Genomic DNA, 56,923 nt, shown 5'->3' with positions numbered 1-56,923 from the left:
TCCCGGCCAACGAACTGTGGTTCACCACCAGGACCGTGTCCGGCTTCAACCTCGCCGCGTTTTCCGCCGTCGCGCCGGGAACCGTGGGCCGCGCCCTGCGCCGCGCCGTCACCGCCGTCGCGGACGGCAATCTGCGCGTCGACGTCGAAACCCTGCCGCTCGCGGACGCGGCGGCCGCGCACCGCCGCATCGAGTCGGGTTCGACGACCGGCAAGCTCGTGCTCCGGGTGTGAGTGGGGGCCGGCGACCGCGCGGTGTGACGTGTGTCCGCCTTGAGCCCCGGGCCGCATCGCGCATAATGGCCCCTGACCGACTGCTTGGTATGTGCCGGGCACCACACCCGAAGGAGACACACTGCCGTGAACTCGTTCAAGGATCGCGTCGCGATCGTCACCGGGGCCAGCCGGGGCATCGGCCTCGGGATCGCGAAGACGCTCGTCGAGCGCGGCGCCAAGGTCTGCCTCACCGCGCGCAAGCCGGAGGCACTGGAAGAGGCGGTCAGCTCCCTCGGCGGCCCCGACGTCGCCATGTTCGTGGCCGGCAAGGCCGACGACACCGACCACCAGGACGAGACGGTCGCCAAGACGATCGAGACCTTCGGCCGGCTCGATTACCTGGTCAACAACACCGGCATCAACCCCGTCTACGGCCCGGCCCTGGACATCGACCCCGCCGCCGCGGCGAAGATCCTCGGCGTGAACGTGCTCGCCCCGCTGGGCTGGACCAAGCGCGCCCGCGACGCGTGGATGGGCGAGCACGGCGGCGCCGTCGTCAACGTCGCCTCCGTCGCCGGCCTCGGCGCGTCGCCGGGCATCGGCATGTACGGCGTCAGCAAGGCCGCGCTGATCCGGCTGACCGTCGAGCTCGGCGCCGAGCTGGGGCCGAAGATCCGCGTCAACGCCGTCGCGCCGGCCGTGGTCAAGACGAAGTTCGCGACCGCGCTGTACGAAGGCCGCGAGGAGGAGGTCGCGTCGGCGTACCCGATGAAGCGGCTCGGCGTGCCGTCCGACATCGCGGGCGCGGTGGCGTTCCTGCTGTCCGACGACGCGGGCTGGATCACCGGCCAGACCGTGGTCCTCGACGGCGGCGTCACCCTCGGCGGTGGCCTGTGACCGGCGTCGTCGTCACCGGGGGCGGCGGGGGCATCGGCGCCGCGCTGGCCCGCCGCTTCGCCGCCGACGGGGCCCGGGTGCTCGTGGCCGACCTCGACGGGGACAAGGCCGCGGAGGTGGCCGCCGAAGTCGGCGGGACGGCGTTCGCGGGCGACGTCGCGAGCGTCGAAGGCGTCACGGAGCTGATCGACAGCGCGCGCTCGGCGCTCGGGGAAATCGACGTCTTCTGCGCCAACGCGGGCATCGCGCCCTTCGGCGGAGCGGAGAGCGGCGAGGAGGTGTGGGCGCGCACCTGGGAGGTCAACGTCATGTCGCACGTCCGCGCGGCGAACCTGCTGCTGCCGGCGTGGCTCGAGCGCGGCCGGGGCCACTTCGTCGCGACGGTGTCCGCCGCCGGCCTGCTGACCAGCCTCGGCTCGGCGCCGTACTCGGTGACCAAGCACGGCGCGCTGGCGTTCGCCGAGTGGCTGTCGGCGACCTACCGCCACCGCGGCATCACCGTGCAGGCGATCTGCCCGCAGGGGGTGCGCACGGCGATGCTGGAGAGCACCGGCACCGCGGGGCAGCTGCTGATGGGCGCGTCGGCGATCGAGCCGGAGCAGGTGGCGGACGCGCTGTTCGCGGCGATGGCGGAGAAGCGGTTCCTGGTGCTGCCGCACCCCGAGGTCGCGGGCTACTACGCGGCGCGCGCCACCGAGACCGACCGGTGGCTCGGCGGCATGAACAAGCTGCAGCGCAAGGTCGAAGAGGCCGTCGGAGAGCTGTGAACTGGCAGCCCGAGGTCGAGGAGATCGCCCGGCGGCGCGAGCTGGCCGAGCGCATGGGCGGGCCGGAGAAGGTGGCCCGCCAGCACGCCGCCGGGCGGTCGACGGTCCGCGAGCGGATCGCGGCACTGGCCGACCCGGGCAGTTTCGACGAGATCGGCGCACTGGCGGGCACAGCGGCTTATGTGGACGGCGAATTGTCGTCGTTCACGCCGGCGAACTTCGTGCTCGGCACGGCCAAGCTCGACGGCCGCCGCGTGGCGATCGGCGGCGACGACTTCACGGTGCGCGGCGGCGCGGCCGACGCGGCGATCGTGGAGAAGCAGATCTACGCCGAGCGGCTCGCCAACGAGCTCGGGCTGCCGCTGGTGCGGCTGATCGAGGGCACCGGTGGTGGCGGCAGCGTCAAGCTGCTGGAGCAGCACGGGTTCGCCTACGTGCCGGTGAATCCGGGCTGGGACCTGGTGGTGGACAACCTGTCGGCGGTCCCGGTGGTGTCGCTGTGCCTGGGCCCGGTCGCCGGCCTGGGCGCGGCGCGGGCGGTGATGTCGCACCTGTGCGTGCTGGTCGAGGGGACGGGCCAGCTGTTCGTCGCCGGCCCCCCGGTGGTGAAGCACGCGACGGGCGAGGACCTCACCAAGGAGGAACTCGGCGGCGCGGAGGTCCACCGGCGCAGCGGCGCGGTGGACCGGATCGTGGCCTCCGAGGCCGACGCATTTCGGTTGACCAGGCAATTCCTGTCGTATTTGCCGTCCTCCGTGGACTCGTTGCCGCCGGTATCGTCCACTTCGGACCCGTCGGATCGCCGCGACGAGGCGTTGTTGTCGCTGGTTCCCCGCAACCGCCGCCACCCGTACCGGCTGCGGCCGCTGCTCGACGGAGTGTTCGACGACGGTTCGGTGTTCGACTACGCGGTATCGGGGGGCTCGGCGTACGCGGGCTTGGCCCGGCTGGCGGGCCACCCGGTCGGCGTGCTGGCCACGGACCCCTACCGCGGCGCAACACTGACCCCCGAGGGCGCGGACGTGCTGACGCGGCTGGTGGACTTGTGCGAGACGTTCCACTTGCCGCTGGTGTCGTTGACGGACCAGGCGGGCATGGTGATCGGAGCGGCGGCCGAGAGAGCGGGCGCGATCCGCCACGGAGCCCGCGCGGTGACGGCGGTGTACCAGGCCCGCGTACCGATGGCGGAGGTGATCATCCGCCGGGTGTTCGGAGTGGGCGGAGCGGGCCAGGTCAACCGCCACCGCATGGTCCGCCGCTGGGCCTGGCCCTCGGGCGACTGGGGATCATTGCCGGTGGAGGGCGGAATAGAGGCGGCCTACCGAGCCGAGCTGGATTCGTCGCCGGACCGCGAGGCGCACATCGAGGAGATCCGGGCGCGGTTGGACGAGGTGAGATCGCCGTTCCGGACGGCGGAGCGGTTCTCGGTCGAGGACGTGATCGATCCCCGGGAGACGCGGGCGCGGTTGTGCGAGTGGGTGGTGGACGCCTACGCGGTGCTGCCGAAACTGGTGGGCCGGCCGTCGTTCGGGATGCGGCCTTAGGGGATTTGCTGCCGGTGTTCACGGACAGGTGGGTGCTGCCCTTTTGGCTGCCCGATCGGTCGTGTGCGATGCGTGACGGTGCGACTACCGTCGGGCGGATGGGGCGTGATCGGGCGCGGGGAGCCGACCGGAAGCACCGCCGGGGCGAGGATGGCGAGCCGGCCGTGCGGCTCGCCCCGGAGCGCAACGCGCTGCTCCGGCTCCAGGGCACGGCCGGCAACCGTGCCGTCGCCGCCGGGTTGGCGGCGGCCCGGCCGGGGGTGACGGTCCAGCGGAAGTTCACCAGCCACGCCGCGGACAGCGTGGACACCGCTGCCGAGCTCATCAAGGCGACCTACCGGGTCAACAAGAACCAGCAGAGCCTGCCCGGGAACCAGCCGCTGGGCACGGTGGATCGCCCGAGGGCGGTCGAAGCCGTGATCGACAAGAAGTCGCTGCGCACGAAGGAACGCAAGAAGCACTCCAAACTCGGGGTGGTGACCAGCCTGGCCCGGTCCGAGCAGATGATGTTGCAGGGCGCGGACCTGAGGAAGTTCTACGACGCCGGTCACCTGGTCGCCGACCAGTTGATCGGCGAGGCCGCGGAGTCCTTCGAGTTCTGGAATCTGGCGCCGCAGGTGTCGGAGTTCAACACCCCGGCGTACGCGGGCGTGGAGGAACAGATCCGCGCTTCGCTGCGTGCGGCGAGAGACAAGATCATGATGAAGGTCGAGCTCGAGTACCCGGCGGACTATTCGATGAACGCGGCGGAACTGGTGCGGCGTGGGATAATCCCGTCCGGAACCCGCTACCCGACCCAGCCGATCACCGTGGCCCGGCGGATTCCGCACCTGTGGACTCTCACCGCCCACAGCCTGACGCCGACCTCGAAGCCTGGTGCGGTACGGGTGCCCGACGACCCGGCTGCCCCCACTCTCGGTGCACCGTACGACATGAAGGTCACCGAATACATCGCGCCGGTGCCGTTCACCGGTCCCACTCTCAGAGCCAACCTGAAGATGCGGCACCTGCTGGCCCGGCAATGGACGCCCTCGACCAGTGTGCGTACCGAGGACGCGATCAGCCTGCTGGCCAAGGTTTCCCGATCTGGGCAACCAGGCCGAGATCGTCCGCAAACTCGCACCCTCGGGCACGGCGGTCGTTCCCGAAGCGCAGATCGCGTTGATGAAGCAAGCGTCCGGCGGGGTCGCCCGCGCGCTGCTGGAAGTGCAGTCCACGCTGGTGAAGGCGAGGGACACCTCGCTGCTCGGGCCGATGCTCAGCGCCACCGTGAAGGTGCAGCAGCAGTTGAGCGCCGCCGAGGAGCCGAGTGCCTCCCTGGTCGAGGCCACCGGGCACCTGGTGACGGCCAAGTCGTGGGTGGAGGACCTGCACGAGGAACTGGTGGAGGCGGTCGAGAAGCAGCAGGAGCAGTACCCGTTCCCGCTGTCCACGGTGACCGCACTGCACGAGTCGACGCAGGCGTGGTCCCAGCAGTGGTCGCTGTCGGTGAGCCAGGCGTCGCCGGCTTACCAGCCCTCGTCCAAGGAGGAAGCCGAGAAGATCGAGGCGCGCCAGAGCCTGGCCGATGCCCGAGACGCGACCAAGGACCCCGGCATCAGCCGCGTCACCGATTTCGGCAACGGAACCGGGCAGTTGATGTGGTTGAGGTTCGGGTTCGACGCCCCCGTGCACTACGGCGAAGCGATCACCATCCCGATGAAGGGTCAGGCGGTGACGGTCGTGGTGGAGGCCCTGAACCCGCTCATCGGCGACACCGGCGTGCCGACGGGGGAGTGGCTGGTCAGCTGGAAATACCCAGGCACCTGAGGTGTTGTCCCCGTTGGTTGACCTTGGCCTGTGCGGCGGTGTCGGCTCTTTGGCTGCTGCGCTCGTGGGTGTGGGCCCGTAGCCGTGTGGCTGCGGGCCTTTCCCGTGTTCAGGCTGCGAATGGGAGTGGTTCGTGGAGGTTGTTGCGTCGGGGTTTTCGGCGTTTGTCGATGAAGGTTGGTGGGAGGAACTCGGGGAGGCCGTCGGGGGCGATGCGGACTTCCCAGCCGGAGCGGTGCATCAGCCGGTGGTGGTGGGCGCACAACAAGACCAGGTTGTTCAAGTCGGTGGGGCCGCCGTCGGCCCAATGCCGGATGTGGTGACCCTGGCAATGCCGAGGTGGGCGATGACATCCTGGGAAAGCACAGCCACGGTCACGTAAGAAGAGGGCCCGGCGCAGACCGGCGGAAATCAGGCGGCGCAGGCGGCCGAGGTTGAGGGGTTCGCTCTTCTCACCCAACACAGCCGGGATGATCATGCTGTCGCAAGCGTGCACCCGAGCCTCCGCGGCCGTCATCTCCCCGGTGTCGCCCAGGGTCGCGCAGCCGACACCCGACCGCAGGTCCTCCAACGACACTGCGACCATGACATGGGCGCGTTCACCGGCCTGCATCGGCAGGTCCGGAGAGTTCAGCGCCAGGTCGACAGCGTCGGAGAAGGCATCGCCGTAGCGTTGGGGCAGCGTGCGGAAGTCGGGGCCCTCGTCGGTGGTGCGGCGCTCGGCCAGGGCGTCGAGCAGGGCGCTGGCGCGGGTGCCGGTTTCGTCGTCGAACGTCCCGTTCAACTCCCACATACCGGTTCTCTTACGGCGCAGAAACAGCTCACGAGCCGGAACGACCGGTTCGGCGGTGTCGGGTTCCGTGCCGTCGGGATCCAAGTGAGCCAGGATCCGGGCACCGAGGGCCGCGACCTGCTTGTGCCCGGCCTCCTCGGCAAAGGCCAGCAAGTTCTCCTCGGCACTGTCGCGGTGCTCGAGAGGAACGTGGGTCAGGACATCGACGATGGTATCGATCATCGGGTTGCTCAACCGGCCCGTGCGGGCGGCAGCACCGGTCGCGGGAGCCACGGCGGGAATGGGACTGCCGTCCAGGGTCCGACCGGCATTAAGGGCCCGGGCCCGTTTCACCGCGCGTTCGGCCGCCTGTCTCGGCACATCTCCAAGATGCTCCAGCAAACGAGCAGCCGACCGGTAGCCGAAGAGTTCCATGACACCCCGCTGCTCGATCTCCACCAGCAGAGCGCCCAGCGAAGCCTCAGCCGACCGCATACACGCAAGCAGCTCACCGATACGGTCGGCCAAAGCCACCGCATCGGGGTGCTGGATCGCGTCGCTGGTCATACCCCCAAACTACCGGCAATCGAACACAAGTTCACCACACGATCGGGCAAGAAACCGCCCGACTGTCCGCCCATCAGAACACCCGACGAAGCCTCAAGAAACCACCCGATACCAGAAGGGCCCTACCGCCTCCAACCGAACCGGAGGCCCAACCCGATCGAAAACCCTGACCCCGCAACCCAAAAACACCGGAACCGGCAGAGCAAGAACCTCGTCGAGCACCCCGGCCTCAAGACACTGCCGAGCGACATCGGCGCCGAGAACGTTGACGTACTTCTGCCCGGCAGCCGCTTTGGCCGCAGCAACACCCGAAGCCAGATCACCGAAGAAACTCACCCCGGGAACCGGCCGGGCCGGCCGATGGGTCAGCACGATCTGCGGCCCCTCCCAGCCTCCGCCGAACGCCTTGCCCTCGCCCGGCCCGCCCCGGTGGGGGTCGTCGCCGTCGAAGGTGCGGCGGCCCACCAGCAAGGCTCCGATCCGGGGGACCAGGTCGTCGACCGCCGGGTCGGGGGCCAGGTGCGGGGTCAGCCAGGACATGTCGCCGCCCGGGCCGGCCACAAAACCGTCGATCGAGCAGCTGAACGCATAGAGCAGTTTGGCCATCGGGCCCACCTCCGTGAGAATGCCGGACGCCGGTACTGACGAGCGGCGCCGCGGAAACTCATCGGTGGGGCGGGAACCGCGGGGGACGGCGCTCGTTCCAGCTGGCCAGGCCCTCGGCCAGCTCCGGACGGCCGAACGACTCGATCATCAACGCGGTCGCCGAGCGGGCCGCCTCCGGAAGCGGCAGCCCGGCCTCGCGGGCGAACTGCTCCTTCATCACCGCCATCGACCGCGGTGCGCTGTAGGTCGCCAGTTCGGTCGCGTAGGCGTGGGCGCGCAGCGGCAGCTCGCCGGGCGGGACGACCTCCTGGACCAGGCCGTAGTCCAGGGCCTGCTCCGCGGTGAACGTCCGCCCGGACAGCAGCAGGTCGCGGGCCCGGCCCTGGCCGACCAGCTCCGGCAGCAGCTTGGCGATGCCGTACTCGGCGATCAGGCCGCGGCGGGCGAACGCCGTGGTGAACTTCGCGCCCGCGGCGGCGAAGCGGACGTCCGCCGAACAGGCGATGACGAACCCCAGGCCGGCGCAGCCGCCGTTGATCGCCGCCACCACCGGGACACCCACCGAGGCCGCCGCCAGCACGTCCCGGTGGTTTTCGCCTCCCTCGGCCGGCGGTGCCGCGGCGACCGTGTCCAGCAGGCCAAGGTCGGCGCCGGGGCAGAAGGCCCGGCCCGCGCCCGTGACGACGACCGCGCGGACCTCCGGATCGGCCGCCGCCTGCCGCAGCAGCGCGCCGTAGCGGGCCTGCATCGGCACGTCCATCGCGTTGCTGCGGTCCGGCCGGTCGAACGTGCACGTCGCGATCGCGCCGTCCGTCTCGTACCGCACACCATCCACAGTGGACATGGCCGCCTCCTCGGGTCGGTCACCATACTAAGCGGTCGCTCAGGTATTTGTCACGGCGTGGAGTTCGAAATTATCGAACTCGTTGGTTGTCCGGAAACCTCTGTGCCATAGTGCTTTCCGGCCGCACATCGCCCCTGGAAGGGACAGCCCGATGCCGGAAGTAGAACCGAGCGGTCTGCGCAGACGGCTCGTGCTGGGCGGGGTCGGTGCCGCCGTCGCCACGTCGGCGGTCGCGCCGGTCGCCCGGGCCGCCGACGCGCTCGCCCGGCCGGGGCAGGCGCGGGAAACCGATTTCGGCACCGGCTGGCGGTTCGTCCTCGCGAACCCCGACGGCGTCACCGATTCCGGCGGCCGCTTCGCCGACGCCGCGAAGCCCGCCTTCGACGACTCGGCGTGGCAGGTCGTCGACGTCCCGCACGACTGGAGCATCGAGCTCCCGCCGACCGCCGAGGGCACCAGCAGCGGTTCCGGGTTCTTCCGCGGCGGGCTCGGCTGGTACCGCAAGACGTTCACCCTGCCGCCCTCGCTCGCCGGCAAGCGCGTGTCGGTGGAGTTCGACGGCGTCTATTCGGACGCCCACGTGCACCTGAACGGCGAGCTGCTGGGCCACCACCCGTACGCCTACACCGGGTTCGCCTTCGACCTCACCGGACGGCTGCACACCGACGGCCGGACGCCGAACGTCCTCGCCGTCCGCGCGACGAACCCGCTGCCCAGCAGCCGCTGGTACTCCGGCAGCGGCATCTACCGCCGCGTCCGGCTGGTCGTGACCGAGCCGGTGCACGTCGCCCGGCACGGCACGTTCGTCACCACCCCCGACATCGCCGCCGGAAAGGGCACGGTGCGGGTGGCCACCGACGTCGTCAACGACTCCGGCGCCGCGGTCACGGCCCAGGTGCGCACGACGGTCACCGACCCGGCGGGCCGTGTCGTCGCGACCGGCTCCACCTCCGTGGCGGTGGACGGCGGGCGGACGGCGACGGCGGTGACCGGCCTGCGGGTCGAGAAGCCCCAGCTGTGGTCGACCGGAACACCCCGGCTGTACCGGCTGCGCACCGAGGTCGTCGTGGCCGGGCGCGTGCTCGACACGACCACCGCGGACTTCGGCTTCCGCTACACCGAATTCCACCCGGACAACGGGTTCTCGCTCAACGGCGTGCCGACGAAGCTGCGCGGGGTCAACCTGCACTCCAGCCAGGGCGCGCTGGGCGCGGTGGTCGACCCGGCCGCGCTGGAACACCAGATGCGGCTGATGCTCGCGATGGGCGTCAACGCGCTGCGGACCGCGCACAACCCGCCGGACCCGCAGCTGGTGACGGTCTGCGAACGGCTCGGGATCGTCATGATGGTCGAAGCGTTCGACTGCTGGCGGACCGGCAAGCTCGAGTACGACTACCACCGCGACTTCGACGAGTGGAGCGCGCGCGACATCGCGGAAATGGTCCACGCGGCCAAGAATTCACCCGCGGTCGTGCTGTGGTCGATCGGCAACGAGGTGCCCGACGCGTCGATGGCGGGCGGCCCGCAGATCGCGGCGGACCTGATCGCGGTGGTCCGCGCGATCGACACCACCCGGCCGGTCGTCATGGGCTCGGACCGCTACCGCGGCGTGCCCGCGCCGGGCTCGCCGCAGGACCTCATCCTGAAGCAGCTCGACGGCCTCGGCGTCAACTACAACACCGCCCAGTCGATCGACGGGCTGCACCAGCAGTACCCGGACAAGTTCTTCTTCGAATCCGAGTCGTCGTCGGAGACCTCGACGCGCGGCGTCTACCAGGATCCCGACCTGCTCAACACCGGCGAGAACCACACGCCGGGCAAGCGGGCGACGTCGTCCTACGACAACAACCTGGCCTCGTGGACCTTCAGCGGCGAGTACTCGCTGAAGAAGGACCGCGACCGGAAGTTCTGCCAGGGCCAGTTCCTCTGGGCCGGGCAGGACTACCTCGGCGAGCCGACGCCCTACGACGTCTTCCCGGTCAAGACGTCGTTCTTCGGCGCGGTCGACAGCGCCGGCCTGCCCAAGGACGCCTTCCACCTGTTCCGCAGCCAGTGGTCCACCGCGCCGATGGTGCACCTGGTCCCAATGGACTGGACGAACCACCGCGCCGGCGAACCCGTCGCGGTGTGGGTCTACTCCACTGTGGACACCGTGGAGCTGGTGCTGAACGGGAAGTCGCTGGGAACCAAGAGGTTCGACCGCAAGACCACAGTGGACGGACGGCCGTACCTGGAGACGGCGGAACCGGCCGGGGACGACAAGAACGACCCCTCCGGCAGCTACGTCAGCCCGAACGGCAGCACCGGCAAGCTGCACCTGAGCTGGACCGTGCCCTTCGAGCCCGGCACGCTGACCGCGATCGCCCGGTCCGGCGGCCGCGAGGTGGCGCGGGACCGGCTCGTGACGGCGGGGCCGCCGCAGGCGGTCAAGCTGAGCGTGGACGCGCCGGGCGGCGGGGTGGTGGCCGGGGCGATGACGTTCGTGACGGCGTCGGTCGTGGACGCCCGCGGGACCGTCGTGCCCGGCGACGGGCCGGTGCTGCGGTTCGCCGTCCGCGGGCCGGGGCGGCTCGCCGGCGTCGACAACGGCAGGCAGGAACTCGCCCAGAGCTACCAGCAGCCGACGATCCCGGCGTTCAACGGGCTCGCCGTCGCCGTCGTCGCGGCGACCGGCGGCCGGGGCCCGATCTCGGTGACGGCGAGTGCCCCGGGGCTGGTGCCGGGGAAGATCACCTTGCCGGGCACCTCCCTCGGGCAGCGCAACGGCCCGGGCGCCCGCGCCGTCGAAGCACCCGTGGTCCCGGCTGTCTCGACCGCGGACGCGAGCTACTCGGGAGCCCCGGACACGCTGCCGTCGGCGATGCTGGACGGCAACCCGGCCACCGGCTGGTCCAATTACTACGTCAAACCGGCGACGGCGACGCTGAAGGCGGTGAGCAGGCCGCGGGCCCAGGACTGGGTGTCGCTGGCCTGGCCGTCACCCCAGCGGATCACCGCCGTCACGGCGAACTTCGTGGTGGACGGGACGCTGACGCTCCCGGTCGCCGTCGAGGTCGCCCACCGCACGGCCCGGGGCTTCGAGCCGGTGCGGAACCTGCGGATCACGTGGGGGACCGGGGCGAACGACCCGACGACGTTCGCGTTCGACCCGGTCGTGACCGGCGAAGTGCGGATGACGATGACCGCGCGGGGCTTCCTGCGGATCAGCGCGCTGCTGGCCCGCTGACCGCGGGCCCGGCGGGGCGCACCCCCCGCCGGGCCGCGGCGGTCACCGGCTGCAGGGAGCGAGGGCGTCGAGGCCTTGCGGCTTCTCGGCGTTGCGGCCGATGGCGGTGGCGATCCGGTTGATCGTCGCGACGCGCTTGTCCTCGAGCGGGCCGAGGATGGCGTTCTGGACGAAGTTCGGGCCGCCCTGCCCGGCGCTGGTCACCAGGCGGTTGTTCGCCTCGGCGAGCTGCGTGTCGAGCAGCTGCAGGTTGCGCTGGACTTCGGCCTGGGCCTGGGCAGGAATGGCCGGGAGCCGGCTCTCGACGTCGGGGCAGGAGATCTGGCCGGCCCCGGCGTTGCCGGTGGTCCCGTTCTGCCCGGTGTCGCCCTGGCCGCCGGAGCCCTGGGCCGGTGCCGGAGCGCCGGCACCCGCGCCCGTGCCGGGCTGCCCGCCCAGGGCGCACGTGGCCAGGCTGTCGAGGCCCTGTGGCTTCTCGGCCCGGCGCCCGATCGAGATCGCGATGCGGTCGATCGTGGACTTCCGCTTGTCCGCCAGCGGCCCGAGGATCGCGTTCTGCACGAAGTTGGGGCCGCCCTGCCCGGCGCTGGTCACCAGGCGGTTGTTGGCTTCGGCGAGCTGGGTGTTCAGCAGGTCGAGGTTGCGCTGGACTTCGGCTTGGGCCTGAGCGGGGATGGCCGGGAGCTTGCTCGCGACGTCGGGGCAGGAGATCTGCCCGGCCGCCGCCTGGCCGCCCGAGGCAGCGCTGGCGCTGCCGGGGTCGCCGACGGTCGTGGCGATCACCAGCGCGCCGCCCGCGATCGCGAGGCCCAGGGCCGCCGTCGCGATCTTCGTCCGCCGGGACAGGCGGTGTCGTCCACCGGATGCTGGCATGAATGACTCCGATTTCGTGCTTGAGTTAGCGTGAACATATGGGTGCCCCGCCGTGTTCGGGGGATACGGCGGAGTATTCGGATGGGGCGGACCAATCTGGTCGCCGACGTCATGGTGGCCTCCGGAACAGGGGTTTGTCCAGTGTGATCCGCCCGAAAAAGAAGATCTGAACCATTTTGAACCGGGGTACGTGTACCCCGGTGACGGTGGCATCTGGCTGCATTTGTTTCGATTGATTCAGCGGCACGTCGGAATTGCGTGCGCAATTTCGGCGGCGAAGCCGGGCTTGACGCGGGCTGCCGTCGCCTCCTAGCGTCGGCATACCGACCGGTCGGTGTCCAAAGGAGGTCACTGGATGAGCTGGTACGACGCGAAGCCCTGGCTCGCGAGCTACGACGAACGGGTGCGGGCCGCGGGACCGGCGAAGCCGACGACGCTGCCCGAGACGTTCCGCCGCGCCGCGGACCACGTCCCCGACCGGACGGCGATCGCGTACTTCGACGCGAAGCTGAGCTACCGCGAGGTCGACGAGCTCTCCGACGGCGTCGCGCGGTACCTGACGGCGCACGGCTTCGCCCGCGGCGACCGGCTCGCCCTGGTGCTGCAGAACATCCCCCAGTTCGTCATCGCCCTGCTGGGCGCGTGGAAGGCCGGCGGGATCGTGGTGCCGGTCAACCCGATGTACCGCGAACGCGAGCTCACGCACGTGCTCACCGACGCCGGCGTGAAGGCGATCGTCTGCTCGCAGCGCGGCTGGAACGCCTACATCGCCCAGACGGCGGCCGGCCTGGACATCGCGCTCACCACCAGCGAACTGGAGTTCCAGACCCGCGACGACGAGCGCGTCCTGGCCCAGGTCGAGAAGGAAGCGACCCCGGGCGCGACCGAACTCCTCGAAGCCGCGGTCACGCCGGGCCCGAAGCCCCCGGAACCCGCTTTCGCGCTCGGCGACACCGCCCTGATCAGCTACACCTCCGGCACCAGCGGCACGCCGAAGGGCGCCACCAACACCCACGGCAACATCGGCACCAACGCCGCCGGGCTCGGCTCGTTCAGCGGCCTGCCCGCCGGCTCGACCCTCTTCGGGCTCGCGCCCTTGTTCCACATCACCGGCATGGTCTGCGAACTCGGCTCCGCGATCGACATCGAGGGCACCCTGGCCCTGGCCTACCGCTTCGAACCCGGGGTCGTCCTCGACGCCTTCCTCGAGCACAAGCCGTCGTACACGGTCGGGCCGTCGACGGCCTACATGGCCCTGATGGCCCACCCGTCGTTCAGCCGGGAGCACTTCGGCTCGTTCTCGCTGCTGTACTCCGGCGGCGCCGCGCTGCCGCCCGCCGTCGTCGAGGCCTTCCGGGCGAAGACGGGGCACTACATCCACAACGGCTACGGCCTCACCGAGACGACGGCGGGCTGCGTCGTCGTCCCCGGCACCCTCGAGGCGCCGATCGACCCGGAGTCGGGCACCATCTCGATCGGCCTGCCGGTGCCGGACACGATCGTCCGGATCCTCGGCGAGAACGGCGAAGAACTGCCGCCCGGGCAGGCGGGCGAGATCGCCGTCGAGGGCCCGATGGTCGTCTCGGGCTACTGGAACCGCCCGGACGCCACCGCCGAGTCGCTGCCCGGCGGGCGGCTGCTGACCGGCGACATCGGGTTCATGGACGAACGCGGCTGGGTCTACGTCGTCGACCGCAAGAAGGACATGATCAACGCGTCCGGCTTCAAGGTCTGGCCGCGCGAGGTCGAGGACGTCCTCTACACGCACCCGGCGGTCCGCGAGGCGGCCGTGGTCGGGATCGCCGACGAATACCGAGGCGAGACGGTCAAGGCCTACGTCAGCCCGGCGCCCGGGGCGACCGCCGATCCCGCGGAGCTGGTGGCCTGGTGCCGGGAGCGGCTCGCCGCCTACAAGTACCCGCGCACCGTCGAAGTCCTCGACGAGCTGCCGAAGACGACCAGCGGCAAGATCCTGCGCCGCGAACTGCGGGCCCGGGGGTAGCGCGGTGGTCGAGACCGTCCGCGGCGCCATCGCGCCGGAAGCGCTGGGCCGGGTGCTGATGCACGAGCACCTCTTCGTGCTGAGCCCCGAATTCGTCGCCAACTACCCCGAACACGACGGGTTCCGCGAGGACGAACACGTCCCCGAAGCGATCCGGCGGCTGAAGGAGCTGAAGGACGCCGGGATCGACACGATCGTCGACCCGACGGTGATCGGGCTCGGCCGCTACATCCCGCGCGTGCAGCGGGTCGCCGCCGAGGTCGAGGTCCACATCGTCGTGGCGACCGGGCTCTACACCTACAATGACGTGCCGCACTACCTGCACTTCCGCGGGCCCGGCACGCTGCTGCAGGGCGAGGACCCGCTGGTCGCGATGTTCGTCGGCGACCTGCGCGAGGGCATCGCGGGCACCGGCGTCAAAGCGGGGCTGCTCAAGTGCGCGACGGACGAACCGGGGGTGACGCCCGGCGTCGAGCGCGTGCTGCGCGCCGTCGCGAAGGCACACGTCGAGACGGGCGCGCCGATCATGACCCACACGCACGCCGGCACACGGCGCGGGCTGGAGCAGCAGGCCGTCTTCGAGTCCGAGGGCGTCGACCTGACCCGGGTGCTCATCGGGCACTCGGGCGACTCGACGGACCTGGGGTACCTGACCGAGCTCGCCGACCGCGGATCGCTGCTCGGGATGGACCGGTTCGGCCTGGACCTGCTGCTGCCGTTCGAGGAGCGGGTGAACACGGTCGCGGCGATGTGCGAACGCGGTTACGCGGGCAGCATGGTGCTTTCGCACGACGCGTCCTGCTACATCGACTGGCTCCCCGCGGCGCAGCTGCCCGCAATCGCGCCCAACTGGCACTACCTGCACATCACCCGGGACGTCCTGCCCGCGCTGCGGGAGCGCGGCGTGTCCGAAACGGACATCACGACCATGCTCGTGGACAACCCGCGGCGGTTCCTCTCGTGGCGTTATCCTGGTGCGTCCTGAGAGGGGGTACTGCGGTGACCCGAGCAAGCACCCGCAAGCCGGGCGAGGCCACCGGCGACGACCAGGCGGCCGTTCCCCGGCGGCTGCTGGAGCACGCCACGAAGCTGTTCGCCAAGAAGGGCTTCGACCGCACGTCCGTCCAGGAGATCGTCGAGGCGGCGGGCGTCACCAAGGGCGCGATGTACCACTACTTCGGCTCGAAGGACGACCTGCTCTACGAGATCTACGCCCGGGTGCTGCGCGAGCAGACCCGCCAGCTGGAGAGCGTCGCCTCCTCGGGCGCACCGCTGCGCGAGCGCCTCGCGGCGGCGGCGTCCGACGTGGTGGTGTCCAGCATCGACAACCTCGACGACAACACGATCTTCCTGCAGTCGATGCACCAGCTGTCCCCGGACAAGCAGAAAGCGGTCCGCGCCGAGCGGCGCAAGTACCACGAGCGGTTCCGCGGGCTGATCGAGGAGGGGCAGGCCTCGGGCGAGTTCCGCACGGACAAGCCGGCCGACGTGGTGGTGGACTTCTTCTTCGGGTCGGTGCACCACCTGGGGTCCTGGTACCGGCGGAGCGGGTCGCTGACGGCCCGGCAGATCGGGGACCACTACGCGGACCTGCTGCTGGACGCCCTGAGGCCGCCGGTGGGCTAGTGGCGCCGGAGGTGGTCCAGCAGCAGCGCGCTGACCTCGTCCGGGGCCTCCATCGCCATCCACTGGCTGGCGCCCTCGACGATCTGGAAGCGGTACTCCGCGTCGATGTGGTGGACCGTCTGCTCGGCCGCGCCTTGGCCCAGGTACGGGTCCTCGCGGCCCCACAGGTACAGCGTCGGCACCTTGATGCGGCCCGCCGGGACGTCGAACTCGTCGTTCGTGGCTCCCCGGTACCAATTCAACGTCGCCGTCAGCGCGCCCGGTTCGGAAAGACGGGCCACCGCGCGTTCCACGACGGCTTCCGGAATGCGGCTGTTGTAGACAGCGCGTAATTGTGCGGCTTCGTCGCGTAAGAGGTATTTTTCCGCTCGGCCGACCGCGCGGCGGAAGAAGCGGATGTAGCCGAGGTCGTGGAACTGGCCGTCGTCGGTGGCCGCCGCTCGTTGGAGCGCTGCCGGGTGGGGGGTGGACAGCACCGTCAACGAGCGGAGGCGGTCCGGGTGGGTGGCCGCGAGGACCCAGGCCACCATGCCGCCCCAATCCCGCGCCACCAGGTGGAAGCGGTCCGCTCCCTGGCTGCCGGCGAAGGCCAAGGCGTCGCCGACCAGGTGATCGAGCGTGTAGTGCTCGACGCCGTCCGGGCGCGCGCCGGTGGCGTAACCCCGCTGGTCGACCGCCAGCGCGCGGTAGCCGGCCTCGCCGAGGGCGTGGAGCTGCTCGGTCCAGGCGTCGGCGAACTCGGGCCAGCCGTGCAGCAGCAGGACGAGCTCGCCCGAGGCGGGCCCGGCCGCCAGCGCGCTGTGGTGGTGGCCGCCGACGGTGACGGTCAATTGCTCCAGCGCGCCGGTGTCGGCCGGCGCGACGGCTGTTTCCATGGCGCACAGGTTAGATCCGGGAGTCGACGAGAACCATGGGAAGAAGGGCATTTTTGTCACCCTTTTGCCCGTGAAGTGGCCTGGCTCACAAAATTCTCGCTCAGGTGAGCAAAAACCCCGATCAAAACTGAATGTTCTTCATGAATGCCGGTCGAGCCGCTGGAGGTCCACCACCGCCTTGTCGACCGTGAAGACGTCGGCGGGGATGTTCTTCGCGGGGTCGGTGGCCGCGCCGCCGAGCAGGGAGACGTAGCAGCCGTAATCGATCGCGTACCCGTCGTACAGCCGGCCCGGGCGGCGCGGGTCGACCACGCCGCGCCGGAGGATGTGCAGCAGCCGCGCGTCGCACAGCGTGTCGATCGCCGCCGTGCGCTCGCGGGCGGGCAGGAGGAACGTCCGGCAGCGCCGCCGTCCCACGACTTCGTCGACCAGCAGCCCCAGTACCCGTTCGGCGTCCTCGTCCCGGCTGATGACGGACTGCTTGTCCCGCAGGTACCAGTCCCGCGCCGCCCGCCGGACGTGCGCCAGGGCGATCCTCCCGCCGTGGGCGTGCTGGGCGGCCAGGGCCGCGATGTTGATCGCGTCCCGCGGGACGCCCTCGGCGGCCCGGACGAGCTCCGGGAACGCGCCGCTGTGGAAAGCGGCGTCGACGAACTCGCCGGGCACCGCCGTCCGCAGCATCGAGGCGAGGATCGGCCGGACGTGGCTGGCGAACAGCTCCCGGAAAAACGCCTGCGCCTCCTCCGGCGACTGGTCGAAGACGAGGGCGTCGTCGAGGCTGACGGCGGACGCCGCGTCCGAACCGACCTCGATGCCCAGGTAGTCGTCGTCGAGCGGGACGAAGAAGCGGGCGCGGTGCTCGATGGCGGCGATCTTCACCGTGACCCCGCGGACGGGCAGGACGCTGCGGCGCAGCAGGTCCGCCAGGAACGGCTGCAGGTCCAGCGGCACGCTGCTCCACTCGTCGAGCAGCAGCCACAGCCGGGCGGGCCGGACGCCGTCGGCCACCGCCTGGACGGCGCGGCTCAGCGGGCCGAACAGCACGCGGTGCTGCTCGACACCGGTGCGCTTGCGGCGGTTCGACGCCGTCGCCGACGTCCGGTGCCGTGCGGAAGCCCGGGCACCGCCCTTCGGGGCGATCGACAATTCCGCCGAGCTTTCCCGTTCCACGGCGTCGCCGAAAGTCTGTTCCTGTTCGGTTTCGCCGATGACCTCGACTTCGGTGGCGGCGGAGACCAGCGCGTCGAGCCCGCGCAGCACGGCTTCCTGGTGCGGGGGATTGCCGTCGACGGCGAAGGCGAAAAGCCGGTCGTGCACCGCCTCCAGGGTGTCCACCAGCAATTGGGTGCCGCGCTGGGCCGGGCTCACCGCGGTGTTGGCGTAGAGGCCGCCCGTGGAGCCGATCGTCCGCAGGTCGAGGTAGATCGCGATGTCCCCGGTGCGTTCGAGGAGCTCCTGCAGGTGGAGCAACGCGTGGGTCTTGCCGGTGCCGCGGCGGCCGAAGAGGATCTGGTGATCGGCCGAATTGATCATCGCGGAAAACGATCCCGCGGCGACGTAGGTCGCGGCCAGCGTCGACCGGTCGGCGCTTTCCGCGCGCCGGGGAATGCGCATCAGGGCCTGGTTGAGGTGCATCTGAATGGCCTGCGCCATCGGAGCGGACCTCCCGGCTGATCGCCTCACCGTACGGGCCAGCGTACGGCAGCCGACGCTCCGCCCGGCACGGCCGAATGTGTTGCGCGACGCGGGAACGGCCCGTCCCCGGGCCGGGGACGGGCCGTTTCCGGGAGGTCAGGCGGGCAGGTCGACCAGGTCCGCCAGCCGGGCCCGGTGCCGGCCCGGGGTGCCGAGGGCGATCTCGTCCGCCTTCGCCCGCTTCAGGTACAGGTGCGCCGGGTGCTCCCACGTCATCCCGATGCCGCCGTGCAGCTGGATCGCCTCTTCGGTCGCCTTGACCGCGATCGGCGCGTTGCGGGCCTGGGCCACCGCCACCGCGATCGGCACGTCGGTGCCCGTGGCCAGCGCGTCCGCGGCGTTGCGCGCCGCCGCACGGGCGAGGACCAGGTTCGTGTACAGGTTCGCCAGCCGGTGCTTGAGCGACTGGAACCCGCCGACCGGGCGGCCGAACTGGTACCGCCCCTTGAGGTAGGCCACCGTCTCGGTGAGCGCCCACTCGGCGACGCCCGTCTGCTCGGACGCCAGGATGCCCGCCCCGAACAGCAAGGCGTTCTCCAGCGCCGAAGCCGCCTCCGGGCCCGACGCCACGAGCACCGCGGCCGCGTTCGAGAGCTCCACGTCGGCCACGCGGCGCGTCAGGTCGAACGACACCAGTTCCGACACCGTCGCCGCCGTCGCCTCGACCACGTACAGCCCGGGGCCGTCCGGGCCGGCGGCCGGCACGACCAGCAGGTCCGCCACCGACGCGTCGGCGACCGTGCCGACCCGGCCGGTGAGCGTGCCGTCCGGGTTCGCCGTCACCGACGACGGGAAGCCCGCGCCCGGCGCCGTCGACAGCGGCACGGCCAGCGCGCCGATCGCCTGGCCCGCCGCGAGCCGGCCGACGAAGTCGCGCGCGCCGGCGTGCACCAGTGCCGTCGTCGCCAGCACGACGCTGCCGAGGAACGGCACCGGGGCGACGCTGCGGCCGAGTTCTTCGGCCACGACGGCGACTTCGCGGGCCGACGCGCCGTGGCCGCCCAGCTCCTCCGGCACGGCCAGCCCGGCCACGCCCACCTCGTCGGCCAGCGTGCGCCACAGCTTCAAGTCGTAGCCCTCCGCCGTCTCGACCCGCGCCAGCAGCGCCTCGGGGCCGGCCTTGTCCTTGAGCAGGTCGCGGACCGAGGCGCGCAGATCTTCCTCGACGTCGGAATACAGCAGATCACGCGGGGTTTGACTCATCGGGGGAGGTCCTTCCAGGCGACGTCCTTGTCGACGCGCGGCTCCGAGGGCAGCCCCAGCACGCGCTCGGCGATGATGTTGCGCAGGACCTCCGAGGTGCCGCCCTCGATGGAGTTGCCCTTCGCGCGCAGGTAGCGGTAACCGGCTTCGCGGCCGGTGAAGTCGACGATCGCCGGGCGCCGGAACGTCCAGTCGTCGTAGGCCAGGCCCTCTTCGCCGAGCAGTTCGACCTCCAAGCCGGTGAGCGCCTGGTTCAGTTCCGAGAAGGCGACCTTCATGGCCGAACCCTCCGGCCCCGGCGCGCCCGCCGTCAGCTGCTGGCGCAGCCGGGTGCCGGCCAGCCGCAGCGTCTCCGCCTCGACCCAGTGCTGGACGAGGCGGTCGCGCAGCTCCGGCGTGCGCAGCTCGGGCCGCTCGCGCCAGGTCTTCGCGACGATCCCGATCAGGCCGCCTTCGCGCGGCTGGACGAACCCGCCGATCGCGACGCGCTCGTTCATCAGCGTGGTCTGCGCGACCTTCCAGCCCTCGCCGACCGCGCCGAGGCGCTGGGTGTCCGGGATCCGCACGCCGGTCAGGAACACCTCGTTGAACTCGGCCTCGCCGGTGATCTGGCGCAGCGGCCGGACCTCGACGCCGGGGGCGGTCATGTCGCACAGGAAGTACGTCATGCCCTGGTGCTTCGGCACGTCCGGGTCGGTGCGGGTGACCAGGATCGCCCACTGCGACTCGTGCGCGCCGGAGGTCCACACCTTCTGGCCGGTGACGATCCAGTCGTCACCGTCGCGGACGGCCCGGGTGCCGAGCGCGGCGAGGTCGGAACCGGCGCCGGGCTCGGAGAACAGCTGGCACCACACCTCCTCGCCGGTCCACAGTGGACGCAGGAAGCGCTCGCGCTGCTCCGGTGTGCCGAAGGCGAGGATGGTCGGCGCGGCCATGCCGAGGCCGATGCCGATCCGACGCGGGTTGTTGTCCGGCGCGCCCGCCTCCGTGAACACACTGTCCACAGCGGACTGCAGCGCGCGCGGCGCGTTCTGCCCGCCGAGCCCGGCGGGGAAGTGGATCCAGGCGAGACCGGCGTCGAACCGGGCCCGCAGGAACTCCAGCGGGTCGGTCGTCTTCGGGTCGTGCGAAGCCAGGAACTCGGTCGCCTGGCGGGTCAGGTCTTCGGCGGTGACAGTCACTTCGCGCCCTCCGAGAGGTACTTCTTCAGTTCACGCCGGGCCAGCGAGCGCTTGTGGACCTCGTCCGGCCCGTCGGCCAGGCGCAGGGTGCGGTTGCCCGCCCACATGGCGGCCAGCGGGAAGTCCTGGCTGACGCCGCCCGCGCCGTGCACCTGCACGGCCTTGTCGAGGATCCACTCGACGGCGCTCGGGGTGGAGATCTTGATCGCCTGGATCTCGGTGTGCGCGCCCTGGTTGCCGACGGTGTCCATCAGCCACGCGGTCTTGAGCACCAGCAGCCGCTGCTGCTCGATCTTCACGCGCGATTCGGCGATCCAGTCCTGCACCACACCCTGCTGGGCGATCGGCTTGCCGAACGCCTCCCGCGAGATCGCCCGGCGGCACATGAGCTCCAGTGCCCGCTCGGCCATGCCGATGGCGCGCATGCAGTGGTGGATGCGGCCGGGGCCGAGGCGGGCCTGGGCGATGGCGAACCCGTCGCCCTCGCCGGCGACGAGGTTCTCCACCGGCACGCGGACGTCCTCGAAGAGCACCTCGGCGTGCCCGCCGTGGTCGCTGTCGTCGTAGCCGAAGACGTGCATGCCCCGCTTGACCGTCAGGCCCGGCGTGTCGCGCGGGACCAGGATCATGCTCTGCTGCTTGTGCGGCGCGGCTTCGGGGTCGGTCTTGCCCATGACGATGAAGATCTTGCAGGCGGGGTTCATCGCCCCGGAGATGTACCACTTGCGGCCGTTGACCACGTACTCGTCGCCGTCACGCCGGATCGAGGTCTCGATGTTGCGGGCGTCGGAGGAGGCGACGTCCGGCTCGGTCATCGCGAACGCCGAGCGGATTTCCCCGTTCAGCAGCGGTTCCAGCCACTGCTTCTTCTGGTCGTCGTTGCCGAACATGGCCAGCACTTCCATGTTCCCGGTGTCCGGGGCCGCGCAGTTGACGGCGGTCGGCGCCAGCCGGATGCTGCGGCCGGTGATTTCGGCCAGCGGGGCGTACTGCAGGTTCGTCAGCCCCTGCCCATGCCTGCCGGCATTGGAGGCACCAACACTGCGGTCGCCGGGGAGGAAGAAGTTCCACAGGCCGCGTTTGCGGGCCTCGGCCTTGAGCTCCTCGACGACCGGCGGGATGGCCCACGGGTCGTCGCGTTCGGCGAGCTGCCGCTCGAACACCGGCTCGGCGGGGTAGACGTGCGAGTCCATGAACTCGAGGAGCTGCCCGCGCAGCTCCTCGGTCTTCTCGTCGAACGCGAAGTCCATTTACTTCTCCTCTTTGAGAATCTCGTTGCCGTGCGCGATGAGCGGCACGACCCCGGCCCCGACGCCTTCGAAGCCCGCCCCGACCGTCTGGCCCTTGCCGAAGCGGTAGTGGATGCCTTCCAGGATCACGGCCAGTTTGAAGAACGCGAAGCTGACGTACCAGTTCAGCTGCGAGACGTCCCGCCCGGAGAGTTCCGCGTAGCGGGCGACGACCTCGTCGGTGGCCGGGTAGCCCGGGGCCGAGCTGGCGTTGGACACGAACGGCAGCGACACCTTGTCGCGCTCGGCGTAGGCCACCAGCAGCGCGAGGTCGGTCAGCGGGTCGCCCAGGGTCGACATCTCCCAGTCGAGCACCGCCGAGATCCGGTCTTCGCCGTCGACCAGCACGTTGTCCAGGCGGTAGTCCCCGTGGACGATGGACGGCTCGCCGGACACCGGCACCGCCGCCGCGAGCCGGTCGTGCAGCTCTTCGATGCCGGGGAGGTCACGGCTGCGGGACGCGTCGAGCTGCTTCTTCCAGCGCCGCAGCTGCCGTTCCAGGAAGCCTTCCGGGCGGCCGAAATCGCCCAGCCCGACGGCGGCCGGGTCGACCGCGTGCAGGTCGACGAGCGTGCCGACCAGCGCATCGGCCATCGCCCGGGTGCGGGCCGGGCCGAGCCTGGTCAGCTCGTCCGCGGTCCGGTAGGGCGTGCCCTCGACGAAGCTCATCACGTAGAACGGCGCCCCGACGACGTCGGCGTCCTCGCACAGCAGCAGCGCTTCGGGCACCGGCACGGCGGTGTCGCGCAGGCCGGAGATCACCCGGAACTCGCGGCTCATGTCGTGCGCGGTGGGCAGCACGTGCCCGAGCGGCGGGCGGCGCACCACCCAGCGCGACCGGCCGTCGCCCACCACGTAGGTGAGGTTCGACCGGCCGCCTTCCACGACGTCCGCGGTCAGCTCCCCGGCGACCAGGCCGGGCCGCCGCGCGTCCAGGTGGGCACGCAGGCGGCCCAGGTCGAGACCCGGCGGGTCGGTGCGGCTCATCAAGCCTCCTCACACTGCTTCCAGCCGAGCATACCGACCAGTCGGTATGCAGTACAGCGGGGTCAGCCGACGCAGCTTTCACGTGAAAGCTGCACTTTGCGCCACAAAGCGGAGCTTTCACGTGAAAGCTCCGCCCTTGCGGCTGTCATGCCAGGAACCGGGTCACCCATTCGGCGACGCAGGCGGGCTTCGCCTCGCCGTCGATTTCGACCGTCCACCTCGAGACCGCCTGCTTGCCGCCGGGGATGTCGGTGATCTCCAGCAGCTCCGCCCCGGCGCGCACCTTCGAGCCGACCTTCACCGGCTGGGGGAAGCGGACCTTGTTGAGGCCGTAGTTGATACCCATCTTGATCCCGTTGACCCGGTAGATCTTCGGGCCGAACGCCGACAGCAGCGACAGCGTCAGGAAACCGTGGGCGATGGTGCCGCCGAACGGGCCCGCGGCCGCCATCGGTTCGTCGACGTGGATCCACTGGTGGTCGTCGGTGGCGTCGGCGAACTGGTTCACCCGTTCCTGGGTGATCGTCAGCCACTCGCTGTACCCGAGGTGCTCGCCCGCCGCGGCGGCGAACTCGTCGAGGCTCTGGAACTCCCGCATCGGCCTCAGTCCTTCGGTCCGCCGGCAACGTAGATGACCTGGCCCGAGACGAACCCGGCCCCCTCGCTGACCAGGTACGACGCCAGGTTGGCGATGTCCTCGGGCGTGCCGACGCGCTGCACCGGGATCTGCGACGCGGCCGCCGCCTTGAAGTCCTCGAAGCTCATGCCGAGCCGCTCGGCGGTCGCCGCGGTCATGTCGGTGGCGATGAAGCCCGGCGCGATGGCGTTGGCCGTGACGTTGAACTTGCCCAGCTCGATGGCGAGGGTCTTGGTGAACCCCTGCATGCCGGCCTTCGCCGCGGAGTAGTTGACCTGGCCGCGGTTGCCCAGCGCCGAAGTGCTCGACAGGTTGACGATCCGGCCGTACTTCTGCTCGGTCATGTGCTTCTGCACCGCGCGGGTCATCAGGAACGAGCCCTTGAGGTGCACGCCGAGCACGGAGTCCCACTCCTGCTCGGTCATCTTGAAGATCAGGTTGTCGCGGGTGATGCCGGCGTTGTTGACCAGCACGACCGGCGGGCCGAGCTCGTCGGCGACCCGGGCGACGGCCGCCTCGACCTGCTCGGCGTCGCTGACGTCCAGCGCGACACCGACGGCCTTGCCGCCCTTGGCGACGATCGCCTCGGCACCCTGCTTGACGCCGGCCTCGTCCAGGTCCAGCAGCCCGACGGCGAAGCCGTCATCGGCCAGCCGCGCCGCGACGGCGGCGCCGATGCCGCGGCCGGCACCGGTGACCACGGCGACACGGGAAGGGGAATCGGTCACAGGGGACCTCCTCGTCGTTGAGAAAGCGGGCTCGTGCCCGCGAGCCTACTAAGCGGTTGGTCACTGACGATACGGCCAGCGGCCCGCATTTCGGTGCCAACGTACGCAGATTTCCGCCATCCCGCGTGGTCCGGCCCGGTTTGCCGAGGAAGCCGGGGCCGCGCCGGGACGCCAGTGGCCAACGTCACACGTGGTCGTGGGGGCTTGCCGCCATGCCGCAGCCGCGCGGCCGTCGACCAGCGGCCGCGTCACCGCGTGCAGGGGCCGAAGTAGCGGCACTCGATCAGGGCTCGCGGGTCGAGGGACCGCGCGCGCGGCTCGAGGGTGTCGAGCAGCGCGGCGATCTCGTCCAGGTCCACGACCCCGTCGGCGGTGAAGGGGAAGAACCGCTCCCGCGTGTCGTGCTCGGCGCAGCCGCTGCCGCGGAGGTTGCCCGCCGGGACGACGGTGAAGACCTCGTCGCCCTCGTTGCCGAAGGTGAAGTAGCACTGCAGCCGCACCGGGGTCGTGTCGCCGACGTCGTTGATGGGCAGCCCGCCGTAGGTTTCGGGGTAGTGCCAGCCCGCGTGCACGTCGTTGGTGAACCAGACGCGGGCCGGATCGCTGTCGCCGTCGAGGTGCCAGCCCCGCGCGGTGAGGAACTCGTGCACCCCGAGCTGGCGGGTGACCATGAGGTCGGGCGTGGTCATCGCGGGTCCCTTCGAACGAAGTCGGGTACTCACGCTCAGTGTCGCGCTTGGCGGCTTTCCACGACCGGGTGACCCGCGTCCGGGAAGCGAGACGCCGCGGCGGCTACACGATGCCCGCCGCGATCAGCTGCTGCCAGATCTCGCCCTGGTCGACGACCTCGACGCCGTGCTTTTCGGCCTTGGTCAGCTTGCTCGCCCCGACGTCCGCGCCGGTGATGAGCAGGTCGGTGCTCGCCGAAACCGACGTGGCCGTGGTCGCGCCCGCCTTTTCGCAGAGCCGCTGGAACGTCGGGCGGGGGACCTTCTCGCCGGAGCGGGGGTCGCTGATCGCGCCGGTGACCACCACCGTCTTGCCCGCCAGCGGCGCGCCGGCCGCGACGACCGGCGGCAGGTCCTCCTCGCGCACGTCCAGCGAGACGCCCGCTTTCCGCAGGCGTTCGAGTTCGGGGCGCAGCCGGGTGAGGTGCTCGATCAGCGACGCGGCGACCTTCGGCCCGATGTCCTCCACGGCCACGAGCCCGTCGGCGCCCGCGGCCGCCACGTCTTCCAGGGAGCCGAACCCGGCCCGGCACAGGCGGGCGGCCGTGCCTTCGGACGCCATCGGGATGGCCAGCCCGATCAGCGCCCGGCGCAGGCCGACCGACCGGCTCGCGTCGATCGACTCGATCATCCGCGTCGCCGAGACCTCGCCGATGCGGTCGAACTCCAGCAGCTTTTCCTTCGTCAGCCCGTAGAAGTCCGACGGGTGCTCCAGGATCCCCGCCTCGGCCAGCCGTTCGATCCACACGCCGCCGATGGCGTCGATGTCCGCCGCCGCGCGCGAGGCCCAGTGGATCAGCCGGCGCACGGTCTGCGCCGGGCAGGACACGTTGGTGCAGAACAGTTCCCGGCTGTTGCCCTGCTCGGTCAGCGGCTGCCCGCACGACGGGCACGCGTCCGGCGGGACGATCTCCCGCTCGGCGCCCGTGCGCTTCGAGGCGTCGAGCACGCCGGCGACGAACGGGATCACGTCACCGGCGCGGCGCACCAGCACGGTGTCGCCGATCTTGATGCCGCGGGCGCGGATCACCTCCTGGTTGGCCAGCGTCGCGCGGGTGACCGTGGTCCCGCCCACGAACACCGGTTCCAGCCAGGCGACCGGGGCGATCTTGCCCGTCTTGCCGACGTCCCAGACGACGTCGGCCAGCACGGTGGTCTTCTCCTCGGCGGCGAACTTGAACGCCAGCGCGCCGCGGGGCGAGCTCGACCGGGTGCCGGCCGCCGCGTAGGCGTCCCGGCTCGCCAGCCGCAGCACGGCACCGTCGAGGTCGTAGTCCAGCTCGTTGCGCTGCCGCTCGATCTCGCCGATCACGCTCTGCGCCTCGGCGGCGTCGGCGCAGCGGCGCATGTCGGCCGCGGTGAAACCGAGCGTGTGCAGCGCCCGGCCGAGGTCGGTCTCCGCGCTGTCGGGCTCGGTGTACAGGTCGAAGGCGAAGAACCGCAGGCGCCGCTCGGCGACGGTGGCGGGATCCTTGGCGCGCAGGGTGCCCGCGGCGGCGTTGCGCGGGTTGATCAGCGGCTTGTCCGGGTGGGCGGTGTTGTAGGCGGCGAACGTGGAGCGCAGCATGACGGCCTCGCCGCGGACCTCGACCCGGCCCGGCGCGCCGACCTGCTCCGGGATCCCGTCGGTCAGCGCCCGCACCAGCACCGTGACGTCGTCGCCGGTCGTGCCGTCCCCGCGGGTGACCGCCCGGGCCAGGCGCCCGTTCTCGTAGACGACGGCCAGCGACAGCCCGTCCAGCTTCGGCATGACGACCACCGGCTGGCCGGGGAAGCGGTCGAAGAAGGCCGCGACCTGCTCGGGCTTGGTCGCCTTCTCCAGCGACAGCATCGGGCGCGAGTGCCGGATCGGCGCGTGCAGCACCGCCGGCGCGCCGACCTGGTCGAGGGGGTTCGGGTCGGGCGTGAACGCCGGGTGCGCGCCGATCAGGCTCCGCAGCTCGTCCTCGACCGCGTCGTACTCCGCGTCGGCCACCAGCGGCGAGCCGCGGTAGTAGGCGTCGCGCAGCACCGTGATGCGGTCGGCGAGTTCCTGAATGCGTTCCTGAGCGTCCACGCCCGAGGACGTTACCGGGCACCACCGACAAAAACCGCTTGCCGCCGGTTCCGCGGGTCGCCGACGATGACGGCCATGGCGACCCGACGAGCCGACATGTTCACCGCCGACGGCAGGCCGTCGCCCGACGACCCGCGCGAGCACCGGGTGCGCCTCGGCGACGAGCGCATCACGCTCGCCGAATCCCTGCGCTGCCTGCGCCTCACGCTGGAGCTGAAGTGCGCCGGTCTCGACGCCGAGGCGATGGCGAAGCGGGCGGTGGAGCCGTCGACGATGTCGCTGCTCGGCCTGGTCCGGCACCTGGCCGAGGTGGAGCGGGCGACCTTCCGGGTGCTGCTGGCGGGCCAGGACGTCCCCCGGCTCTACTGCACCGGCGCCGACCGCGACGCCGATTTCGACGGCGCCGTGGCGGATCCGGCGGTCGTGGCGCAGGCGTGGGCGGCGTGGCGGGCGGAGGCGGACTTCGCGACGCGGTTCGTGGCCGAAGCACCGAGCCTCGACGTCGGTGCCGAAGACCCGGCGAACCGCCACGGCAGCGGCGGCGGGCCGATTTCGCTGCGCGAGGCGCTCGTCGGCCTGATCGAGGAATACGCCCGCCACCTCGGGCACGTCGACCTCCTGCGCGAACGGATCGACGGCCGCCTCGGCCAGTGAACCCGGTGTGCTGGAGGAACTGCGGGTTTACGATCAAGATCATGCGATTCGCCATCAAGACTTCGCCCCAGAACACCGAATGGGCCGGCATGCTCGCCGTGTGGCAGGCCGCGGACGAAATCGAGCTGTTCGAGTCCGGCTGGACCTTCGACCACTTCTATCCCATTTTCTCCGATTCGACCGGCCCGTGCCTGGAGGGCTGGGTGACGCTCACCGCGCTCGCCCAGGCGACCAAGCGGCTGCGGCTCGGCACCTTGGTCAGCGGCATCCACTACCGCCACCCCGCGCTGCTGGCGAACATGGCCGCGACGCTCGACATCGTCTCCGGCGGGCGGCTGGAGATCGGCGTCGGCGCGGGCTGGAACGAGGAGGAGTCGGGCGCCTACGGCATGGAGCTGGGCTCGATCAAGGCGCGCAGCGACCGGTTCGAGGAAGCCTGCGAGGTCCTCGTCGGGCTGCTGACGCAGGAGACCACGACCTTCCGCGGCGAGCACTACCAGCTGACCGACGCCCGCTGCGAGCCGAAGGGCGTGCAGCGGCCGCACCCGCCGATCTGCATCGGCGGGAGCGGCGAGAAGCGCACCCTGCGCACGGCCGCGAAGTACGCCCAGCACTGGAACTTCGTCGGCGGCACGCCCGAGGAGTTCGCCCGCAAGCGTGACGTGCTGCACCGCCACTGCGCGGACGTCGGCCGCGACCCGGCCGAGATCACGCTGTCCTCGCACGTGCGCCTCGAGCCGGACCTCGACTACACGAAGGTCGCCGCCGAAGCCGAGGCACTCGGCGAAGCCGGCGTGGACCTGGCGATCGTCTACCTGCCGCCGCCGCACACCCCGGCCGTGCTGGAGCCGCTGGCGAAGGCGCTCGAGCCGCTGCGCTGACCCCGCGGCCGGGTTCAGGCCGGCGCCCCCAGCGCGGCGACGGCCGCGGCGATGCCGCCGGAGTCGTAGCTGCCGGTGGGCAGGGCCGCGCCGTGCGCGTGGCGGACCACGCCGTGGACGTCGACGAGGATGCTGCCGGACCGCTGCAGCGCGCCGAAGACCGTGCGGCTGAGCCCGACCAGCTCGTGGGGCGAGCCGCGACGGCCGGTGAGGACCGGGAACGGGATCCGGTGCTTCGCCCGCCACGCGGCCGCCGTCGCGCGGTCCTCGGGGACGGCGATCAGGACCCGGACCCCGGCCGCCGGCAGCGCGGCGTCCTCGGCGAGGGCGCGGACGTGCCGGCGGCAGACCGGGCACGTCGTCGACCGCATGAAGTAGAGCAGCACCGCGTGCCGGCCCCGGTGGTCGGCGAGGCGGACGGTCTGCCCGTCGGTGTCTTCCAGCACCAGCTCCGGTGCGGGTGATCCGGCTTCGAGCACGAGGGTTCCTTTCGTGGTTCAGACGGTGGGAGAGCCGTGCAGCCGGGCCCGGACGGCCGTCCGGGCCCGGTGCAGGTGGGACTTCATCGCCGCGGTGCTCAGCCCGAGCGCGTCGGCGACCGCTCGTCCCGGGTGCCCCAGGACGTCACGCATGATCAGGACCCGGCGCTGGACGTCCGGCAGCGCCCGGATGGCTTCGGCGACGCGCTCGGCTTCGAGGCGCCTGAGGACCTCGTCCTCGGCCGACGCCGCGAGGCCGGGCTCGGCGCCGTCGTCGAGCAGGCGCCGGGCGCGGCGCAGGCACTCGTTCCGCACGATCCGGAACATCCAGGAGGCCAGCGCCGCCGCGGCCCGCAGCGAGCCGATCTTGCGGTAGAGGACGATCAGGGCCTCCTGCGCCGCGTCTTCGGCGTCCTGCGGCGACGCGCAGAGGTGGTCGGCGAAGCGCCGCACGTGCGGATGGGCCCCGTGCACCACCGCCGTGATCGACTCCGGTCCCCGCCCTGCGCGGCTTCCACGAGCTGCTCGCTGACCCACCCCATCGCACCTCTCCCTCTCGACGTGACACCCATAAGAGGGGACGGCACCGCCAAAGGATTCACCGCCGTCCCGCGGCCGGGGCGGCCGCGGTTCAGCGGGGGTGCGGTGCCGGGAGCCCCGCCGCGGTCAGTGCGTCCCAAAGGGGCTTCGCGCGGTACCGGCGGGCGCCCAGGCCTTCGACGAACTGGCAGCCGTAGCCGGCGGCGGTCAGGGTCGTCGTCCGGCCCTGGACGTCGACGAACCGCAGCTCGAAGCCCGGTCCCAGGTCGAGGGTGCAGGCCACGTCCCCCGGCGGGGTGGGCAGCGAGCACGCGGCGGCGGCGATCTTCCTGATCGCGGCCGGGTCCGTGGTGCGGTGTTCGTCCGGCGGGGCGGGGGTGCGGCCCGGGAGGGAGGGCAGCGCCGGGAACAGCGGGCCGCGGTCGACGAGTTCCCGGGGTTCGTACGAGGGGGAGCACAGCGGCTCCCCGCCGCCGGCCCCCTGCTCGCCGCGGCCGCACGCGGCGGCGGAAAGAACGAGGAACAGCACGCCCGAAACGGCGGCCTGCTTGCGCATGGGGGCCCCTCCTTGGCTCGTCGCTTCCCGGACGGGACGGCCCGCGTGCCGGGTTGCACCGGGTGCCGCCGAAGGTCACCGGAGGCGGGGACGGACGACCGCGCCCCGGCTGATCCGGGACCTCTCCGGGGGTGGGGAACGACGCGGCCCGAGAGCCACCGGCGGGTCAGGCCGCGCGGTGCCGCCCGGCGGGCCGTCGTGGGAACCGCGGGCGGGCCGGCGCCGGTGCCTCCGGGGCGTCCGGTCCGGGCAGCGTCGCGTCGTCGCCGGTGTCCAGAGCGCCGGCTGTCAGCGGTGCGGGCGCGGGCCGGCGGCGGTGTTCGCGGTGGACCACGACCAGCAGGACCAGGCCGACCAGCAGCAGGCCGTGGCTGAGCAGGCGGCCGGGGCCGACCTCGCCGCCGGAGGCGTCGACCACCGACACGGCGGTGAGCACCAGGGCGAAGCCGCCGAACAGGGGCAGCTGGGCGCCGGCGGCCCGGGGGTGCAGGGCCGCCCACAGCAATCCGATCCCGAGCGCCAGGTTCCAGGCGGCGCTCTCGTTGCCCAAGTGGATCGCGGGCACGCCGCCGGAGTGCCCGGTGTGCCCGCCGCCGGGTAGCAGGAACTCGGCGAACCCGAGCCCGGACTGGACGAGCCCGACCGTCGCCAGCGCGATCCGGGCCGTCCACTTCTCCCGCGCGGGCGGTGGCGCCGCGGCGAGGATCGCGGCCGTGAGGTCGGGCACCACCGGCGCCCGGCGCAGCATGGACCGGCGCAGCCGGGTGGCCTCCTCCTGCCAGGCCCGGCACGCGGCACAGCCGCCGAGGTGGCGGTCCACCTCCGCTCCGGGCAGGGGGCCGGGCTCGCCGTCCATCGCGGCCGAGAGCGATTCTCGGAAAAGTGCGCAGTCCACGACCAGGTAGTCGGCCACGAGCCCGTCCCGGTTCCAGCGGATCGGGCCGCCGGGCCGCGAACCTCCACTGTGGATGCCGCGGGTGAACCGGACCGGTCCGCCGGCCGTGTGGGGGAACGGGTGCGGAGCGGAAAGCACGGGAGAGCTGCTGGTGACTGCCATCGACGAAAGCCGGCGAGCCGGGCGCCGTGACCGGGACGGGCGAACCGGCTGGAACGTCGATCCCGTCCTCGTCCTCACCCTTGTCCTCCTGGCCGGGTTCCTGCTGCAGGGTCCGGTCCGGCGGCTGCTGGCCATGCCGGTGCTGCAGAGCTGGCTGACGGTGTTCGTGGCGGTGGTCGTGCAGGCGCTGCCGTTCCTGGTCGTCGGCGTGCTGCTGTCGGCCGGGCTCGCCGTCTTCGTGCCGCCGTCGTTCTTCGCCCGCGTGCTGCCGAAACGGCCGTCGGTGGCGGTGCCGGTCGCCGGGCTGGCCGGGGCCGTCCTGCCCGGCTGCGAATGCGCGTCGGTGCCGGTGGCCGGCGCGCTGGTGCGCGGCGGCGTGACACCCTCGGCCGCGGTGGCCTTCCTGCTGTCGGCGCCGGCGATCAACCCGGTGGTGCTGACCGCGACGGCGGTCGCGTTCCCCGGGCAGCCGCGGATGGTCGTCGCCCGGTTCGCGGCGAGTCTCGCGGCGTCGTGCGTGATGGGCTGGTTGTGGCAGCGGCTCGGCCGTCCGGACTGGCTGCGCCTGCGCGCCCGGGCCCACGGACACGGCGAAGGCGACGGCGAAGGCGACGGCGAAGGCAAGGCCGAGGCGTTCTGGGGATCGGTGCGCCACGACGTCATGCACGCGGGCGGGTTCCTCGTCGGCGGCGCGATGGCCGCCGCCACCCTCAAGGCCGTGGTGCCGCCGGGCTGGCTGTACGCCGCGGCCGGCCACCCCGTCGTGGCGGTGCTGGCCCTGTCCGTGCTCGCGGTGCTGCTGTCGATCTGCTCGGAGGCCGACGCGTTCGTCGCGTCGTCGCTGACGCAGTTCTCACCGACCGCGCGGCTGGCGTTCCTGGTGGTGGGCCCGATGATCGACCTGAAGCTGTTCGGCATGCAGGCCGCCACGTTCGGCCGCGGGTTCGCGCTGCGGTTCGCCCCGGTGACGTTCGTCGTGGCGGCCGGAACGGCGGTCCTGACCGGGGCGGTGCTGCTGTGAACCGGACGGTGCAGGCGATCCTGCTGTTCCTCGTCGGCGGCGTCCTGCTCCACGCCGGCGTGACGGGGCTGTACCTGCGCTACGTCAAGGCCGGCCTGCGGCCCTTGGTGCTGGTGGCCGGGGTGGTGCTGGTGATCGCGGCCATCACCACCGTCTTCTACGCGCGGCGCCGCCCGGCGGGGCAGCCGGGCCCCCGGATCTCGTGGCTGCTGGTGCTGCCGGTGTTCGCGCTGGTCCTGGCCGCACCTCCGGCACTGGGTTCCTACAGCGCGATGCGCACGGGCACGGCGGTGACGGCACCGCGGATCGTCGCCCCGCTCCCGGAGGGCAACCCCGTCCGCCTGACGGTGATCGGATACGCGGACCGCGCGGTCTACGACCACGGCCGGTCACTGGCCGGCCGGACGGTGACGATCACCGGGTTCGTCGCGTTCGACCGGGCCGGCGCCCCGTACCTGGTCCGCATGCTCCTCAACTGCTGCGCCGCGGACGCCCAGCCCGTGAAGATCGGCCTGGCGGGGCTGGTGCCCCCGGTGCTGCAGCCCGACTCGTGGCTCGAGGTCACCGGGAGGTACACCGCCGAGCAGGCAAAGGATCCGGTGAACGGCGGGGCGGTTCCGTTCCTCGAGGTCGAGCAGGCCCGGCCCGTGGCGGCGCCGGCCGACCCTTACGAGAGCCTCGGTTAGCAGTGGTCAAGGCGGTTGCGGCCACGCCGTGGTAGCCGAACGCGCGCCGGCGGGCGATCCCCGGCTCGGCCACCCACCGGGCGGCCGAGCCGATCGTCACCTTCCCGCCTGCGGGCCGATCATCGAGTTCACGTCGATCGGGTTCGGGATCGCGCCCAGCTGGAGGAGCAGGTCCGGGACCCGCTGCAGGCGGCGGGCGTCCAGGATCGAGCCGTAGCCCGGCAGGGTCAGCAGCTTCGCCGTGTCCTCGTCGATCTTGGCGAAGCGCACCAGCAGCGGCTCGACCTTGGCGCGGTCGTTCGTCGCGTCGTGGGTGGCCCGCTGCATCGCCCGCTGGAACGCGGACAGCGTCTTCGGGTTCTCGCGGACCCACTTCGTCGTCGCGCCGTAGCCGGTCAGCGGGAAGTCCTGGGTTGCGCCCGTGTTGATGTCGATCACGGGGATCGCGCCGGCCGTCTGGGCGGCCTGCGTGATGTACGGCTCCGGCAGGTACGCGGCGTCGGCCTGGCCCTGCTGCAGCGCCGCGGCGATGTTGGGCAGCTGGATCAGCACCCATTTCACCTTGCCGAAATCGACGTTGTGATCCTGCATCACCGAGCGGGTCAGCAGATCCGAAGCCGTGTTCTTGGCCGTGATGGCGATCTTCTTGCCCGCCAGGTCGAAGATTGTTTTCACCGGTGAATTCGGCACCGTGACGATCGCATTCGACTTCGCGTTGACCGACGTCGCGTCGGCCACCAGCTGCATGTCGGCGGCGCCGGTGCTCTTCGCGGTGAAGAACGGCGGATAGGTCGAAAACGCGATGTCGGCGTCGCCCGAGATCGATTTCGCCAACGAGGCCTGGCCGCTGGACGCGACGACCGATTCGACCGTGAGGCCCTCGTCCTTGAAGTAGCCGCTGTCCTGGGCCAGCCAGAACGGCGCGAGGTCGGTGGTGGGCAGGATCGAGATCTTCAGCGTCGGCTTTTCCAGGCCGCTGCCGCTCGAGGAGGCGTTCGAGCCGTCCGGACCGAGTGCGCCGCAACCGGTGGCGGTCATGACGGCCGCGAGGGCGAGGGCGACGTGACGGGCGCGAACCCGGCCACTGCGCCTGGTGATTCCAAACAAGGCCTGCTCCTGGAAGGAGGTGACGGTTGATGTACCGAATCCAACGGAGGTGCGTTAATTATTCGCCGGCGTCAGGCAGGACACTGTAGGGACCCCGTCAACACTTGACAATCCGTGGTGTGGGCCCCGGTGAGGATTTCACCAGAATGGCGGCACGAATGCTTGATCGAGGATCTTGTATTCGAATACCGATCATGGAATGTTTCTACGAATCACTTCGGCTGGAAGGTTGCAGGCCACTGATCCGCGAAAGGAGGGCTGCCGGGATCGCGGATTCCGGCCGGCCCGGCCGGCCTGTGCGGCGCCCCTGCGGACCGGGGGCGAGCCGATCGCCGTGGTCTGGACCGCGTGGCCCGACCCGTCGCGGGCTGTGGTCCCCGGCCGGCCCGGCGGGGGTGCCGGGGCCGCCGGTGAAGTGCGGAAAACGTGGCCGGAGCGCCTCGGCCGAAGCGGAAAACAACGGATCGGCGGCGACATTCCGCGGCGGTGAACGCGGCGCCTTACCGCAAATCGAAACCGGACCGGCTGGAGTCTATTTACGGTGGACGCGGCGTCGTCGAAAACGTCGAACGCCTTGTTCGCGGGCGTGGAGCGGCCCGGGCTCCGGCCGTGGATGTGACGGCTTCCCTTGATCCGCAACGAAAAATTCGCCGGGCCACCCGGGGCCGGGCCTCGCTCCGTCCGGCCGGGCCACGCCCGCCGGCCCTGGTGGCCGGACCGCCGATGCCGGGGCGGGGAATCACGCCCGGGTCACGAATCGGCGCATTTGTCGAATGGGGTATTTCCCGGAGGGGAAGTCCCGGCCAACTCCGGCCGACGATCCGGGTTTGCCAAGTATACCTCTTGTTGGGGAACCGGTTTTACTTCTATTATCTTCGTGTGCGACCGCTCACGGACGGTACCGAGCTGCTGGTCGGCCGGGATGGCGAGCTGTCCCGGCTGGCCGCCTGGATCCGTGACGTCGTCGCGGGCCGCGGCCAGGCCGTGCTGGTGGACGGCGAACCGGGGATCGGCAAGTCCGCGCTGGTCCGGGCCGCCTGCGTCACCGCCGCCGAAGAGGGCTGCCAGGTGTACTGGGGAGCCGGCGACGAACTCGGGCAGGCGCTGCCGCTGCTGCCGCTCCTGGACGCCCTGGAGATCACGCCGGTCACGCGGGACCCCCGGCGTGACGCCGTTTCCGAGCTGCTGGGCGGCGACGCCGTCGCGGGCAAGGGCGCCGACCTCGCCGCCGCGGCCGCCGAGCAGCTGATCGCACTGGTGGACCAGCTCTGCCAGGACGGACCGGCCGTGCTGGTCGTCGACGAGCTGCAGTGGGCCGACAGCACGACGGTGGCGGTGTGGAGCAGGCTCGCCCGCTCGGTCCGGCAGCTCCCGCTGCTCCTGATCGGCGTGATGCGCCCGGTGCCGCGCCGCGACGACCTGCGGACGCTCTTCCGGATCGTCCGGCCGTCCGAGCGGCTGCGGCTGGGCAGGCTGGCCGAACCGGCGGTGCTCGAGCTGGTGGCCGCACTGGCCGGCGGCAAGCCGGGCGCCCGGCTGGAGGAGCTGGCCGCCGGCGCGGCCGGGAACCCGTTGTACCTCACCGAACTCGTCGACGCGCTGAGCAGGAGCTCGTGCCTGGAGGTCGACACCGCGGGCATCGTGGAGCTGACCGGCACGGCCACGCCGGACTCCCTGCCGGAGGCGATCGCCGACCGGCTGGGTTTCCTGTCCGAGGCGGCCCGGTCCGTGCTGCGGGCGGCGGCGCTGCTCGGGGACGGTTTCTCGGTCGCGGACCTGGCGACCGTGACGAACCGCTCGCTCCACGAGCTGCTGCCCGCCCTCGACGAGGCACGTGCCGCCGGGGTGCTGGTGGCCCTGGACGACGACCTGGCGTTCCGGCACCCGTTGATCCGCCGGGCGTTGTACGACGAGATGCCGACGGCGGTCCGGGTCGCCTGGCACCAGGCCGCCGCGTCGGCGCTGGCCGAGGCGCACGCCCCGGTCGAGCGGGTCGCGCGGCAGCTGCTGCCCATGGTGTCGACGACGGACAGCCGGGTGCCGGTGCCGCCCTGGGCCGTCCGGTGGCTGCTCGACGTGGCCATGCCGTTGATCGGCCAGGCCCCCGTGGTCGCCGTCGCGCTGCTGCGCCGGGCGGTGCGGGACGCGCCGCTCGACGACGCCGTGACCGGCGCGCTGGCCTGCCGGCTGGCCGATGCGTACTACCGGGTGGGCAACGTGGCCCAGGCCGAGCGGATCGCCTGCCGCGCACTGGACCGCGTCCGCGATCCCGACGTGCGCGTCGACCTGCACACGACGATCGTCCAGTGCCGCGGGGCGACCGGCCGCTCGGCCGAGTCCCTCGCCGCGCTGAACGAGGCGCTGGGCCAGCCGGGGCTGCAGGCCCGGCACCGGGCCCGGCTGCTCGTGCTCATCGCGCGGACGCGCCGGGACCTCGGCGAGGTCGACTCGGCGGGGCGGGCCGCCTCCGCGGCGCTGGCGGAGCTCGGTGAAGCCGAAGACCGCTGGGCGACCGGGTGGGCGCTGCACGTGCTGAGCCAGGGCGCGATGACCCGGGGCGAATGGGCCGCCGCGCTGCCGCTGTTCGAGCGGGCGATGGCCATCGTGCGGGGCGATCCCACGCTGATCGACCTCACCCTGCTGCTGCGCATCAACCAGTCGGTCACCTTCGGCGCGCTCGACCGCTACACCGACGCGCTCACCGCCGCCGGGCAGGCGCGCGAGCTGGCCGACCGCACCGGCAGCGTCGCGCGGCTGACCCAGGTCCAGAGCGCGATCGGGCAGCTGCTGCTGGGCGCCGGCCGGTGGGACGACGCGCTGGCCGAGGTGGACGTCGTCTCCGACGACCGCAAGGACCCGGGCGTGGTGTGCTGCGACCACGGCGTCGCCGCGATCATCCACTTCCACCGCGGCGAGACGGCCGCGGCCCGCCGGCACCTCGACTTCGCGGCGCTGCAGTCGGAACGCATCGGCGACCAGGTCGTGGAATCCCTCGTGCGGGCCCGCAGTCTCGCTTTCGAGCACGCCGGCGCGCCGGATCGGGCGCTCGCCGTGCTGACCGCCGTGCCGGCCGGCGACGACGCGGGGGAGGAGCTGCTGGGCGACGCCGCCCGGCTGGCCGCGACGCTCGGCGACGTGCAGACCGTGGCGGAGATCGAGGCCCGGGTGCGCGCGATCGCCGCCGAGTCCGCCGTGCCGCACCGCCGCGCGCTGGCCCTGTACTGCCGCGGCCTGCTCGAGCGGGACGCGGCGACGTTGCTGCGAGCCGCCGACGGCTACCGCGACGCGGGCCGGCCGCTCTCCCGGGCCAAGGCACTGGAAGCGGCCGCGATCGCCTTCGCCGAAGCCCACGCCGAAGACCGCGGGTCGGCGCGGGCCGCTTTCACCCACGCCATCGACCTGTACACGGAGCTGGACGCGCAGTGGGACGTGGCGCGGCTGCGCGCCCTGTTCCGGGCGTTCGGCATCCGGCGTGGCCCGACGGTGAAGCACCGCCAGGCCACGCACGGCTGGGACAGTCTCACCCCGACCGAGAGCAGGATCGCCGCGCTCGTGGTCGAGGGCCTGTCGAACCCCCAGATCGCGGCCCGCCTCTACCTGTCCCCGCGCACGGTCGGCACGCACGTGTCGCACATCCTGACCAAGCTCGACGTCCATTCGCGCATCGACATCGCCCGGGAAGCCGCCCGCCACCAGTCCGCGTCCGGCTGAGCTTCAAGCCGCGGCGGGGTCGGACCCGATCTCCGAAGCGTCCCCTTGGCGGCGCACGACGAGCGGGCGCGCGACCGGCGGTGCCGGAGCCCGGCGGGAAACCGCGATGTGGCCGCTCCAGACCTGGCCGAGCAGGATCGCCAGCACCAGCAGCAGCGGGGTTCGCCAGGCCCCGGTCTGCGTGTGCAGCCAGCCGCAGGCCAGCACGCCGAAGCCGGCGATGACGTACCCCACGCCCTGGACCACGGCCGACAGCGCGAGCGAGCTGTCCTTGCTGCGCAGCGAGACGGTCGTCAGCACGAACGCGAGCGACCCCATGCCCGTGCCGGTGGCGACGGCCCACAGCCAGGGCGCGGCCGCGGGCGCGACGAGCAGGCCGGTCACCCCGATCATGTTGGGCACCGCGAGCGCGCCGACGAGCAGGGTCTGGTTGCGGCAGCGGCGCGTCCAGCCCGGGACCAGCAGCATCATGGGCAGCCCCATGGCCATCGACAACGCCAGGCACGCGCCCGCGGTGGTCGGCGGGACCCCGGCGTCGCGCAGGATGCCGGGGAGCCAGCCCATGACCAGGAACGTCACCGTCGAAATGAGTCCGAAGTGGATGGTCAGCGCGGAGGCGGACACCGTGCCGGAGGCGCGCCGCGGCGACACGAACTCGCCGGGAGTGCGCTGCCACACCTGCTGGGCCACCAGCGCCGCGGTCGCCCACACGCCGAGCGCGAGCCGCCACGAAGACGACATGACGGCCGTGGGTGTGATCAGCGCACCGGCCGTGCTGCCCAGCCCGAGCCCGAAGGTGAAGGCGGCGGACCCCTTGGCCAGCAGCGGGAGCATGGTGCCGAGCACGGCGATGGACAGGCACGCCAGCGCCGTCCCGATCAGGAGTTCCGCCGAGCCGCCGAGAACGCGCCCGGCCAGCGACAGCACCAGCCCGACGAGGGCCACGGTCACGGTCCGGTGCGTCCCCACCCGGCTGCACAGCCACGGCGTCGCCCAGCCGCCGAGGCCGATCGCCCACAGGGGGAGCGCGACGAGCACCGCGGCGACGAGTTCACGGGCGACCGAGATGTCCGGCAGGGCCGCACCCAGGCTCGTCACGGCCGGCCGCAGGTTGATGGCCAGGACGAAGATCACAGCGGTGGAAACGGTGTTGGCAGCACGCGACATCGCTCCTCCTCGGCGTCGAGGCCGGAGCATCGGCTCCGTGGAACAATGTTTCGCGGTGCGGCCGAATCAGACATCCGTCACCTGACGGATGCGCGGACTTTTGTTGTGCTTCAACGGTTGTAAGTGCTTCTACGGCCCTGCGGATGGGCGTGCATCGGCACGGCCGGACGCCGGCCTCCTGCCCGGTTCGTCACCGACAGTGGTCAGGAGCCCGACGTGCGCGGCCATCCGGCGGGCTCTGCCCGCCGGTGCGCGCCCGGTCGTGTCAACGTCGGCAACCCTTTGTGCCCGCCCGTGATCCGGAGTTCCGTTTTTCGTGAGCCCGCCGCCGGGTCACCGCCGGTCGGCGCAGCTCCCGACCTCGAAGCCGCGGCCGGGGAAGACCCGCTCCATGAAGAACCCGTGCACGGCGGGATCCTCGTCGGCGCAGCCGTCGGCCAAGACGGCGACGCGGTACCCCCGGTCGGCGGCGTCGTAAGCCGTGGCGGCGACCATCGCGCTCGTGGCCACGCCGGTGATCGTCACCGCGTCCACCCCGCGCGCCCGGAGCACCAGATCGAGATCGGTGCCGGCGAAGGCGCTCGCGCGGCGCTTGCGCACGACGACGTCCTCTCCGAGTACCGGCAGCGCGGGCTCGATGCCGGGCGAACCCTCGTGGAAGACGTCGCCGGCGTCGAAGAAGGTGGAAAACAGCGCGTTGCCCGGCGGCAGATCCGCGCGGTTGACGCGGAAGGCGGTCTGGACGTGCACGACGAGCGCACCGGCGGCACGCACCCGGGGCAGCAGGCCGGTCAAGGGAGCCACCACCTGCCGCGTGAACCCGAACTGCCCGATGATGCCCCGCTGGATGTCGCCGACGATCAGTGCTTCGCTCATGGGTCCAGCTTGCCACCGGTCCTTTGTGGAACGAGCGAACACCGGCCCGGTGGCGCCGTGCTCAGCGCAGCCCGGCGAAGAACGCCCGGACGTCGGCCACCAGCAGATCGGGGGCCTCCATCGCGGCGAAGTGGCCCCCGCGGCCGAATTCCGACCAGTGGACGATCGTGTGCTCGCGGTCGAGGGCGCTGCGGATCGACACGTCCAGCGGGAACACCGCGACCCCGGTCGGCACCGGGGACCGCTCGCTCGCGCCCCAGGCGCCCGCGTGGGCCGTCTCGTAGTAGCAGTTGGCCGACGAGCCGCCGGTGCCGGTCAGCCAGTACAGCATCACGTTGGTCAGCAGCAGATCGCGGTCCACCGCGTCCTCCGGCAGCTCGGCCGCCGGGTCGGTCCACTCCTTGAACTTCTCCACGATCCAGGCCAGCTGGCCCGCCGGCGAATCGTGCAGGCCGTGCGCCAGCGTCTGCGGCCGGGTCGTCTGCATCGCCACGTACCCGGACTGCTCGGTCTTCAGGTACTCGAGGTGCTTCAGCCGCGCCTGCTCGGCCTCGGTCAGCTCGGCGCCCTCGTCCGGCGCGCCGAACGCCGCGAGCCCGTTCGCGTGCACGCCGACGACCTTGTCCGGGGCGAGCCGGCCGAGCCCCGGGCCGACGACGGCGCCGGTGTCACCGCCCTGGGCGCCGTAGCGGTCGTAGCCGAGGCGGTGCATCAGCTCGGCGAACGCCCTCGTGATGCGGCCGGTGTCCCAGCCGGTTTCGCGGGTCGGCCCGGAGAAGGCGGTGCCGGGGATCGAGGGGATGACCAGGTGGAACGCGTTCGCGGGGTCGGCGCCGTGGGCCCGCGGGTCGGTCAGCGGGCCGATGACGTCCAGGAATTCCACGATCGAGCCGGGCCAGCCGTGGATCAGGATCAGCGGCAGCGCGGCCGGCTCCGGCGAGCGGACGTGCAGGAAGTGGATGTCCTGGCCGTCGATTTCGGTGACGAACTGCGGGAACCGGTTGAGCTGCCGCTCGTGCGCGCGCCAGTCGTAGCCGTCGCGCCAGTACGCGGCCAGCTCCTTGAGGTAGCTCACCGGCACCCCGCGGCTCCAGCCGGCCCCGGGCAGGTCCGCCGCCCACCGGGTGCGGGCGAGCCGGTCGCGCAGGTCGTCCAGGTCGGCCTGCGGGACGTCGACGGTGAAGGGCCGGAGTTCGCTGTGGTTCTGCATGTCTTCAACCGTAGGAGCCGGTTAGGTCAGATTCGGTCCTAAGCGGCTGGCAGACTTCGCGGCATGGCGGACACCTCGGCGCGGCTGCTGCGGCTGCTTTCGCTCCTGCAGACCCGCCGCGACCGGTCCGGAGCCGAACTGGCCGAGCGGCTGGGGATCACCCCGCGGACCGTGCGCCGCGACATCGAACGGCTGCGCGCCCTCGGCTACCCGGTGCTGGCCACCGCGGGCACCGCCGGCTACCGGCTGGGCGCCGGCGCGGACCTGCCGCCGCTGCTGCTCGACGACGACGAGGCCGTCGCGGTCGCGATGGGTCTGCGCACCGCCGCGGGTGGCTCGATCACCGGCATCGAGGAGACGTCGGTGCGCGCGCTGGCCAAGCTCGAGCAGGTGCTGCCGTCCCGGCTGCGCCACCGGATCAACGCCCTGCGGTCGGCGACCGTGCCGCTGGCCAGCACCGGCCCCACCGCCGACCCGGACACCCTGACCGCCATCGCCGCCGCCGTCCGCGACTCGGTGCGCCTGCGCTTCGGCTACCGCGCCCACGACGGCACCGAAAGCGTCCGCACGACCGAGCCGCACCGGCTGGTGCACACCGGACGGCGCTGGTACCTCCTCGGCTGGGACGTCGAGCGCGAGGACTGGCGCACCTACCGCGTCGACCGCCTCGAACCCCGCACGCCGGCCGGGCCGCGGTTCACCCCGCGCACCCCGCCGGACCCCGATCCCGGCGGCTACACCTCCCGGGCGATCTCGACGTCGCCCTACCGCTACCAGGGCCGCTTCACCCTGCACGTCAGCGCCGCGACCGCGGCGGAGCGCATCGCCCCGACCACCGCGGCGCTGGAGCCGATCGACGAGCACAGCTGCACCCTGCGCGCCGGCTCCGACTCCCTCGACGAACTGGCGATCTACGTGGCGGGCAAGGGTTTCGACTTCCGGGTGCACGAGCCACCGGAACTCGTCGAGCACATCCGGGCGCTGGCGGCCCGGCTGGGCAAGGCGGCCGGCTGAGGGACGGTCAGCGGGCGGAAGTCACCGCGCACGTGCCGCACACCTGCGGCGCCGGCGCGCTGCGTGCCTCCTGCCGGCACGTGGACGCCAGCAGCAGCACCAGGAACAGCACCGCGACCAGCCACACACAGCCGCCGCCTTCGGTGCGTTTCGCGCGGACCTCCACCCGGCCGCCGGGCATCGTCCGCGCGTGCCGCTGGGCGTAGTGCCTCGCCTGGGTGGCGGCGCCGCCGGATTCGGTCAACCACGGCGTCCGGTAGGAGCATTCGCCGCACCAGTAGCGGTAGTTCGCGGCCATCGGGCCTCCTTTCGTCGAGCGGGGTCCGGGCCGGGCGGCCCCCGTCACCGCCCGGCCCCGACGATCAGGGGTGCTGCAGCGTCCGCATGAGCAGGCCCACGAAGTGGTCCATGTCCGCCTGCAGGCACGGCTGCTGGTTGTGCTTGCCGGTGCAGCCGGGCGCCCACGCGCTGCCGTCGCCGTAGTCGGCGAAGGTGAACGGGATGCCTTCGGCGGTCAGGTTGGCCGCGGTCACCAGGTTCGTCTCCCGGGCCCGGCTTTCGACCACCGCGTGGAGCGGGTCGACGGTCAGGTCGCCGCCGTTGCCGATGTAGAGCGCCACGCCCGTGCCGCGCAGCGCCAAGACGTGCTGGGCCGGGCTCTGGGCGTTCCAGATCCCGTCGAACGGCCAGATCGGCGGCCCGAAGATCGCGTCCACCGACGTCGTCGGCGTGCCGGAGGCCGGATCCAGCGCGGTCTCGGCCACCACCGCGCGCTGTTCGGAGTTCTGCAGGTCCAGCCCGCCGGAGAAGCTGCCGACGTACCCGAACAGGTCCGGCCGGTGCTCGGCGTAGTGGACCGCGCCGAAGCCGCCCATCGAGTGCCCGGCGATCGCGCGGCCGGTGCGGTCCGGGATGGTCCGCAGGCCGGCGTCGATCAGCGGGATCACCTGGCCGAGGTGGAAGTTCTCCCAGTTCTGCGGCCCGAGGGCGCCGGGGTTGACCCAGTTCGAGTACCAGCTGCGGCCGCCGTTGGGGTGCACCGTGATCAGCGGCGCCGAGCGCGTCGACGACTCGGTGATGTCCAGGTTCCGCTGGGTGTTGGGCAGGTCGGCGTTGCCGTGCAGCGAGTACAGCACCGGGTAGCGGGTGGCGGCCGCGCCGTCGTAACCCACCGGCAGGGTGACCATGACGACGTGCTGCCCCGGGGTCTGGCCCGGCAGCACCGACGGCGTGGGCACCTGGTCGGAGCGGACGGCGAAGGTGAACGTCCGGTGGTGGTCGTCGACCCACGTGGGCTGCTCGGTGACGGTCAGCCCGAAGCCGTCGGCGAAGCGCGGCGGCCCGGTCTCAGCGGCGGCCACCGGTGCCGCGAGTGCGGAAGCGACGGCGAAGACGGCCACCAGTGCCGCCCCGCGCCTCGGTGAATGACTCTCCACGGGATCCCCTCTCGTAGTTGTCTCGACCACCTGAGCGTGCGGTTCGCGCAGGTCGGCGCACCAGGACGCGGACCGGCCAAATAAGGCCGGTCGGCACGCTAGGGTCGATCGGGGACGAAACACCGCTGCCGGGGGGATGCGCGGACGTGACGAGCGGGTTCGGCGAGCTGCTGCGAGAACTGCGGCGGCAGGCGGGAATGACCCAGGACGAGCTGGCCGGGCGGGCCGGGATCGCGGTGCGCACGATCAGGCGCCTCGAACGCGACGGAGGCAGCAACCCCCGCCTGGGCACGGTGAAGCTGCTCGCCGACGCGCTGGGCATCGCCCCGGAGGACCACCGGAGGCTCCTGGCCGCGGCGGCCGGCGGCAGTGCGGTGCCGGCGGAGACGCCGGCGGCCGGCGGGGAGCCGGCCGGGGAGGCCGAGAGCACCTCGGCGGCCGGTGGTGCCATGTCGCGGCCGGTGCCCGGCGGGGAGGCGGCCGGCGGCCCGGCGGCGCCGGAGGGCGTTGCCGGTGAGGTCGGGTCGAGCGCGGCGGCCGGTGGGGAGCCGGCCGGTGGCCCTGCGGCGCCGGAGGGCGTTGCCGGAGAGGTCGGGTCGAGCGCGGCGCCCGGTGGCGTGCCGGCCGGTGGAGCCGAAACGACCCCGGCGCCCGATGCCGTACTGCCGCGGCGGACCCCCCTCGGCGAGCTGGCCGACGCGGCCGAGCAGCTCGCCCACGCCGTCGCCGGGCGGTGGCAGCGGGAAGAAGAACAACGCCGGATCCACGACCCCTTCCCCCTGCCGGTCCGGTGGCGGCCGCTGCCCGCTCCGCTGACCGATCACTGGGCCAACATCCGGCGCGTCCCGGCCGGTGGCACGGCCGGACCCCTGGACCTCTCGGGCGAACTCGGCGAGATCGCCGCGACCTACCGGCGGATCCCGTCCGGGCGGCTGGTGGTGCTCGGCCGCGCCGGGTCCGGCAAGACCGTCCTGACCCTGCGGTTCGTCCTGGACCGGCTGCGCACCCGCACGCCCGCCGACCCGGTGCCGGTGCTGTTCGGCCTCGGCTCGTGGGACCCCGGCGCGACGGCGCTGCGCGACTGGCTGACCGAGGGCCTCCTGCGCGACTACCCCGGCCTGGCCGCGGCCGCGCCCGGCGGCTCCACGCTCGCCGCCGCGCTGGTCGAGGCCGGGCACGTCCTGCCGGTGCTCGACGGGTTCGACGAAATCGCCGACGGCCTGCACCGCGCCGCCCTCGAAGCGCTCAACGGCACCACCCTGCCGCTCGTGCTGACCAGCCGCCCGGCCGAGTACACCGTGGCGGTCGCGGCGACCGACGTGCTGACCGCGGCCGCCGGTGTCGAACTGACCGACCTCACCCCGGGCGACCTGCTCGGCTACCTGCCCCGCACGACCCGCCGCCCGGCGCCGGGCGGCGGCCCCGGGACGGTGTGGAACCCCGTGCTCACCGGCCCGGGCGGCGCCGCGCTCGCCGCCGTCCTGAGCACGCCGCTGATGGTCGTGCTCGCGCGGACGGTGTACAGCGACGCGCCCGGCGAAGACCCCGCCGTCCTGCTGGACACCACCCGCTTCCCGACCGCCGAAGCCGTCGAGGACCACCTGCTGGGCAGCTTCGTGCCGACGGTGTACCGGGACCGGCCCCGGTGGGACCCCGGCCGCGCCCGCCGCTGGCTCGGCCACCTCGCCCGCCACCTCGACCGGCTCGGCACGCACGACCTGGCCTGGTGGCGGCTGGGCGGCTCACTGCGGCGGTCGTCCCGGATCCTCGCCGTCGTGCTCTCGGCCATGCTCGCCACCGCCGTCGCCGACTGGCTGTTCTTCGTGCCGGTCGACGTCGCCGCGCTGGGCTTCCTGCCCGGGCTGCGGGCCGCGCTGGTGGACGGCCTGCTCGTCGGCTCGGTGGTCGGCCTCGCGTTCGGCCTGGTCCACGGGATCATGGTGGTCTACGGCGGGCTCGTGTTCGAGCCGTCCCGGATGCAGGTCCGGCTGCGCGGGCGGACGGGCCGCCCCGAAGGCGGCCTCCTGCGCCGCTACGCCGGCCGGTTCGGCGCCGGGCTGCTGGGCGGGTTCGTCGTCGGGCTGGGTTACGGCCCGGTGACCGTGCTTTCCCGGGCCATGGCCACCGGTTTCCCGCCGCGGATCGAGGACCTGGTGACGACGGCGCTGGTCAACACGCTGGTGAGCGGGCTCGTGTTCGGCCTCGCCGCCGGGGCGACGTTCGGGCTCGTCGCCGTGCTGGAGACCCCGCTCGACATCAGCTCCGCCGCCAGCCCCGCCACGCTGCTGCGCGCCAACCGCACGACGGTGCTGCGCCAGGCGCTGGCGTTCGGCCCGCTGCTGGCCCTGGCCATCGCGGCCGGCGGCCGGATCGTGGTCGAGCTCCTGCAGGGCGTCTTCGGGCCGCTGGTCTGGACCCTCACGGGCGGCTTGGTCGTCGGTGCGGTCGGCGGCCTCGGCGGGGCGGTCGCATACGTGTTCGCCTTCACCGCGTGGGGCCAGTGGCTGATGCTGTCCCGGGTGTGGCTGCCGCTGACGGGACGGCTGCCGTGGGCGACGGCCGCGTTCCTCGAGGACGCCTACCGCCGCGGGATCCTCCGCCAGGCGGGCGCGGTCTACCAGTTCCGCCACGCCCGGCTGCAGGACCACCTGGCCAGGACGGCCGAGCCGCCGGAAACCGGCGCGACGGCGTCCCGCGGGGCCCGCGAACCGGCCCCGCGGCCACGCGGAAGCTGAGGATCGCCGATTCCTTCGGGGGCCGCGCGGTGTCCATGTCTTCGGAAGCGGCGCAACGCCGGCAACCGGAGGCAAGGAGACGCGAGTGCGCACCACGACTTCACCCACGCCGGTGACACCGGCCGCGGGGCGGGCCCGGCGAAGATGGGTGCTGGCCATCACCGCGGTCGCCTCGATGATGGTCGTCCTCGACTCGCTGGTCGTGGCGACCGCACTGACGGCGATCCGGACCGACCTGGGCGCGTCGGTCGCCGAGCTCGAATGGACGGTCAACGCCTACGGCCTGAGCTTCGCCGTCCTGCTCATGACGGCGGCGGCCGCCGGTGACCGCTGGGGACGGCGCCGGGTCTTCGTGGCGGGGGTGACCCTGTTCACGCTGGCGTCGCTGATCTGCGCGGTCGCGCCCGGCGTCGAGGTCCTGATCGCCGGGCGGGTGCTGCAGGGCGCCGGCGCCGCGTTTGTCATGCCGCTGACGCTCGCCCTGCTCGGGGCCGCGTTCCCGCCGGCGGAGCGGCCTAAGGCGCTCGGGGTCTTCGCGAGCGTCAGCGGCGTCGCGGTGCCGCTCGGGCCGCTGCTCGGCGGCGCCGTCGTGGAGGGCATCTCCTGGCCGTGGATCTTCTGGATCAACGTCCCGGTCGGGGTCGCCCTGGTCGGCTTCGCCCTGACCCGGATCGAGGAGAGCCGCGGCCCGGATCCGGCCCTCGACGTCCGCGGCCTGGTGCTGGCCGGCGCGGGCTCGTTCGGGGTCGTGTGGGGTCTGGTCCAGGGCAACGCGGCCGGCTGGACGAGCCTCGCGGTGCTGGGGCCGCTGGTGGCCGGCCTGGTGGCGATCGGGGCGTTCGTGGCGTGGCAGCGGCGGGCCGCCCACCCGATGCTGCCCCTGCACCTGTTCCGCTCCCGCCGGTTCGCCGCCGGCAACGCCGTGATCTTCTTCCACTGGGCTTCGGCGCTGGGTGCGGTGTTCTTCATGGCCCAGTTCCTGCAGGACGGGCTGGGGTACGGGCCGCTGGCCGCCGGGCTCGGGCTGGCGCCGTGGGGACTGACGACGGCGGTCGTCCCGCAGGTGGCGGGCCGGCTGGTCGGCCGGTTCGGCGAACGGCCGTTCATCGTCGCGGGGCTGGGCCTGCACGGGCTCGCCATGCTCTGGATCGCCCTGGTCGCCGGCCCGTCGATCGGCTACTGGGCGATCGCCGCGCCGCTCGTGCTGTCCGGGACCGGGATCGCGATGTGCCTGCCCGCCGCCCAGAGCGCGGTGCTGACCTCGGTCGAGCCGCGGTTCCTCGGCAAGGCCTCCGGCGCCTTCAGCTCGATGCGGCAGCTGGGCGGGGCGTTCGGCGTCGCGATCCTGGTCGCCGGGTTCTCGCTGGCCGGCAGCTACACCTCCCGCGAGGCCTTCTCCGCCGGGTTCACCGCCGCCGCCGTGGTCAGCGCCGTCCTCGCCGCGGCGGGTGCGCTGGCCGGTTCCCTCATCCCGCGCCGCGAACCGAAGGAGTGACCCATGTCCGACCTGAAGGCCCACGCCGACCTGCTGCGGGAGCTGCACCACGGGAACCTGCTGGTGCTGCCGAACGCCTGGGACGAGGCCAGCGCCGAACTCGTCGTCGAGACGGGTTTCCCCGTCGTGGCGACCTCCAGCGCCGCCGTGGCGGACGTGCTGGGCCACGGGGACGGGGAGCGGGCGCCGTGGCGGGAGATGTTCGCCGCCGTCGCCCGGATCGCCCGGGCGGTCCCCGTTCCGGTGACCGTGGACGCGGAAGCGGGTTACGGCCTGGCACCGGACCGGCTCGTGGCCGAGCTCCTGGAAGCGGGAGCCGCCGGCTGCAACATCGAGGACACCGACCACCGCGCCGGCGGCCTCGTGGACGCGGCGGCGCACGCGGACCGGCTGGCCCGGATCCGCGCGGCGGCCGACGCTTCCGGGGTGCCGCTCGTCCTCAACGCCCGGATCGACACGTTCCTGCCGCCCAGCGGGCTGTCCGGAGCGGACCGCACGACGGAGGCCCTCCGCCGCGGCCGGCTCTACCGCGAGGCCGGCGCGGACTGCGTGTACCCGATCGGGGTAGCGAGCGCGGAGGACATCGGCCGGCTCGTGAAGGGCGTGCCCGGGCCGGTCAACGGGAACGCGGGCGCGGAACTGGACTTGGCCGCCCTGGCGTCGCTGGGGGTCGCCAGGGTGTCCTTCGGGCCCCGGTTCTATCGGGCGGGTTTCGCCGCGATGCGCGACGGGCTCGAGGAACTGCGCCGCGCGGCGGGGATGGAGGAGGGGCCGGGTGCCGGGGCGTCGTGAGGCGGGGTCGGTTGCGAGGGGGCGGCCGGGAGTGGTGGGGCGGCTAGGGGGCGCGGTGCGCGGGCGTGAGTGTGCGTTGCCCGGCGGTGGGGGAGCTTCGGGTGGTCGCGCGATGGGCGTGAGTCTGCGTTGCCTGGCGGGAACGGGAGCTCCGGGTGGTCGCGCAACGGGCGTGAGTCTGCGTCGCCTGGCGGGAACGGGAGCTCCGGGTGGTCGCGCAACGGGCGCGAACCGGCGTCGCCCGGCGGGAGGGGGAGCCCCGGGTGGCCGCGCGGCGGGCGCGAACCGGCGTCGTCCGGCGGGGAGGGAGGCGCCTGATGCCCGGCCGTTCCGCCGATGAGGCGCTGCTCGCCGCCGCCCTGGACTACGCCGTCACCTCCGCGGCGGAAATCCGGCTCGGCGATCTCGGGCGCCGGTCGGCCTGTGCCGGGTGGACCGTCGCCGAGGCTCTGGCGCACCTCACGCGGTCGCTGCGGTCGGTGGCCACGTCGCTGGCCGTCGGCGTCGTGCCGGCGGATCCCGCGCCGACGCCCTCCGGGCCGGTCACGGCGCGAACGCTGCGCCGGGACCTCGGCCGGGCGGCCGCCGCGCTCGGGGCCGCGGTGCGCGAGCTCCGCGGGCGGCGCTCGGTCGCCGTCGACGGGCTGCCGCTGCCGTGCCACCAGCTGATCGTCGTCGGCGCGCTCGAGGCCGCGGTGCACGGCTGGGACGCGGCGCGGGCCCGGCCGATCCCCGAGGACCTGGCCGTCCGGCTGCTCGCCGAACTGCCTGCGGTGCTCGACCGCGACACCCGCCGGGGGATGTTCGCCGAGCCCGTCGTCCTGGCGCCGGACCGCCCGGCCGCCGAGCGCCTGCTCGCCGTTCTCGGGCGCGATCCGCTTTCTTGACCGACGATGTCCATGACGAACAGGGAGTGCGTGTGTCTTCCGAGGCGATCCACCGGACGGGCAGCGAGCAGCTGCGGGACGAGTTCGGGCAGCTGCGCCCGGCGCTGGTCGCGCACTGCTACCGGATGACGGGGTCCTACCAGGACGCCGAAGACGTCGTCCAGGAGACCTACCTCAAGGCGGTGCGGGGCGTGGACGCCTTCGAGGGGCGCTCGTCCCTCAAGACGTGGCTCTACCGGATCGCGACCAACACGTGCCTGACCGAACTGAACCACCGCAGCCGGCGCGTGCTGCCCGCCGGGCTCGGTGCGCCGTCGGACGATCCCGCGACGCGGATCTTCGCCGACGACTCGGTCGCGTGGCTCGGGCCGCTGCCCGACGCCGTGCTCGGCGACCCGGGGGAGGTCGTGGTGCGGCGCGAGTCCGTCCGGCTGGCGCTGGTCGCGGCGCTGCAGCACCTCCCGGCGCGGCAGCGCGCGGCCTTCCTGCTGCGCGAAGTCCTTTCGTGGTCGGCCACCGAGATCGCGGCCACCCTCGGCATCAGCGTGCCGGCGGTGAAGAGCCTCCTGCAGCGGGCCCGCGGCCGGCTCGACGAACTGGACCTCGACGGCCGGGCACCGGAAACGCCCGCCCCGGCGGAAGAACGCGCGCTGCTCGACCGCTACATCGCCGCCTTCGAAGCCGAAGACACCACGGCCATCCGGGCGGTCATCCAGGACGACTTCAGCATCGAAGCCGTGCCGCACCCGGTCTGGTTCAAGGGCGTGGCCGTGTGCCTGCCGTTCCTGCAACGCACGTTCTCGGCACGGGGAGGGGGCGCCCGGTTCCGGCCCACGCGCGCCAACGGCCAGCCGGCCGCGGGCAGCTACCGCGCCGACGACTCGGGCGTCTGGCGCGCCGAGAGCCTGTGGGTGTTCACGGTCACCGGCGGCCGCTTCTCCGGTGCGATCAAGTTCCACGACCCGGAGCTCGTCACGGCGGCGGGCCTGCCGGCCCGGCTGCCCTGACCGCGAACCCTCAATTCCGGACCCGGCGGACCACGAACAGCGCTACGGCGACGGCGATGGCGGCGAAAACGACGTACTGGAAGATCGACGCGTACCGCTCGACCAGCGGCCAGTGTTCGCCGAGCAGGAAGCCCGCGACGACGAACCCGGTGTTCCAGATCAGGCTGCCGGCCGCGGTGTAGAGCAGGAACCGCCCGAACGGCATGCGCCCGACCCCGGCGGGCACGGAGACGAGGCTGCGGAAGACGGGCACCATGCGGCCGAGGAAGACGGCTTTGCCGCCGTGCCGGGCGAACCACGCAGCGGTCCGGTCGAAGTCGGCGGTCCTGACGAGCGGAAGCCGGCCCACCAGCCGGCGCGTGCGATCGTGCCCGAGCCGCCGGCCGAGCAGGTAGACGACGACGGCACCGGCCACGGAACCGAGGGTGGTCCAGAAGACGGCTTCGCCGAGGCCGAAGGCCCCACGGCCGGCGGCGAACCCGGCGAGGGGCAGGACGAGCTCGCTGGGCAGGGGCGGAAAGAGGTTGTCCAGCCCGACGACGAGGGCGGCCCCGGGACCCCCGAGGGATTCCATCAGCCCGACGGCCCACCCGGCCACCCCGGTCAGTTCTCCGGTGGCGGCCGGTGCGGTGGGGGAGCCGGTCATGAGGTCCTCTCGGGGCGGGGCGGGGGGGGTTGGGGGCGGGCTCGGTCGTGCCGTGGGCGGCCTGGCCTGCAGCGGCTGCCGCGCGTCGCGACCGGATCGGGCGTGCTGTGAAGTCGCGAGGTGAGGTGGCGAGCTTGGCTCGGGTGAGTCGCCGGCGCCGGGTCTTGCCGGGTGTCGCGGCTGGGCTCGGCCGAGCCGCGAGCGGTCTCGCTGGGTGGCGCAAGTAGTACCCGGCTCGGTCGTGCCGTGGGCGGCCTGCCCGGCAGCGGCTGCCGGGCGTCGCGACCGGATCAGGCGCGAGGTTGGCGGGTGCGGCGGCGGGGCCGGGCTCGGCCGAGCCGCCACGGGATCGCCGGTGCCCGGCCGCAACCGGGCACCGCACGATCCGCCGTCAGGAGCCGCTGCAGGCCTTGGTCAAAGCCGCTACCTGGTCCGCCTTCTCCTGCGCCCACGCCGCCGGGGTCTTGACCAGTTCGTCGGCCGTCGTCTCGCGCAATGTCGTCGCCAGCTTGTCGATCGCTTCGCCGGCCGTGGTGTTCGCTGCCTTCGAGGCCAGGCCCGTCAGCTCGTCGGCCGCTGCGTGGGCCCGGTCGGCCGCCGCCTTCGGGTCCGACAAGTCCGGGGTCTTCGTGGCGATCTGGACCGCTTGGGCGCACACCGCGGCCGTCGAGGCGGCGTTGCCCACCTGGCCCGCCGTCTCGGCGGCCACCCCGCAGCCCGTGAGGGTGAGCAGGAGACCTCCGGCGAGGACCGTTGTCGTGAAGCGCATGGTCATTCCTTCCGAGTGAGAGCGGTGGTGCGGGTCCGGAGCAAGCTGGCGGCGACCGCCGTCGCGAGGATGGCGCCCACCACGCCCAGCGAGAGCGCGGTCGGGATCTTCCAGACGTCCAGCAGCAGCATCTTCACGCCGACCCAGACCAGCACCAGCGCCAAGCCGAGCTTCAGGTACACGAACCGGTGCATGACGTCGGCGAGCAGGAAGTACATCGCGCGCAGGCCGAGGACGGCGAAGGCGTTCGAGGTGAACACCAGGAACGGTTCCTGGGTCACCGCGAAGATCGCCGGGATCGAGTCGACCGCGAAGACGACGTCGGTGACCTCGATCAGCACCAGGACCGCGAGCAGCGGCGTCGCCACCCAGCGGCCGGCCTGCCGGACCAGGAACTTGCCGCCGTGGTCGCCGTCGGTGGACGGCACGATCCGGCGGAACGCCCGCAGCACGACGTTCTGCTCGTAGTCGACCGTCTCGTCCTTGTGCAGCGCCATCCGCACCCCGGTGATCACCAGGAACGCGCCGAACACGTACAGGATCCAGGCGAAGCTCGCGATCAGGACCGAGCCCGCGGCGATGAACACCGCCCGGAACACCAGGGCACCCACCACGCCGTAGAACAGGATGCGGTGCTGGTACTCGCGGGGGACGGCGAAGTACCCGAAGATGATCGCGAACACGAAGACGTTGTCGACGGCCAGGGACTTCTCGATGACGTAGCCGGCGAAGTACTGGCCCGCGAACTCCGCGCCCCAGGCCCACCAGACCACGGCGCCGAAGGCGAGCCCCAGCACCACCCACGCCCCGGACCACGCGAGCGCCGACCGGACGCCGACGACCGGCGACTTGCGGTGGGCGGCCAGGTCGATCGCGAGCATGGCCAGGATGACGCCGAGCACGGCGGCCCAGGCCCAGAGCGGAACGGTCACGAGACACTCCTCCGGTTCGGTGACGAACCGGAGGTCTCCCCGGTCACCCGAAGGTGACGCCGGCACCGGGCTGCAGTGGGGCAGCCGGATTGACGATGCCGGACCGGGCGGGTACTCCCCTCCGATGCACTGCGCTGACTCCAGAATGACGAACTGCACTTCGTCTGTCAAGTTCGGACGTCTACTGTGGCCGGTATGGCTTCGTGGACGTTCCTCAGCAACCACGCGCACGTCCTGCTGTGCGTGGCCGCGGACCCCGACCGGACGCTGCACGACATCGCCGAGCGGGTGGGGATCACCGAACGCGGGGTGCAGCTCGTCCTCGCGGACCTGATCGCCGAGGGCTACGTCGAACGCGAGCGGGTCGGCAGGCGGAACCACTACAAGATCCACCCGGAAGGCCGGTTGCGCCACCCGCTGGAGGCGCACCACCGGGTGGCCGATCTGGTCGCCGCGCTCGGCCTCGCGGTCGGCGACGGCGAAGCGCATTCCGCCGTGTGAGAAGGCGGCCGCGGCGGACGGGATGGTTGACTGGGCTCATGCCGGTGGGTGCGCACGAGGTCGAGGTGTTCGCGCGGGCCAGGCCGCGGCTGGAGGCCATCGCCTACCGCCTGCTGGGGTCGGCGAGCGACGCCGAGGACGCCGTGCAGGACACGTTCCTGCGCTGGCAGTCCGCCGACCGCGAGCTCGTCGAGACACCCGAGGCGTGGCTGACGAAGGTGCTCACCAACCTTTGCCTCAACCGGCTCACCTCGGCGCGGGCCCGGCGGGAGACCTACGTCGGCCAGTGGCTGCCCGAGCCGGTCTTCGCCGGGGACCGGATGCTCGGCCCGTCCGACACGGCCGAGCAGCGCGAATCGGTGTCGATCGCGATGCTCACGCTGATGGAGCGGCTCTCGGCCAAGGAACGGGCCGTGTACGTGCTGCGCGAGGCGTTCGGGTACGCCCACGCCGAAATCGCCGAGGTGCTCGACCTCACCGAGGCGAACTGCCAGCAGATCCACCGGCGGGCCAAGCAGCACCTGGCCGCCGACCGCCGCCGGGTCCCGGTGGACGCGGCCGCGGCGCGCAAGATCGTCGAAGAGTTCCTCGCGGCGGCGCTCAGCGGCCGGACCGACTTGCTCGTGAAGATGCTGACCGACGACGCGGTCAGCATCGGTGACGGCGGTGGCGTGCTCTTCTCGCTGCCGCGGCCGGTCACCGGTGCGGTGCGGGTGGCGAGGTTCCTGCGCGGGCTGTTCGAGCCCAGCGACGCCAAGTGGGCGCTGATCGGCGGCCGGCCCGTCCTGCACGCCGCGGTCGCCAACGGGGTCCCGGCGCTGGTGCTGCTGGTCGGCGACCGGGTCGCCGGGATCGTTTCGCTGGACGTGACCACCGACGGCATCGCGGCCGTCCACGCCCAGGTGAACCCCGGCAAGCTCGGGCGCGCGGCGCGGCAGTGGAGCGCCGCCGGCCACGGGGAACCGCTCGCCGGCACCTGGTGACCCACGTCACGTCCGTCCGCTGTCAGGTTTCGCGCCGCTGTCCGGTTCAGGGAGCACACACCGACCGGACAGGAGCAAGACCATGAAGCACCGCATCGTCGTCCTCGGAGCCGGCTACGCCGGAGCCAACGCCGCCGGCCGCCTCGCCAAGCGGCTGCACCCGGCCGGCACCGAAATCACCCTCGTCAACGCCGGCCCCGGGTTCGTCGAGCGCGTCCGCCTGCACCAGCTGGCGACCGGCCAGGACCTGAAGCCCCGCCTGCTGACCGACGTCTTCGCCGGTACGGGGGTGCGCGTGCGGATCGCTCAGGTCACCGCGGTCGACGTCGAACGCAAAACCGTCACCGTGGCCGATGGTCCTGGAGAAATCGCCTACGACACGCTCGTCTACGCCCTCGGCAGCACCGCCGACGACTGCGGCGTTCCCGAGCACGCCCACCACATCGCCGGCAAGCAGTCCGCGCTGCGGCTGCGGGCGCGGCTGGCCGAGCTCGCCGCGGGCGGGACCGTGCTCGTCGCCGGCGGCGGCCTCACCGGCATCGAAGCCGCCACCGAAATCGCCGAAGCCCGCCCGGACCTCGACGTGTCCCTCGTCGCCCGCGGCGGCCTCGGCGACTGGCTCGGCGAGAAGGCACGCAACCACCTGCGGAAGGCGGTCGACCGGCTCGGCATCACCGTGCACGAGCACACCACCGTTACGGGCGTCGAACCGGCCGCCGCGGTCACCGCCGACGGCCGCGCGATCCCGGCGCAGGTGACCGTCTGGACGGGCGGGTTCGCCGTCCACCCCCTCGCCGCGGCCACGACCCTGCGGGTTTCCGCGACGGGCCAGATCGAGGTCGACGAGACGATGCGCTCGGTCTCGCACCCGGACGTCTACGCCGTCGGCGACGCCGCGCTGGCCCCGGGCGCGAGCGGCTCGCCGCTGCGGATGTCCTGCGCCTCGGGGGTCCCGTCGGCCCGCCTGGCGGCCGACGCGATCGCCGCCCGCCTGACCGGCGGCCGGGTGCCCCCGAACAAGATCGGCTACTTCGGCCAGTGCATCAGCCTCGGCCGCCACGACGCCGTCGTGCAGTGGGTGACCCCGGACGACCGGCCGAAGCCGTCGGCGGCCACCGGCAGGACGGCCGCCCGCATCAAGGAACTGATCTGCCGGAGCGCCGCCTGGAGCGTTTCGCACCCGACGGTGCTGCCGGTGCGCCGCCGCCACACCCTCCCGGCCGAAGAGCGCTCCGCGGCCACCGCCGGAAGCGGCCTCTGACGGACCCGCCGAAAAGGGCTTTCCCCTCGTCCGAGAGGAAGGCCCCTTCCGCTTCCGCGCCGGTCAGCCGCCCGCGGGCAAGCCCGCCCACGCCTCGGTCAAGCTCAGCGGGCGCAGCGACAGCGTGTACTCGTACGTGGTGTCGGCCGCCACCTGGCTCTTCTCCCGCACCGGGTTCGGGGTGTCGCCGACGCCGGTGACCGCGTGGTCGGCGTGCAGGGTGAACCAGCCGCGGTTGCGCTGCAGCTGGAACGGGTACGCCGCCCGGTCCAGGTCGTCGTACGGCGTGACGCTGACGTCCTTCGCCCCGCTCACCAGCAGCCCCGACTGCCGGCCGTCGGTCAGCAGGGCCCAGCGGGTGTCGGTGTGGTTGCCGTGGTCCTGCGGGCGGTGGTAGTCGACATATTGCTCGTCCACTGTGGACCGGTTGACCGCGATCGGCGTGCCGTCCCGGCGGTCGGGGTAGCTCTCCGCGGTCCGGCCGTACCAGGCGAACCGCCGGAAGCTGTCCGGCACGCCCAGCGACACCCCGATGCGCGGCAGGTAGTCCAGCGTGCGCAGTGTGCCCTGCGGCGTCACCTGGTGCCCGAGGTGCAGCACGCCCGCCGAGTCCACTGTGTACGTCATGGTCTGGTCGAACCACGCGCCCGCGACGTCCGGCGCGGCCACCCGGCTGTCCACCACCACGCGGACGCTGGTCCGGTCCGGCCGTTCCACGCGAACGCCGGTGACCGTGGCCTGGAGGCGGTCGAGACCGCGGTTGCGCCAGTCCTCGCCCTCGGCCCGGCCCCACGCGAACGTCTCGTTGCTGATCGGGGCGCGCCACGCGTCGAGCTTCGGGCCGCTGACGAGCAGTTCCTTGCCCCAAGACTGCATCGATGACAGCGTCCCGGTGTGCTTGTCCACCCGGTAGGCGACCGGCCCGGCCGAGGCGGTGACCGTGTCCGCGGTCTCCCGCGCCGTCACCAGGCCCCAGTCGAGGGGTGCCTTGTCGAGACCGGGTACGCGGGTGCCGCCGAGCGGGAACTGGTCGTGCGCCAGGACGTGGCCCGCGGGCAGCATCGGCCGTCCGGGCTTGACGACGGCCTCGACCGTGAGGAAGCGCTCGCGGTCGCCCGCCTTGACCGGCAGGGGGATCCGGCCGGTGGTGGCCGCGGCGACGCGCAGCGGCTGTTCGCCGCTCGCCACCGTCTTCGACCCTTCGGTGACGCGCCACTTCAGGTGGACGTCGGAGGTGTCGCTGAACTGGCGCTCGTTCGTCACCGACAGCACACCGTCGGCGTAGGCGAAGCGAAGGGGCTGGTGCGCCCAAGCCATCTGCGCGGTTTCCGGTTGCGGCTTGCGGTCCGAGCCGATCAGACCGTCCACACCGGACAGGCTGGAACCGTAGGAC

50 protein-coding genes and 2 pseudogenes (2 of these 52 running past the window's edge) are annotated in these 56,923 nt (G+C 72.5%); 24 read left to right on the top strand and 28 right to left on the bottom strand.

Annotated features, from left to right (window positions below; genetic code table 11):
- From Q5425_RS04905 to Q5425_RS04880, 6 genes and pseudogenes are all read left to right on the top strand, one after another.
- Positions 1-233: the final stretch of a zinc-binding dehydrogenase gene (locus Q5425_RS04905; protein ID WP_308670879.1), read on the top strand. The gene continues 727 nt to the left of window position 1, outside the view; 233 of the gene's 960 nt are visible here — the last part of the coding sequence; its start codon lies beyond the left edge, outside the window; the stop codon is at positions 231-233.
- Positions 234-359: 126 nt separating this feature from the next.
- The gene (locus Q5425_RS04900) at positions 360-1,112 is read left to right on the top strand and encodes an SDR family oxidoreductase (protein ID WP_308670878.1); all 753 of its coding nucleotides are present in this window, start codon (positions 360-362) and stop codon (positions 1,110-1,112) included.
- On the top strand, positions 1,109-1,879 hold the full coding sequence (locus tag Q5425_RS04895; protein WP_308670877.1) for an SDR family oxidoreductase: 771 nt from the start codon (positions 1,109-1,111) through the stop codon (positions 1,877-1,879). The genes Q5425_RS04900 and Q5425_RS04895 overlap by 4 nt, the downstream gene beginning before the upstream one ends.
- Positions 1,876-3,423 (top strand): carboxyl transferase domain-containing protein, encoded by a 1,548-nt coding sequence (locus Q5425_RS04890; RefSeq protein WP_308670876.1) that lies wholly within the window; start codon positions 1,876-1,878, stop codon positions 3,421-3,423. The genes Q5425_RS04895 and Q5425_RS04890 overlap by 4 nt, the downstream gene beginning before the upstream one ends.
- 68 nt (positions 3,424-3,491) lie before the next feature.
- A pseudogene (locus Q5425_RS45700) lies at positions 3,492-4,094 on the top strand (DNA/RNA non-specific endonuclease); the annotation flags it as partial.
- A 493-nt stretch (positions 4,095-4,587) separates the two neighbouring features.
- Positions 4,588-5,232, top strand: coding sequence for a hypothetical protein (locus Q5425_RS04880; RefSeq protein WP_308670874.1), 645 nt, complete (start codon positions 4,588-4,590; stop codon positions 5,230-5,232).
- Between the two features lie 109 nt (positions 5,233-5,341).
- Here the strand turns inward: Q5425_RS04880 and Q5425_RS04875 are convergent, their stop codons facing one another.
- The 3 genes from Q5425_RS04875 to Q5425_RS04865 all read right to left on the bottom strand — a co-directional run bounded on the left by Q5425_RS04875 (position 5,342) and on the right by Q5425_RS04865 (position 8,021).
- Positions 5,342-6,571 (bottom strand): DUF222 domain-containing protein, encoded by a 1,230-nt coding sequence (locus Q5425_RS04875; RefSeq protein WP_308670873.1) that lies wholly within the window; start codon positions 6,569-6,571, stop codon positions 5,342-5,344.
- Positions 6,572-6,664: 93 nt separating this feature from the next.
- Positions 6,665-7,177, bottom strand: a complete 513-nt coding sequence (locus tag Q5425_RS04870) for a dihydrofolate reductase family protein (protein ID WP_308670872.1) — start codon at positions 7,175-7,177, stop codon at positions 6,665-6,667.
- A 58-nt stretch (positions 7,178-7,235) separates the two neighbouring features.
- On the bottom strand, positions 7,236-8,021 hold the full coding sequence (locus Q5425_RS04865) for an enoyl-CoA hydratase-related protein (protein WP_308670871.1): 786 nt from the start codon (positions 8,019-8,021) through the stop codon (positions 7,236-7,238).
- 151 nt (positions 8,022-8,172) lie between these two features.
- Here Q5425_RS04865 and Q5425_RS04860 point away from each other — a divergent pair, with 151 nt between their 5' ends.
- A complete protein-coding gene (locus Q5425_RS04860) occupies positions 8,173-11,247 on the top strand; it encodes a glycoside hydrolase family 2 TIM barrel-domain containing protein (RefSeq protein WP_308670870.1) in 3,075 nt (1,024 codons plus the stop codon).
- A gap of 42 nt (positions 11,248-11,289) precedes the next feature.
- Here the strand turns inward: Q5425_RS04860 and Q5425_RS04855 are convergent, their stop codons facing one another.
- Positions 11,290-12,120: a hypothetical protein gene (locus tag Q5425_RS04855; RefSeq protein ID WP_308670869.1), complete on the bottom strand. Its 831-nt coding sequence runs from the start codon at positions 12,118-12,120 to the stop codon at positions 11,290-11,292.
- Between the two features lie 355 nt (positions 12,121-12,475).
- Between Q5425_RS04855 and Q5425_RS04850 the strand changes: the two genes are divergently transcribed.
- Genes Q5425_RS04850 through Q5425_RS04840 form a run of 3 tightly spaced genes read left to right on the top strand, consistent with a single transcriptional unit; the run spans position 12,476 to position 15,748 of the window.
- The gene (locus Q5425_RS04850; RefSeq protein ID WP_308670868.1) at positions 12,476-14,122 is read left to right on the top strand and encodes an AMP-binding protein; all 1,647 of its coding nucleotides are present in this window, start codon (positions 12,476-12,478) and stop codon (positions 14,120-14,122) included.
- A gap of 4 nt (positions 14,123-14,126) precedes the next feature.
- Positions 14,127-15,107: a phosphotriesterase-related protein gene (locus tag Q5425_RS04845; protein ID WP_308670867.1), complete on the top strand. Its 981-nt coding sequence runs from the start codon at positions 14,127-14,129 to the stop codon at positions 15,105-15,107.
- A gap of 14 nt (positions 15,108-15,121) precedes the next feature.
- Positions 15,122-15,748 carry a TetR/AcrR family transcriptional regulator gene (locus Q5425_RS04840; RefSeq protein WP_308670866.1) on the top strand — a complete coding sequence of 209 codons (627 nt, stop codon included), beginning with the start codon at positions 15,122-15,124 and terminating at the stop codon, positions 15,746-15,748.
- Here Q5425_RS04840 and Q5425_RS04835 read toward each other — a convergent pair.
- The 10 genes from Q5425_RS04835 to ligA form a co-directional block, all read right to left on the bottom strand.
- Positions 15,745-16,623, bottom strand: coding sequence for an alpha/beta hydrolase (locus tag Q5425_RS04835; protein ID WP_308670865.1), 879 nt, complete (start codon positions 16,621-16,623; stop codon positions 15,745-15,747). The genes Q5425_RS04840 and Q5425_RS04835 overlap by 4 nt on opposite strands.
- Positions 16,624-16,761: 138 nt before the next feature.
- Positions 16,762-18,276, bottom strand: coding sequence for a hypothetical protein (locus Q5425_RS04830; RefSeq protein WP_308670864.1), 1,515 nt, complete (start codon positions 18,274-18,276; stop codon positions 16,762-16,764).
- Positions 18,277-18,414: 138 nt separating this feature from the next.
- Complete coding sequence (locus Q5425_RS04825) at positions 18,415-19,521, bottom strand: acyl-CoA dehydrogenase family protein (protein ID WP_308670863.1); 1,107 nt, start codon at positions 19,519-19,521, stop codon at positions 18,415-18,417.
- Entirely contained in the window at positions 19,518-20,702 is a 1,185-nt protein-coding gene (locus Q5425_RS04820; protein ID WP_308670862.1) for an acyl-CoA dehydrogenase family protein, read from the bottom strand. Before Q5425_RS04820 ends, Q5425_RS04825 begins: the two co-directional genes overlap by 4 nt.
- On the bottom strand, positions 20,699-21,952 hold the full coding sequence (locus Q5425_RS04815) for an acyl-CoA dehydrogenase family protein (protein ID WP_308670861.1): 1,254 nt from the start codon (positions 21,950-21,952) through the stop codon (positions 20,699-20,701). Before Q5425_RS04815 ends, Q5425_RS04820 begins: the two co-directional genes overlap by 4 nt.
- Positions 21,953-22,978 (bottom strand): phosphotransferase family protein, encoded by a 1,026-nt coding sequence (locus Q5425_RS04810; protein ID WP_308670860.1) that lies wholly within the window; start codon positions 22,976-22,978, stop codon positions 21,953-21,955.
- Between the two features lie 145 nt (positions 22,979-23,123).
- On the bottom strand, positions 23,124-23,576 hold the full coding sequence (locus Q5425_RS04805; RefSeq protein WP_308670859.1) for a MaoC family dehydratase: 453 nt from the start codon (positions 23,574-23,576) through the stop codon (positions 23,124-23,126).
- Between the two features lie 5 nt (positions 23,577-23,581).
- The gene (gene fabG, locus Q5425_RS04800; protein WP_308670858.1) at positions 23,582-24,343 is read right to left on the bottom strand and encodes a 3-oxoacyl-ACP reductase FabG; all 762 of its coding nucleotides are present in this window, start codon (positions 24,341-24,343) and stop codon (positions 23,582-23,584) included.
- Between the two features lie 248 nt (positions 24,344-24,591).
- Positions 24,592-25,032 carry a hypothetical protein gene (locus Q5425_RS04795; protein WP_308670857.1) on the bottom strand — a complete coding sequence of 147 codons (441 nt, stop codon included), beginning with the start codon at positions 25,030-25,032 and terminating at the stop codon, positions 24,592-24,594.
- 103 nt (positions 25,033-25,135) lie between these two features.
- Positions 25,136-27,127, bottom strand: a complete 1,992-nt coding sequence (gene ligA, locus Q5425_RS04790; RefSeq protein ID WP_308670856.1) for an NAD-dependent DNA ligase LigA — start codon at positions 27,125-27,127, stop codon at positions 25,136-25,138.
- Positions 27,128-27,202: 75 nt separating this feature from the next.
- Between ligA and Q5425_RS04785 the strand changes: the two genes are divergently transcribed.
- Positions 27,203-27,781, top strand: a complete 579-nt coding sequence (locus tag Q5425_RS04785) for a DinB family protein (RefSeq protein WP_308670855.1) — start codon at positions 27,203-27,205, stop codon at positions 27,779-27,781.
- Positions 27,782-27,822: 41 nt separating this feature from the next.
- Positions 27,823-28,662, top strand: coding sequence for an LLM class F420-dependent oxidoreductase (locus tag Q5425_RS04780; RefSeq protein ID WP_308670854.1), 840 nt, complete (start codon positions 27,823-27,825; stop codon positions 28,660-28,662).
- A 14-nt stretch (positions 28,663-28,676) separates the two neighbouring features.
- Here Q5425_RS04780 and Q5425_RS04775 read toward each other — a convergent pair whose 3' ends face one another.
- The 4 genes and pseudogenes from Q5425_RS04775 to Q5425_RS04760 form a co-directional block, all read right to left on the bottom strand.
- Positions 28,677-29,141: a peroxiredoxin family protein gene (locus Q5425_RS04775; RefSeq protein ID WP_308670853.1), complete on the bottom strand. Its 465-nt coding sequence runs from the start codon at positions 29,139-29,141 to the stop codon at positions 28,677-28,679.
- 18 nt (positions 29,142-29,159) lie between these two features.
- A pseudogene (locus Q5425_RS04770) lies at positions 29,160-29,683 on the bottom strand (RNA polymerase sigma factor).
- 89 nt (positions 29,684-29,772) lie between these two features.
- Positions 29,773-30,237 carry a hypothetical protein gene (locus Q5425_RS04765; RefSeq protein ID WP_308670852.1) on the bottom strand — a complete coding sequence of 155 codons (465 nt, stop codon included), beginning with the start codon at positions 30,235-30,237 and terminating at the stop codon, positions 29,773-29,775.
- Positions 30,238-30,403: 166 nt separating this feature from the next.
- Positions 30,404-31,294 carry a zf-HC2 domain-containing protein gene (locus Q5425_RS04760; RefSeq protein ID WP_308670851.1) on the bottom strand — a complete coding sequence of 297 codons (891 nt, stop codon included), beginning with the start codon at positions 31,292-31,294 and terminating at the stop codon, positions 30,404-30,406.
- On the opposite strand from Q5425_RS04760, the gene Q5425_RS04755 reads away from it, so the two are divergent.
- Both Q5425_RS04755 and Q5425_RS04750 read left to right on the top strand, forming a co-directional pair.
- Positions 31,284-32,315 (top strand): permease, encoded by a 1,032-nt coding sequence (locus Q5425_RS04755; protein WP_308670850.1) that lies wholly within the window; start codon positions 31,284-31,286, stop codon positions 32,313-32,315. The two genes, Q5425_RS04760 and Q5425_RS04755, sit on opposite strands and share 11 nt — an antisense overlap.
- A complete protein-coding gene (locus Q5425_RS04750; RefSeq protein ID WP_308670849.1) occupies positions 32,312-33,001 on the top strand; it encodes a TIGR03943 family putative permease subunit in 690 nt (229 codons plus the stop codon). Before Q5425_RS04755 ends, Q5425_RS04750 begins: the two co-directional genes overlap by 4 nt.
- 96 nt (positions 33,002-33,097) lie before the next feature.
- Here Q5425_RS04750 and Q5425_RS04745 read toward each other — a convergent pair whose 3' ends face one another.
- Positions 33,098-34,039: an ABC transporter substrate-binding protein gene (locus Q5425_RS04745; protein WP_308670848.1), complete on the bottom strand. Its 942-nt coding sequence runs from the start codon at positions 34,037-34,039 to the stop codon at positions 33,098-33,100.
- Positions 34,040-34,987: 948 nt separating this feature from the next.
- Here Q5425_RS04745 and Q5425_RS04740 point away from each other — a divergent pair.
- Positions 34,988-37,819, top strand: coding sequence for an AAA family ATPase (locus tag Q5425_RS04740; RefSeq protein WP_308670847.1), 2,832 nt, complete (start codon positions 34,988-34,990; stop codon positions 37,817-37,819).
- Positions 37,820-37,822: 3 nt separating this feature from the next.
- Here Q5425_RS04740 and Q5425_RS04735 read toward each other — a convergent pair whose 3' ends face one another.
- From Q5425_RS04735 to Q5425_RS04725, 3 genes are all read right to left on the bottom strand, one after another.
- On the bottom strand, positions 37,823-38,986 hold the full coding sequence (locus tag Q5425_RS04735; protein ID WP_308670846.1) for an MFS transporter: 1,164 nt from the start codon (positions 38,984-38,986) through the stop codon (positions 37,823-37,825).
- Positions 38,987-39,319: 333 nt separating this feature from the next.
- Positions 39,320-39,862 carry an isochorismatase family cysteine hydrolase gene (locus tag Q5425_RS04730; protein ID WP_308670845.1) on the bottom strand — a complete coding sequence of 181 codons (543 nt, stop codon included), beginning with the start codon at positions 39,860-39,862 and terminating at the stop codon, positions 39,320-39,322.
- A 61-nt stretch (positions 39,863-39,923) separates the two neighbouring features.
- A complete protein-coding gene (locus tag Q5425_RS04725) occupies positions 39,924-41,072 on the bottom strand; it encodes an epoxide hydrolase (RefSeq protein ID WP_308670844.1) in 1,149 nt (382 codons plus the stop codon).
- A 63-nt stretch (positions 41,073-41,135) separates the two neighbouring features.
- Between Q5425_RS04725 and Q5425_RS04720 the strand changes: the two genes are divergently transcribed.
- Positions 41,136-42,086: a WYL domain-containing protein gene (locus tag Q5425_RS04720; RefSeq protein ID WP_308670843.1), complete on the top strand. Its 951-nt coding sequence runs from the start codon at positions 41,136-41,138 to the stop codon at positions 42,084-42,086.
- Between the two features lie 7 nt (positions 42,087-42,093).
- Here the strand turns inward: Q5425_RS04720 and Q5425_RS04715 are convergent, their stop codons facing one another.
- Together Q5425_RS04715 and Q5425_RS04710 are read right to left on the bottom strand one after the other, a co-directional pair.
- The gene (locus Q5425_RS04715) at positions 42,094-42,384 is read right to left on the bottom strand and encodes a hypothetical protein (protein ID WP_308670842.1); all 291 of its coding nucleotides are present in this window, start codon (positions 42,382-42,384) and stop codon (positions 42,094-42,096) included.
- Positions 42,385-42,448: 64 nt separating this feature from the next.
- On the bottom strand, positions 42,449-43,486 hold the full coding sequence (locus tag Q5425_RS04710) for an alpha/beta hydrolase-fold protein (protein ID WP_308670841.1): 1,038 nt from the start codon (positions 43,484-43,486) through the stop codon (positions 42,449-42,451).
- 182 nt (positions 43,487-43,668) lie between these two features.
- On the opposite strand from Q5425_RS04710, the gene Q5425_RS04705 reads away from it, so the two are divergent.
- The 5 genes from Q5425_RS04705 (at position 43,669) to Q5425_RS04685 (ending at position 50,438) form a co-directional block, all read left to right on the top strand.
- Positions 43,669-46,257 carry a helix-turn-helix domain-containing protein gene (locus Q5425_RS04705; RefSeq protein WP_308670840.1) on the top strand — a complete coding sequence of 863 codons (2,589 nt, stop codon included), beginning with the start codon at positions 43,669-43,671 and terminating at the stop codon, positions 46,255-46,257.
- Positions 46,258-46,342: 85 nt separating this feature from the next.
- Positions 46,343-47,752, top strand: coding sequence for a DHA2 family efflux MFS transporter permease subunit (locus Q5425_RS04700; protein ID WP_308670839.1), 1,410 nt, complete (start codon positions 46,343-46,345; stop codon positions 47,750-47,752).
- 3 nt (positions 47,753-47,755) lie between these two features.
- Positions 47,756-48,544: an isocitrate lyase/phosphoenolpyruvate mutase family protein gene (locus Q5425_RS04695; RefSeq protein ID WP_308670838.1), complete on the top strand. Its 789-nt coding sequence runs from the start codon at positions 47,756-47,758 to the stop codon at positions 48,542-48,544.
- Positions 48,545-48,861: 317 nt separating this feature from the next.
- On the top strand, positions 48,862-49,431 hold the full coding sequence (locus Q5425_RS04690) for a maleylpyruvate isomerase family mycothiol-dependent enzyme (protein WP_308670837.1): 570 nt from the start codon (positions 48,862-48,864) through the stop codon (positions 49,429-49,431).
- Positions 49,432-49,463: 32 nt separating this feature from the next.
- Positions 49,464-50,438: an RNA polymerase subunit sigma-70 gene (locus Q5425_RS04685; protein WP_308670836.1), complete on the top strand. Its 975-nt coding sequence runs from the start codon at positions 49,464-49,466 to the stop codon at positions 50,436-50,438.
- 10 nt (positions 50,439-50,448) lie between these two features.
- Here Q5425_RS04685 and Q5425_RS04680 read toward each other — a convergent pair whose 3' ends face one another.
- The 3 genes from Q5425_RS04680 to Q5425_RS04670 form a co-directional block, all read right to left on the bottom strand.
- On the bottom strand, positions 50,449-51,084 hold the full coding sequence (locus Q5425_RS04680; protein ID WP_308670835.1) for a DedA family protein: 636 nt from the start codon (positions 51,082-51,084) through the stop codon (positions 50,449-50,451).
- Between the two features lie 391 nt (positions 51,085-51,475).
- Positions 51,476-51,853 carry a bacteriophage spanin2 family protein gene (locus tag Q5425_RS04675; RefSeq protein ID WP_308670834.1) on the bottom strand — a complete coding sequence of 126 codons (378 nt, stop codon included), beginning with the start codon at positions 51,851-51,853 and terminating at the stop codon, positions 51,476-51,478.
- A 2-nt stretch (positions 51,854-51,855) separates the two neighbouring features.
- Positions 51,856-52,785 (bottom strand): TerC family protein, encoded by a 930-nt coding sequence (locus tag Q5425_RS04670; RefSeq protein ID WP_308670833.1) that lies wholly within the window; start codon positions 52,783-52,785, stop codon positions 51,856-51,858.
- A 195-nt stretch (positions 52,786-52,980) separates the two neighbouring features.
- Here Q5425_RS04670 and Q5425_RS04665 point away from each other — a divergent pair, with 195 nt between their 5' ends.
- The 3 genes from Q5425_RS04665 (at position 52,981) to Q5425_RS04655 (ending at position 55,530) form a co-directional block, all read left to right on the top strand.
- Positions 52,981-53,286: a winged helix-turn-helix domain-containing protein gene (locus Q5425_RS04665; RefSeq protein ID WP_308670832.1), complete on the top strand. Its 306-nt coding sequence runs from the start codon at positions 52,981-52,983 to the stop codon at positions 53,284-53,286.
- Between the two features lie 38 nt (positions 53,287-53,324).
- A complete protein-coding gene (gene sigJ, locus Q5425_RS04660; protein ID WP_308670831.1) occupies positions 53,325-54,269 on the top strand; it encodes an RNA polymerase sigma factor SigJ in 945 nt (314 codons plus the stop codon).
- Positions 54,270-54,351: 82 nt separating this feature from the next.
- On the top strand, positions 54,352-55,530 hold the full coding sequence (locus tag Q5425_RS04655) for an FAD-dependent oxidoreductase (protein ID WP_308670830.1): 1,179 nt from the start codon (positions 54,352-54,354) through the stop codon (positions 55,528-55,530).
- 63 nt (positions 55,531-55,593) lie between these two features.
- Here Q5425_RS04655 and Q5425_RS04650 read toward each other — a convergent pair whose 3' ends face one another.
- Positions 55,594-56,923: the end of a glycoside hydrolase family 2 TIM barrel-domain containing protein gene (locus Q5425_RS04650; RefSeq protein ID WP_308670829.1), read on the bottom strand. 2,420 nt of this gene lie beyond the right edge of the window; the window shows 1,330 of its 3,750 coding nt (coding positions 2,421-3,750); the start codon falls outside the window, past its right edge — the gene reads right to left on this strand; its stop codon occupies positions 55,594-55,596.

The sequence above is a fragment of the Amycolatopsis sp. A133 genome (assembly GCF_031082405.1).
Taxonomy (GTDB): domain Bacteria; phylum Actinomycetota; class Actinomycetes; order Mycobacteriales; family Pseudonocardiaceae; genus Amycolatopsis.
The sequence above is the reverse complement of the archived record's forward strand: the minus strand, read 5'-3'. Positions and strand labels throughout refer to the sequence as shown.

Coding starts and splice junctions, on each gene's coding strand:
- Q5425_RS04880 (WP_308670874.1), top strand. CDS start 4,588: ATGAAGCAAGCGTCCGGCGGGGTCGCCCGCGCGCTGCTGGAAGTGCAG.
- Q5425_RS04865 (WP_308670871.1), bottom strand. CDS start 8,021: ATGTCCACTGTGGATGGTGTGCGGTACGAGACGGACGGCGCGATCGCG.
- Q5425_RS04815 (WP_308670861.1), bottom strand. CDS start 21,952: ATGGACTTCGCGTTCGACGAGAAGACCGAGGAGCTGCGCGGGCAGCTC.
- Q5425_RS04830 (WP_308670864.1), bottom strand. CDS start 18,276: ATGGCGCAGGCCATTCAGATGCACCTCAACCAGGCCCTGATGCGCATT.
- Q5425_RS04780 (WP_308670854.1), top strand. CDS start 27,823: ATGCGATTCGCCATCAAGACTTCGCCCCAGAACACCGAATGGGCCGGC.
- Q5425_RS04720 (WP_308670843.1), top strand. CDS start 41,136: ATGGCGGACACCTCGGCGCGGCTGCTGCGGCTGCTTTCGCTCCTGCAG.
- Q5425_RS04825 (WP_308670863.1), bottom strand. CDS start 19,521: ATGAGTCAAACCCCGCGTGATCTGCTGTATTCCGACGTCGAGGAAGAT.
- sigJ (WP_308670831.1), top strand. CDS start 53,325: ATGCCGGTGGGTGCGCACGAGGTCGAGGTGTTCGCGCGGGCCAGGCCG.
- Q5425_RS04665 (WP_308670832.1), top strand. CDS start 52,981: ATGGCTTCGTGGACGTTCCTCAGCAACCACGCGCACGTCCTGCTGTGC.
- Q5425_RS04870 (WP_308670872.1), bottom strand. CDS start 7,177: ATGGCCAAACTGCTCTATGCGTTCAGCTGCTCGATCGACGGTTTTGTG.
- Q5425_RS04835 (WP_308670865.1), bottom strand. CDS start 16,623: ATGGAAACAGCCGTCGCGCCGGCCGACACCGGCGCGCTGGAGCAATTG.
- Q5425_RS04655 (WP_308670830.1), top strand. CDS start 54,352: ATGAAGCACCGCATCGTCGTCCTCGGAGCCGGCTACGCCGGAGCCAAC.
- Q5425_RS04765 (WP_308670852.1), bottom strand. CDS start 30,237: ATGCGCAAGCAGGCCGCCGTTTCGGGCGTGCTGTTCCTCGTTCTTTCC.
- Q5425_RS04875 (WP_308670873.1), bottom strand. CDS start 6,571: ATGACCAGCGACGCGATCCAGCACCCCGATGCGGTGGCTTTGGCCGAC.
- Q5425_RS04760 (WP_308670851.1), bottom strand. CDS start 31,294: ATGGCAGTCACCAGCAGCTCTCCCGTGCTTTCCGCTCCGCACCCGTTC.
- Q5425_RS04680 (WP_308670835.1), bottom strand. CDS start 51,084: ATGACCGGCTCCCCCACCGCACCGGCCGCCACCGGAGAACTGACCGGG.
- Q5425_RS04715 (WP_308670842.1), bottom strand. CDS start 42,384: ATGGCCGCGAACTACCGCTACTGGTGCGGCGAATGCTCCTACCGGACG.
- Q5425_RS04745 (WP_308670848.1), bottom strand. CDS start 34,039: ATGACCGCCACCGGTTGCGGCGCACTCGGTCCGGACGGCTCGAACGCC.
- Q5425_RS04855 (WP_308670869.1), bottom strand. CDS start 12,120: ATGCCAGCATCCGGTGGACGACACCGCCTGTCCCGGCGGACGAAGATC.
- Q5425_RS04695 (WP_308670838.1), top strand. CDS start 47,756: ATGTCCGACCTGAAGGCCCACGCCGACCTGCTGCGGGAGCTGCACCAC.
- Q5425_RS04850 (WP_308670868.1), top strand. CDS start 12,476: ATGAGCTGGTACGACGCGAAGCCCTGGCTCGCGAGCTACGACGAACGG.
- Q5425_RS04725 (WP_308670844.1), bottom strand. CDS start 41,072: ATGCAGAACCACAGCGAACTCCGGCCCTTCACCGTCGACGTCCCGCAG.
- Q5425_RS04810 (WP_308670860.1), bottom strand. CDS start 22,978: ATGAGCCGCACCGACCCGCCGGGTCTCGACCTGGGCCGCCTGCGTGCC.
- Q5425_RS04795 (WP_308670857.1), bottom strand. CDS start 25,032: ATGACCACGCCCGACCTCATGGTCACCCGCCAGCTCGGGGTGCACGAG.
- Q5425_RS04805 (WP_308670859.1), bottom strand. CDS start 23,576: ATGCGGGAGTTCCAGAGCCTCGACGAGTTCGCCGCCGCGGCGGGCGAG.
- Q5425_RS04675 (WP_308670834.1), bottom strand. CDS start 51,853: ATGCGCTTCACGACAACGGTCCTCGCCGGAGGTCTCCTGCTCACCCTC.
- Q5425_RS04735 (WP_308670846.1), bottom strand. CDS start 38,986: ATGTCGCGTGCTGCCAACACCGTTTCCACCGCTGTGATCTTCGTCCTG.
- Q5425_RS04785 (WP_308670855.1), top strand. CDS start 27,203: ATGGCGACCCGACGAGCCGACATGTTCACCGCCGACGGCAGGCCGTCG.
- Q5425_RS04690 (WP_308670837.1), top strand. CDS start 48,862: ATGCCCGGCCGTTCCGCCGATGAGGCGCTGCTCGCCGCCGCCCTGGAC.
- Q5425_RS04730 (WP_308670845.1), bottom strand. CDS start 39,862: ATGAGCGAAGCACTGATCGTCGGCGACATCCAGCGGGGCATCATCGGG.
- Q5425_RS04860 (WP_308670870.1), top strand. CDS start 8,173: ATGCCGGAAGTAGAACCGAGCGGTCTGCGCAGACGGCTCGTGCTGGGC.